Genomic DNA, 57,671 nt, shown 5'->3' on the forward strand with positions numbered 1-57,671 from the left:
CCATCGGCCTCCGATATTGGGCGCATGGGTACTGATCAATGCACTTTGGTATTACCCGCCGTCACCACCCCGCGCGCGGCGGCGCATGGCCATGGCACGCGCAATCGCATCCAGATCGTCGATGCTGATATCGGGCATGGAGTCGAGCCCGGCCAGCACCGCGGCCAGATCGGCACGGTCCGCCGCATGCGTCCCATCATCGCGCAATTCGGGCATTGGCAACGTGCGGTGCGGATAACTGGTGCCGGTCAGGGTGTTGAACAACCAACCCACCCCCAGCAGCGCGAGCGTATTGACCGCGACCAGCGCCAGCAGCATCACTCCCCCGCCATGCGCGATGGCCGTATGTCCGGCCAGCACTGGCAACAGCACCACCGCGCCACTGGGCGGATGCAGGCAGCGCAGTGCCTCCATGGCCACGATTGCCAGCCCGACGGCCAAGGCCAGCGCCCCCGCCATTGCCAGCGCCGCCGCCGACCCTTGGGCAATCGCCGTCAGCGGCAGCGCCCAGGCCACGCCTATACCGATCAGCGCCGAAACCATATTGCCGCCCAGCACCGCGCGCGGCTGCGCCAGCGGGCTGGCGGTGACCACGAACACCAGTACGGCTGATGCCCCGATCGGCGGAATCACGCTGGCCGCGCCCCCGGTCAGCCGCGCCAGCACGGCCCCGCACAGCGTGCTGACGGCGACGCCGATCATCGCCCCCAACGCGCCGCGATAGCGCGCACCCATGCTCATGTGCGCGCCGCCCGCAACAGCCACGGCACCGTCAGCCCCTGCACAAAGATCGAAAACGCCACCACCGCAAACGTGGCCATGATCAGTGCGTCATGTTCGGGCAGCGCCGCCGGCACCCCCAGCGCCAGCGCCAGCGCCAGCGCGCCGCGCAATCCGCCCCAGAACATTACGGCCTTGGCCGATGCCGGCAGCGCCAGCGCCGTCCGGTCAAACAGCCGCGCCAGCGGATAAACCGCGATCAGCCGCCCGGCCAGCACCAGCGCGATGGCTGCGGCAGCGATGGTCAGGCTGCGGGCATAGGGCTCACTATGCAGAAACTGGCTGGCCGACTGGCTGCCGATCAGCAGAAACACCACGGAATTGGCCAGGAACGCAAAGAAATCCCACAGCCGGATCATGCCTTGCGCGCCATGATCACTCAACCACCGGCCACGCCCCCAATTTCCCACCAGCATCCCGGCGCTTAGCGTGGCCAGCACGCCCGACATATGCAGCCGCTCCGCGATCACGAACGAACCATAGGCGGCGAGCACGGTCAGCGTGGTTTCAACCAGTTGATCCTGCGATGATCCAGCGACCAGCAACAGGCATCCCGCCACCACCAATCCGCACAGCACCCCGCCACCCGCGATCTGCACCAGCGTCAGCAATGTGCCGCCCGCGCCGCCAGTGCTGCCCGCGATCCACGCGATCACCAGCGCAAACAACACCGCCGCCGCGCCATCATTGACCAGACTTTCGGATTCCATCAGGAATTTCAGGCGCGGGTCGGTGTGCTGCCCTTTCATCAATGCCAGCACCGATACCGGGTCGGTCGCCGCGATCAGCGCGCCAAACAGCGCCGCCGCCGGCCAGCCCCAACCCAGCCCGGCATGCATGCCCGCCGCCACCACCAGCGCCGACAGCAACGTGCCACCAAACGCGATCGTCAGCACCAGCGGCGCCTCTCGCCGGAATTGTGGCCAGCCCAGATGCAGCGCGCCTTCGAACACCAGCGGCGGCAACAGCACGGTAAACACCAGATCGCGGGTCAGCGGGATAGGCGCGCGAAACCCGGCCAGCGCCAGCCCCAGCCCGGTCGCCACCAGCCCGATGGCATAGGGAAATCCCAGCCGGCGGGTGACGATCGCCACCACACAGGCCACCAGCAGCAGCAGTCCCAGATCGATGATCGCAGCATCGGGCATCAACGCGGCGACACCACCACGCCATCCTTCATCACCAGCACGACGTGGCGCACGGCGCTGATATCGCGCGTGGGATCACCCGCCACCGCCACCAGATCGGCCAGCAGGCCTACCCGCACTGCGCCCAACCGGTCGGCCAGATGAAAGGCTTTTGCATTGCCCGATGTCGCCGCGATCAGCACTTGTGGCAGGGGCAGCCCGGCCGCCGCCATCAGCTCCATTTCGCGCGCATTGCTGCCATGGGCATAGACCCCGACATCGCCGCCCATGCACAGCGGCGTGCCCGCTGCGATCGCCAGGCGAAATGCGCTGCGTGATTCGGCCACCATCGCCGGCGCGGTGCCCTGGCCATCCCATCCGCGATAGCGCGCGATCGCATCGCCCGCGGCCAGCGTGGCGCAATAGGCGATATTGCGATCGTGCATCGCGCGGAACAGGTCGGGCGTGCCTTCGTCGCCATGCTCGATGGTGTCGACACCCGCGGCAATTGCGCGGCGCATGCCCTCTGCGGTCACGGCGTGCACCGCGACTGTTCGACCGGCATCATGCGCGGTGGCCACCGCGGCGCTCATTTCCGCCACCGACAGCGTCGGCCGGCTCGGCTCGCCGCGCTGGTAATGGTAATCCGCGTAAAGTTTTATCAGGTCGGCCCCGGCGGCGATCTGGTTGCGCGTCGCACGCACGATCTCGTCCACGCCCGACACCTCTTCGGCGCCGAGCGGCACGGCTACGCCCGGTTCAAAACCTTTGGGCCCATAGGCGCCGCGCGCCACGATCGCGCGGGTCGCCGCCAGCAGGCGCGGGCCTGGCACGATCCCTTGCGCAATCGCATCGCGCAGGCCGACATCGGCATAGCCGGCGCCCTCGGTGCCCAGGTCGCGTTCGGTGGTAAACCCGGCCAGCAGCGTGGCCCGCGCCTGTGCCACCGCGCGCGCGGTGCGCAGCGCCAGCGCTTCGTGCAGCACCTGATCATCCCACGGCGTTTCGTCATAAGGATGCAGGAACAGATGCCCATGCCCCTCGATCAACCCCGGCATCAGCGTAGCGCCGGGCAGATCGATCACCATGGCGCCGGCGGGTACCGGCAGCGCTGGCCCCACTGCCACGATCCGCGTGCCATCGGTCACCACTTGCCAGCCAGGGTGCGGCGCCGCATCAACCCCGTCGAACACCGCCGCCGGTTTCAGCAGGACGGGCGTGGCCAGGGCCGGGATCGGCGCCAGCAGCGCCAGGGTCAGCGCCGACGCGCGGCGAAAAATAATGTTCAGCATGGCCGTATGCTAACCGCCCGTCACGTGCTGTCCACCAGCGATTTGGGCTCTGTCACGGAAATGCCGCACCCCCTTTGCGTGGTTACCGCGCGGGCCCTATGACCGGGACGTGGCGGGGCAAAGGGTTGGATATGCGTGAACGTGTGGTCGGCGGGTTGGGAACGCTTCCTGTGCAGGTGGTCATGGCGATCGTCGCCGGCGCGCTGCTGGGTGCATTTGCGCCGCAGTGGGGCGAAGCGATGCGGCCGCTGGGCGATCTGTTTGTCAAACTGGTGCGGATGATCATCGCGCCGATCATTTTCGTATCGATCGTCACCGGCATCGCCGGGATGCGCGATCTGGGTGCGCTGGGCCGGGTGGCATTTCGCGCGCTGGCCTACTTTGCGGTCATGTCGGGTTTTGCGCTGGTGCTGGGGATGGTGGTGGCCAATGTGGTGCGGCCGGGCGCGGGATTTGCGATTGCGCCGGGTGCGCTCGATCAGGGCCGGATCGCCGATTATGTGGCAAAGGCGCATGATACCACGCTGACCGGTTTTTTCATGGGACTGGTGCCCGATACGCTGCTGTCTTCGCAGACCGATGGCAATATTCTGCAGGTTCTGGTGGTCGCAGTGCTGTTCGGGGTGGCGCTGGTCACGGTGCCGCAGGCCGGTTCCGGGGCGGAAACCGGCGCGCGCGTGCTTGGCCTGCTCGATGATCTGGGCGCGGTACTGTTCCGGCTGGTGGCCATCATCATGCGCGCGGCGCCGATCGGTGCGTTTGGCGCGATGGCGTTCACCGTGGGCAAATTCGGTGTGGCGGCGCTGGTGCATCTCGCCGCGCTGGTGCTGACATTTTATATCACATCGCTGATGTTCGTGCTGGGGGTGCTGGGTGCGGTAGGCTGGATCGCGGGGTTTTCGGTGCTGCGCCTGGCGCGCTATCTGGCGCGTGAACTGCTGCTGGTGCTGGGCACCTCGTCGTCCGAAAGCGCATTGCCGGGGCTGATGGAAAAGCTGGAAGCGGCCGGCGTGCCGCGCGGTATCGTCGGGGTGGTGGTGCCCACCGGCTACAGCTTCAACCTCGATGGCACCAATATCTACATGACGCTGGCCGCGCTGTTCATTGCCCAGGCCTGCCGGGTGGAGCTGACACTGGCGCAGCAGGCGCTGTTGTTGGGGGTGGCGATGCTGTCATCAAAAGGTGCGGCGGGGGTGACCGGTGCCGGGTTCATCACGCTGGCGGCGACGCTGGCGATCGTCCCCAGTGTACCGATCGCCGGGCTGGCGCTGATCCTGGGGGTGGACCGGTTCATGTCCGAATGCCGCAGCCTGACCAATTTCATGGGCAACGCGGTGGCCACGCTGGTCATCGCCCGGTGGGAAGGCGCGCTGGATCGCGAAAAACTTGCCGCCGCGCTGGCTTGACCCGGTCTGCACGATACGCCAGCCTTGGAACCGGAGGATGGCGTGGAACCTGAAACATCGCGCATCGCGCAAAACGGCGATGTCTGCCTGATCATCGGCGCGGGTGACGGGGTGGGGGCGGCGCTGGCGCACGCCTTTGCCCGCGCCGGGCATCCGGTATGCCTGACCCGCCGGGCGCGCAATCTTGATCGGCTGGAAACACTGGCGGCGCAGATCCGCGACGAAGGTGGACAGGCGCATGCGTTCGGCGTGGATGCCCGTTCCGAAACGGAAACCGTGGCACTGTTCGACCGGATCGAACGCGACATTGGCCCGATCGGCGTGGTCATTTTCAACATCGGTGCCAATGTGCAGTTCGGCATTCGCGAAACCACCGCGCGGGTGTTCAGCAAAGTGTGGGAAATGGCCTGTTTCGCCGGGTTTCTGGCCGGGCGCGAAGCGGCGCGGGTGATGGTGCCCCGCGCGCGCGGCACCATCCTGTTTACCGGCGCCACCGCCAGCACGCGCGGCCGCGATGGCTTTGCCGCATTTGCCGCGGCCAAGGCGGGCCTGCGCGCGCTGGCGCAATCGCTGGCGCGTGAACTGGGGCCACAGGGCGTGCATGTGGCGCATGTCATTTGCGACGGGGCGATCGATGGCGTGTTCATCCGCTCGCGGCTGGGCGACACCGCTGATCTGCTGCGCGATGATCTGATCCTGAAACCCGATGACATCGCGCAAAGCTATGTCTGGCTGCACAACCAGCCGCGTTCGGCGTGGAGCCACGAAATCGACCTGCGCCCCTGGCGCGAACAATGGTGACCAGCCCGATGACCGCACCCGCCACCCGCCGTGTAATCGAATTCCTGTTCGATTTTGCCAGCCCCAATGCCTATCTGGTGTGGAAAGTGCTGCCCGATCTGGCCGCGCGCCATAATGCCGAAGTGCGGCTGGTGCCGTGCCTGCTGGGCGGAATGTTCCGCCTGACCGGCAATCAGGCACCGATGCTGGCGTTTGGCGCGATCAAGGGCAAGATGGAGTACGAACGGCTGGAAATGCAGCGGTTTATCGATTCTCACGGGTTGACTGCGTTCCGCATGAACCCGCATTTTCCGGTCAACACGCTGGTGCTGATGCGCGGGCTGATCGCGGCGCGGCGGATGGGGGTGGAACCGGCTTATGTTGCCGCCGGCCTGGTCGCGATGTGGGAACAGGGGCTGGCGATGGACGATCCGGCGGTGATTGCTGCGGTGCTCGACACTGCGGGGCTGGACAGTACGGCAATTCTGGCGGCGACTCACGACGCCGAAACAAAGGCCGAACTGGTCGCCGCGACCGAGGCGGCGGTGGCACGCGGGGCATTCGGAATCCCGACTTTCTTTGTCGACGGTGAGATGTATTTCGGCAAGGAACGGCTGGCCCAGATCGCGCAGCAGTTGGCGGGATAGTGCGCAATTCGTTGGAAAATCAGCGGTGAAAATGCGGGTGTTCACGACCGGATTGGGTTCGTTGCGGGAACACACGTTGCAATTCAAGGTGATCCGTCCTATCTAGGCTTCGCTAACGTCGCCTGAGACGGAACTTTCGGCTACCTGCCTTCCGATTCCAATCACGCCTCTTTGCTCTGCAGACACACTGTCTGCCGATCGTAATCTCCCGTGAAAAGGAACCGGACTATGCCAGTAGGCACCGTAAAATTCTTCAATACCGACAAGGGTTATGGTTTCATCGCTCCCGATGATGGCACCCCCGACAGCTTCGTCCACATCAGTGCGGTTGAACGCGCCGGTCTGCGCACGCTGCTCAAGGACCAGCGCCTGAAATACGAGCTGGAAACCGACCGTCGCGGTAAAGTAGCAGCAGTCAACCTCGAAGCGGTCTGATCCATGGCCAAAGAGGATCTGCTGACCCTCGAAGGCCAGATCGACGAAATCCTGCCCGATGGTCGTTTTGGCGTATTGCTTGAAAACGACCATCGGATCATCGCCTATACGGCTGGAAAGATGCGCAAATACCGCATCCGTTCAGTCGTTGGCGACAGGGTTCGCGTCGAAATGACCCCTTACGATCTCGAAAAGGGTCGTATCGTGTTCCGGGACAAGGGTCCCGGTGGCGGTACCGGGCCTGGACCGCAGCGTCGGCGTAAATAGCCGGCGCCAAAGTCTTTTATTGGCGCGTCTTTTACAGGCGCATGAGCTTATTTATCGGCGCATGGTGCGCCCAGGACAATGATGTATACACTTTCTACCAATTACAGTGATTTCACGCTTCGTAATTTTCAAAATTTTCAGCCGTATCCTTATACGGTCCAACAACCGAATGGCGCCGGAACGTCCGGCAAACCCAAGCCATCTGACAGGTCTCCTGTGCTGTCCCGACAAGAATTGCAGCGCCTGATCCTCGACATGGTGGGCTGATCGGCGCTGTGCAGCAATGCACCGCCGGCAATGAAGGGATGACACATGACCGCATCCAGCCAGTTCTATCTTGCACAGGCTGCAATCTGCACAAAATCGGCCCAGAATGCCAGTCTGGCCAACCAGCGCGACATGTATTTGCGCGCCGGGGCCGCCTGGCAGGCGCTGGCCGACCGCGAAGATGATGTGACGGCGGCGCGCGAACAGCGCGATGCCGACAAAGTCGCGCGCCAGATTGTCGCCGCACCGGTTTACACCGAACTGGATGACGCCGAACCGGCCGACGCTGACGCGCTGTTCACAGCTGCGTCTGCCGAACCGGTATCGCGCAATGACGATTCCGCAATTTCCAGCGGGGCAGGGGTGCACGACACCACCGCCCTGTTCGGGGCTGCACACAGCGGCGAAACCAGCTAAAGGGTGCACAGCGACGCGTGCGGCGCCGGCTCTGGTCGGCGCCGCACGCATGCATTGCACCAACCCTGCCCACAGGGCTGCCACACGGTCCCGCCGTGCCTGCGCAGCCAGTCCAAAGTTATAAAAACCATGCCTTTTTCTTCGCTTCCCCCGCTGATTGCCACCGCCATTGCCGAACAGGGCTATGCCGAACCCACCCCGGTGCAGGCGGCCGTGCTCGCCCCCGAAGCGCACGACCGCGATTTGCTGGTGTCGGCGCAGACCGGATCGGGCAAAACCGTGGCATTCGGCATGGCCATGTCGGCCAGCATCCTGGCGGCCGAGGCTGAGGCCCGGTCGCGCACGCCGCTGGCGCTGGTCATCGCCCCCACGCGCGAACTGGCGCTGCAGGTCAGCCGCGAACTGATGTGGCTGTTCGGCAAGTCCGGCGCGCGCATCACCACCTGTGTCGGCGGGATGGACGCATCGAAAGAACGCCGCGCGCTGATGCACGGCACCCAGATCGTCGTCGGCACCCCCGGGCGGTTACGCGACCATCTTGAACGCGGCGCGCTGGACCTGTCGAACCTGCGCTACGTCGTGCTCGATGAAGCTGACGAAATGCTCGACATGGGTTTCCGCGAAGATCTTGAAGAAATTCTCGAAGCGACGCCGGGCGAACGGCGCACGCTGATGTTTTCCGCTACGATGCCCAAACCGATCGTCGCGCTGGCCAAGCGCTATCAGCGCGATGCCTTGCGCATTTCAACCGTCGGCGACAATTCGGGCCATGGCGATATCGATTACCAGGCGGTCGCGGTGTCGCCCGCCGATATCGAAGGCGCGGTGATCAACCTTGTCCGCTATCACGAGGCGGAAACTGCCATCCTGTTCTGCGCCACGCGCGACAATGTCCGCCACTTGCACGCCTCGCTGATCGAACGCGGGTTTGCCGCGGTCGCGCTGTCGGGCGAACACAGTCAGAATGAGCGCAACAACGCCTTGCAAGCGCTACGCGATGGCCGCGCGCGCATTTGTGTCGCCACCGATGTTGCCGCCCGCGGGATCGATATCCCCTCGCTCAGCCTGGTCATCCACGTTGAAACCCCGCGCGATGCCGAAGTGCTGCAGCACCGGTCGGGCCGCACCGGCCGTGCCGGGCGCAAGGGCACTGCCGTGCTGGTCGTGCCCTATCCGCGCCGTCGCCGGGTGGAAGGCATGCTGCGCGATGCGCGCGTTTCGGCCACCTGGGTGCCGGTGCCATCGCCCGATGCGATCCGCGAACGCGATCGCGAACGCATGCTGGCCGAATTGACCGCGCCGGTCGAATCGAGCGATGCCGAACGCGCCATGGCCGAACGCATCATGGAAACCATGACGCCGATCGATATCGCGCTGGCGCTGGTCCATGCCGGCAAGCGCGGCGTGCCCGAACCCGAAGAATTGCTGGAGGCGGGATCACCTGACGGCGGCGCACGTCCCGAACGCCGCGCCGGTTTTGAAGACATTTCGTGGTTCCGCATGGATATCGGCCGCCGTCAGAACGCCGATCCGCGCTGGATTCTGCCGCTGCTGTGCCGCCGCGGGCATATCACCCGCAACGAAATCGGCGCGATCCGCATCGGCGCCAACGAAACCCATTTCCAGGTGCCGCGCGCGGTCGAGGCAAAGTTCCTGGCCGCGCTGAAACGCACCGCCATGCCCGGCGCGGAGGATGAAAGCGGCATCACCATCGAAGCGTCGAGCGAACCGCCCAGCGGCCCGCACCCCGCGCGCGACAACGCGTCGCGCGACAATGCATCGCGTGACAACGCACCCCGTGGAAAAGTGCGCGGCCCTGGTCCTGGCAAACCCGGCGGTCAGGGCTATGCCCGCAAAGGCCCGCCGCGCCGCCGCGACTGATCTGTCGCGCAGGGCCAGCGCGACCGTTCAGATCACAAAAAACCCGTGGGAACCATCACGGCGCAATTGGTCCACCAGGCCGTATTCCCAGTCGATATAGGCCTGCATCGCAGCGGCAGCGTTATCCGTGCCTTCATAGGGGCGTTTGTAACGGCCTTCGGTCCCGCGCGGGTCGGGTGCGCCGTCGCCGCCGCTGGCCAGCGTCACTTGCGCTGGCCAATCGAGCACCAGCACCTCCCAACCCAATTGTGCCAGCCACGATGCGGTCATGTCGGCGCGCGCGCCCAGATCATCGGCCAGCACGATCCGGGCCCCGCGCACCGGGGCACTGTGATCGATTTCCTGCACCAGCTGCCCGCCCGGCGCATTGCGAAATCCGGGCAGATGCCCGGCCGCAAAGGCATCGGGCTGGCGCACGTCGAACTGGTACAGCGTGCGCGTGGTTTGCGCGCGCAAAGCACCCAATTCATCCCAGGTCACATGCCGCACCCCCGCGCGGTATGATACGTCGCGCGCACGGATGCGGGCATCGTCGATCGCGTCGGCGGGTGGCATGTCACCGCGCGCCTGTTGCCCGATGGCCAACGCCTGCCCCGCCAATGTCCAGCCGATCGTGCCATTACGCAGCGCATAGACCGGGTTGGGCACCCCGGCATTGACCAGCGATTGCGCGCCGATGATCGACCGCGTGCGCCCCGCGCAATTGACAATGATCGTGGTGGCGGGATCGGGCGCCGCTGCGCGTGCCGATAAAACCAGTTCGGCGCCGGGCACACTGATCCCGCCGGGGATTGCCATTGTGGCATATTCGTCAAACCGCCGGGCATCCATGATCGCAATATCGGCACGTTGATCGATCAACGCCTGCACCGCAGGCGCGGGCAGCGATGGCGTATGGCGGTGATGTTCGACCAGCTCGCCAAATGCCTTGGCATAGGAATTGACATCCTCGAACAATTCGAACCCTGCTGCGCGCCAGCCCTCCAGCCCGCCATCCAGCACATGCAGTTCGGTAAACCCCAGCGTGCGCAACTGTTCGATCGCCGGCGCGACCAGCCCTTCGCCCGCGTCATAAATCACCACCGGGGCTGTGCGGCGGGGCAATCGCCACGCCGCCTCGGTCGCGATCTGCCGCAGCGGGATCTGCGCCGCAAACAGCGGGTGGCCGGTTGCAAACGCCGCCTCTTCACGCAGATCAATCAGCGCCACTTCGTCGCGGGCGATCAGCGCATTGCGCACATCGTGGGGGGTCATGGTCATGCGCGCACCGATCTGTCCCACAGATTGGGCAGCTGCGTGTTGGCATAGCCCGATATGAACCGCTTTCGCCCACCGTCAGCCGTGTAGGTCGCGCGCTCGACTGCGCCGATGTTGGCGCCATAGACATGGATCGAAATCGACGGTGCATCGGCAATCGCATTCCACACCCGGTGAATATCGCCGATGCGTGGGGACACCGCCTCAACCATGCCGGGTTCCAGCACGCTGCCGGTACCCGCGCTGATCAACCTGCCATCCGCCGCCAGATCATACCGTTCGGCCTGTTCGCGCCCGCGCAACATGCCGATCAGGCCCCACACCCGGTGGTCATGGATCGGCGTGCCCTGGCCCGGCCCCCATACGAACGACACCACGCAGAACCGTTCACGGCTGTCGCAATGCAGCAGGTATTGCTGATAACGATCGGGGTGCGGCACCGCGCAATCGGCCGGCAGCCAGTCATCATGCGCGACCAGTCCGGCCAGCAATGCCGATCCCGATTGCAAAATCACCGCCTCGTCCGCCGTGCTTTCCAACACGTCGGCCATGGCCGTCACAAATCCCCGCAACCGCGCCAAACCGCCGGTATGATCGTCGCTGCCGGTCATTTGCCCATTCAACACTGTCGTCTCCGTCGCAATAAGGGCGCCAATGTGGTTTGCTCTACCGCCAAAGTCGCGATAGCGCATGGGCGAAGTGCTCGCACCCGGGCACAATCGGGTCACTGGGGCTGCATGCCGATCACCTTGCGCGTGCTTTTTTGTGCCATTGCGCTGTTCGTGCTGGGGCTGCTGGGCCTGCGTGTGCTGGCGGGCCCGGCGCATACCGGCGTGGTGATCGGATTCCAGACCGACGTCGATCCCGGCAAGCTGGCACAGGTCGGCGGGGTCTATGACCGCGTGCTGGGCCAGGCAGTGGTCTGGCGCAAGTTCGACAGCGGCACCGATGTGATCACTGCGCTGGCCGCAGGCGATATCGATTTCGGCTATCTGGGGTCCACCCCGCTGGCGATCGCCGCCACGCGCCAATTGCCGATCAGCACGGTGGTGCTGGCCAGCCGGTTGGGACGGAGCGAGGCGCTGGCGGTGCGCGATGGTTCCGGCATCACCAGCCCGGCCGATCTGGTGGGCAAACGCGTGGCGGTGCCGTTTGTGTCGACCTGCCATTACAGCCTGCTGGCGGCGCTGGCGCACTGGCATATCGCGCCTGGGTCGGTGCAGATCATCAACCTGTCACCGCCGCAGATTGCCGCCGCCTGGGCGCGCGGCGACATCGATGCCGCCTATGTGTGGGACCCGGCGCTGGGCGCATTGAAACGCACCGGGCGCGTCCTGGCCGGGTCCGACGATGTCGCCCGGTGGGGCGCACCGACCTATGACGCGTGGGTGGTCCGCCGCGATTTTGCGCGCGATCATCCACAAACAGTGCAGCGCTTTGTCCGGGTCACGCTGGATGCAGTCGGCACGTGGCGGCACATGCGCACCACACTGACCCCGGCATCCGCACAAGTGGGCGCGATTGCGGCGCTGACCGGCGCCAGCCGCGATGATATTCCCGCACTGCTGGCCAGCAACGATTACCCCGATGCCTCCGCGCAAGGCGGCCCGGCCTTGCTTGGCGGCGGTCTGGCCCGCGACCTTGGCACCACCGCCGCGTTTCTGAAAGCGCAGGGCAAGGTCGATCGCGTGCTGCCCGATTATCGCCCGTTTGTTGATCCGCGCTGGGTTCGCGCCGCAGCCGTGCCGATGGAACTGCCATGACCGATCCCGCCGCGTCCGTCCTGTCCGCCGATGCCGTGTGTGTGACCTATCGCAGCCGCAACGGCGCGGTGCAGGCGCTGCGCAACGTTTCGCTCGCTGTCGCGACCGGCGAAATCGTGGTCGCGCTGGGGGCATCGGGCTGCGGCAAATCGACGCTACTGGGGCTCTATGCCGGGTTTGCGCGGCCAACCAGCGGACGGGTGCTGATCGAGGGTGCGCCGGTCACCGGCCCCGGGCCAGACCGCGCAGTGGTGTTTCAGGATGACGCGCTGATGCCGTGGCTTTCGGCGCAAGACAATGTCGCGTTCGGCCTGCGCCTGCGCGGGATGGGCCGGCCGGAACGCGAAGCGGTGGCGCGCGATCTGCTGCGCGAAGTTGGCCTTGATGGCTTTGCCGACCACGCCATCAACGAAATGTCGGGCGGGATGCGGCAACGTGTCGGGCTGGCGCGCGCGCTGGCAGTCGACCCGCGCTTTCTGCTGATGGATGAGCCGCTGGGCGCGCTGGATGAATTGACCCGCGAACGTATGCAGGTGTTGCTGCTGCAACTGTGGCAGCGCAGCGGCAAAGGCATTTTCCTGATCACCCATTCGATTGAAGAGGCGCTGTTTCTGGCGACCGAGCTGGTCTTGTTCAGCCCGCGCCCGGGGCGCATCGTGCAACGCTATCGGCCCACGTTCGGCCGCCGGTTTCTGGCCGGCGAACCGCTCCGCGCAATCAAGAGCGATCCGGAATTTCTGGCCATGCGCGAAACGCTGGCAGCTGCGATCCTGTCCGAAGAAGAGGAGGGCCTGGCCCGTGGATAATCCTTCGCGCGGGGCTGGTTGGGCCAGTCTGGCCACGCTGGCGGTCATTGTGGCGCTGTGGTGGGCGGTTACCGCCAGCGGGCTGATCGCGCCGCTGTTCCTGCCCGGGCCGGGCGCCGTTGGCTTGCGCATTGTCGATCTGGCCCGCAACGGGTTTGTCGGCGCGTCGCTGTGGCAGCATGCCGGTGCCAGCCTGGCGCGCGTCGGGCTGGCGATGCTGTTTGCGGTGGTGACCGCGATCCCGGTGGGCATGGCGATGGGCCTTTCGCGGCGCATCAACGCCGCGCTTGATCCGCTGATCGAATTTTACCGCCCCGTACCACCGCTCGCCTATCTGCCGCTGATCGTGATCTGGTGCGGGATTGGTGAAGCGACCAAGGTGATCCTGATCACCCTGGCGATCTTTGCCCCGCTGGCGATCGCCACTGCCAGCGGCGTGCGGCGGGTCGATGCCGACCGCGTGCGCGCGGCGCGCTCGCTGGGCGCCAGCCGGGATCAGGTGGTGTGGCTGGTGATCTTTCCCAGTGCGCTGCCCGATATCCTCACCGGCCTGCGCATCGCGCTGGGGGTGGGCTGGTCCACGCTGGTCGCGGCAGAACTGGTTGCGGCCACGCGCGGGCTGGGATTCATGGTGCAATCGGCGTCGCAAATGCTGGTGACCGATGTGGTGATCGCCGGCATCCTGCTGATTGCGGTGATCGCGCTGGCGATCGAACTCGTGCTGCGCTGGGTTGAACGCCGCTTTGCCGGCTGGTCGGGCACGCGCTGAACGGCTTCACGCAGCAGGCGCGGTCCATTCGTCCAGATCGGGCGATTGCCCGATCAGCGCCAGACCGTGCGCGATTGATGTCAGTTCATCGCCACACGCGATCCGCGCATCGCCAAACCGGCGGGTAAACAGATCGCGCACCGCCGGGATCAGCGATGATCCGCCGGTCAGAAACACGTGATCGATGTGATCTGGGGCCAGGCCCGCATCGGCCAGCGCGGCATCAACGGTTTCGGCAATGCGGTCCAGATCGGGCGCGATCCAGCGTTCAAAATCGGTGCGCGCCACGTCCACCGCGATGGTCAGGCCGTCGCCGGCAAACTGGAACTGTGCGTGCGTATCGGATGACAGCGCGCGTTTCAGCCGCCCCACCGCCTCGTACAATCCATGGCCCAGCTCGTTTTCAACCACCGCGATCATCCGGCCGATCGCGGCCGGGTCGGTCGCGCTGTGCTGCAGCTTTGCCAGTTGTTCCAGCGTGCGGCGGTTGCGCATCAGCGCCAGCCGCGACCAATCGCCAAAATCGGCAAAATGCCCAGGCGGAATTTCCAGCACTTTGTCAAACGACCGGTACGTGCCGCCCTTGCCCAGCAGCGGCAGCACCAGTTTGTCCATGATGCGAAAATCGAACTGGTCCCCGGCGATGCCAATCCCGGCCGCACCCAGCGGGGTACAGCGGCGCGGGGCACCCGGCGCGGCCACCCGCACGATCGAAAAGTCGCTGGTGCCGCCGCCAAAATCGGCCACCAGCAGCGTCGCCGGTTCGGTCAGCCGCGCCGCAAAGCTGAACGCTGCGCCCAGTGGTTCATAAACATAATGTACCGGCCGGCCCAGACTGGCGAACATCGCGTCATAGCGGGTGCGTGCCAGCGCCGGATCGGGCCGTGCGCCAACATAGCGCACCGGGCGGCCGACCACGATCCGGTCGGGCAGTTCGGCCAGCGCTGCGCCACCGTGCGCCACCAGATGGCGCAGGAAAATCCGCCCCAGCTCTTCAAATTTCAGCCGTTTTTCAAACAGGTTGGCATGTTCAAACGCCGGGTTGGCGGCCACCGATTTGAACGATTGCAAAAACCGCGAACCGCCAGGGAAATCCAGAAATTCGGCAATCGCCCAGGGTCCGGCCGCCGATGCCAGCGCCCCGCGATGCGCATCATCGGCCCAGAAACACAGTGCCGAACGAAACACCGCAGCCGGCCCGTCGGGCGTGGCGAAATCAACCAGATCGACCCCGGCAGACGCCCGCGCACAGGCCACCACCGAATTGGTGGTGCCAAAATCGATGCCGATCGCGAGGGTGTGATCGCGGCTGGAATCGGATTGCAGCGGGGCCATGGGAAGGATCTTTCGGGTCGGTGGGCGGCTATGACAGCGTGGCTCCCCAACGGCAACCGTGTCACGCATGTTTGCCCGATGCTGATTTGTGTTTTCTCAGGCGCCAATTCGCGCAACATTCGGCACCATGACCGACCACCGCTATTCCGCCGCCCATTGGGGCATCTACGAAGTCACGCCGACCACCGGCGCCGAACCCGCGCTGCGGCCGTTGTCCGCCGATCCCGATCCGACGCAGATCGGGCTGGATCAGCTGGCGCCACAAGTGCGCAGCCTTCGTGTCGCGCGTCCGGCGGTGCGGCGTGGCTGGCTGGAACGGCGTGACCGGTACGGGCGCGGCAGCGACGCCTTTGTCGAACTCGACTGGGACGAAGCGCTCGATCTGGTCGCGGGCGAAGTGGCGCGGGTGCGCGAACAGCATGGCAATCAGGCGATCTTTGCCGGGTCCTATGGCTGGGCCAGCGCCGGGCGTTTCCACCACGCGCAAAGCCAGCTGCACCGCTTTTACAACACCATCGGCGGCTATGTCCGCAGCGTTGACAGCTATAGCCTGGGCGCCGCGCGGGTGCTGATGCCGCATATCTCCGCCGATATGGACACCCTCCACGCGTCGCACACCAGCTGGGACAGCCTGGCCGCGCATTGCACGCTGTTTGTCGCCTTTGGGGGCGTGCCGCTGAAGAACACGCAAGTGTCCTCCAGCGGGGCCGGGCGCCACCGCGCGCGTGCCGGGCTGCAGGCGCTGGCGGCGGCGGGCGTGCGCGTAATCAATGTTGGCCCGGTTGGCGACAATCTGGGCGACGGCGCGGATGCGGGCGGCACCACCGAATGGATCGCACTGCGCCCCAACACCGATACCGCGCTGATGCTGGCGCTGGCGCATACGGTGCTGCACGATCCCCGCTTTGACCGTGGCTTTATCGACAGCCACACCGTCGGGTTTGACCGGTTTGCGGCTTATCTGCTGGGGCACGATGATGGCCTGGCCAAAACCCCGGAATGGGCCGCCGCGATCACCGGGGTCAATGCCGCCACGATCCGCGCGCTGGCCGCCGACTTTCTGTCAAACCGCACCATGCTGTCGACGGCGTGGGCCTTGCAACGCGCCGCGCATGGCGAACAACCGTTCTGGGCGCTGGTTGCGCTGGCGGCGATGCTGGGCCAGATCGGCCTGCCCGGCGGTGGCTATGCCGTGGGCTATGGCCCGATGAACGCGCTCGGCAGCAGCCATGTGCGCATCCCCGGGCCGGTGTTCGCGCAAGGGCGCAACCCGGTGGCCGACTTCATCCCGGTGGCACGGCTGGCCGATATGCTGCTCAACCCCGGCGCACCGTTCCAGTACAACGGCGGGCATTATCACTATCCCGATATCCGGCTGGTGCATTGGGCGGGCGGCAACCCGTTTCACCATCATCAGGATCTGAACCGGTTGCGCCGCGCCTGGGCACGGCCCGATACGATCGTGGTCAACGAGCCCTATTGGACCGCGGCCGCGCGCCATGCCGATATCGTGCTGCCGGCGACAATCGCGCTGGAACGCAACGACATCGGCTTTGCCAATCTCGAAGGGTATTACATCGCCATGCAGGCGGCGATGGCGCCACAGGGGCAGGCGCGCAACGACCATGATATTTTCACCGGGCTTGCCGCGCGGTTCGGGGTTGCTGCGCAATTTTCCGAAGATCGTGATGAAATGGGCTGGCTGCGGCATATCTATGATGAAAATCGCGCCCGGGTCACCGCCACGGGCATCCCGCTGCCGGATTTTGACGCATTCTGGCAGGCCGGGCTGATCGACCTGGGTGCGCACGATCGCCCGCGCGACATGCACGCCGACTTTCGCGCCGATCCGGTCGCCCATCCGCTGGGCACGCCATCCGGTAAAATCGAAATTTTTTCGGAACGGATTGCCGGGTTCGCCCTCGACGATTGCCCTGGCCACCCGGCGTGGCGCGAACCATTCGAATGGCTGGGCTCACCGCTGGCCGCGCGGTTCCCGTTGCATCTGATTTCCGATCAGCCGGCGCGCCGCCTGCACAGCCAGCTCGATCCGTCACCATGGAGCGTGGCGGGCAAAGTCAATGGGCGTGAAGGCGTGCACATCAACCCGGCCGACGCCGCCGCGCGCGGCATTGCCGATGGCGACGTGGTCGAACTGTTCAACGATCGCGGTCAATGCCTGGCCGGCGCGGTGCTCAATCCGGCGATCATGCCCGGCGTGGTGCGGCTGTCGACCGGGGCCTGGTACGATCCCGATGGCACGCGCGACCGCCATGGCAACCCCAACACGCTGACGCTCGATCGCGGCGCATCATCGCTGTCGCAGGGGTGCAGCGCGCACACCTGCCTGGTCGATCTGCGCCGCCTGACCGAACCCCAGCCACGCGTGCAAGCATTCGATCCGCCCCCGATTGAACCGCGCTGACCCTTCCGACTGGAATCACACCATCAGCGCGAGCAAATCCTGCACCCGCGTGGTGGCAAACCCGACCGCGATGTCGGAAATGCCATAGGGTATCAGCAGCGTTTCAGTGCCCAGCAGCATCGCGCCGCAGGTATAGACGACATTGGGCACATAGCCTGATCGGTCGGCATTTTCGGCGGTCAGGATCGGCTGCGGTGATCGGGCGATCACCCGTGACGGATCATCGCGATCCAGCAGCGCACAGCCCAGCGCATATTTGCGCATCGCGCCCACGCCATGCGTGATCAACAGCCAGCCGGCGTCGGTCAGGATCGGGCTGCCACAATTGCCGATCTGGATGAATTCCCACGGATATTTGGGCTCCATCAGCAGGCTGCCTTCATCGTCCCAGCGGTCCAGCCGGTCCGACCGCAGCAAATAGAGATTCTTGCCGTCCTGGCGTCCGATCATCAGATATTCGCCGCCGATCTTTTGCGGAAACAGCGCCATGCCCTTGTTGCGCCCGGCGCCGCCGGTGATCGGATCCAGCGCAAACGTGCAAAAATCGCGCGTGCGCAGCAACTCCGACTGGATCGACCGCCCCGAATAGGCGGTATAAGTGCCCAGCCATTCGATATCGCCGCCGCCATGGTCAAACCGCACCAGCCGCAAATCTTCCAGCCCGTTGGCCTGTTGTTCGGTGACCGGGAAAATCACGGTGTTCGACAGGCTGCTTTCCGGATGGCGCCCGACGATCACCGCGTGGCCGGAACCACGCTGCGGGTCATCGGGCAGCCGTTCCACGCTGGTGGCAAAGGCGGATTCGGGCCACAGATCGAACGATCCATCGGGATAGGCGATGCCTTCGCGAAACGCGATAGAGCTGATGTGGCCTTCGCCCACCGCGCGCAGCGACAGGATGAACCGCACCGATCCATCCGCCATCCCCGACTGGTCGGGGTGGGCGACGATCGACGGATTCATCAGCGCCGCCGCCGAATAGGAATATTCGTGGCAGAAATAGGCGCCAATAAGCTTGCGCCGCTGCGGGGAATAGCCTTTGTCGGCCAGGCCCAGCGTGGCCTCCACCTCGGTATAGCGCTTTTCGAAAATCAGTTCGGTCTGCCAATGCCGGTTCTGGAAATCGTGCAGCACCACGCCATATTCGTGCGCCACTTGCCCATCGCTCAGCGCGGCAATGTCGCGCACCAGGTCAATGGCGCGATCATGCGGTGCGCTGCTGGCCTGCCATCCCAGGTGGAACGGACGCAGCACCACTCTCGACGGATCGGCGTGCAACCTTTGTTGCAGGATGCGAATCCCGTTTCGTACGTTTGCCGTCAGCTGAATCGCCAAGTTCCGTCCTTGCTGCTGTATTGCGCCGCAACAGCGACGGCAGGCTGTAATGGCCAGGCTGAAAGGCCAGGGATCGATCCTGCGCCAGCGTTCCCGTTGCGCCCGCGCCGGTCAGCACCGCTCAACGCCGGATCGATTTCGCCAGCGTTGCCATCAATTTGCGCATGTCTTCGGGCAGCGGTTCGCTGACGATCGCGTCATAATAGGCCTTGATCTGCTTGTTCCAGTCCGGCTTGTCCGACGGACCGCCAGATCCGGCAACGGGTTGCGGAATCGCAAGCGGGCGTTCTGGATCAGGCACTTACACATCCAATCAATGGCACGATTTGCACGGAAAGGCCCTGGCGACTGGGCACTGTCACGATCCGCGGTTCACATGGCTAGATTCACTTGGCGATGTCGTCGCATCCGGCGGTCATCACCGTGGTCTTGCCGGCGCGCTACGAAAATTCAAATGACCGCCCCGCGCGATTGTTCCGCCCTGGCCCCGCACGCGGCGCTGGTCAACCATCCCCGCCGCCAAAAAACAGCGTCTGGCTGATGGTGGTGCGCACGGTTTCCTCACGAAACGGCTTGGTGATCATGAAGGCCGGCTCACGCCCGCCGCCGGTCAGGAACTTTTGCGGAAATGCCGTGATGAAAATCACCTGGACCGGGCTGGTATGCTGCATGGCGTCAACCACGTCGATGCCCGAACTGCCGTCGGCCAGTTGCACATCGCTCAGGATCAGGTTGGGATGATACTGCTGAAACGCCGCCAGCGCCTCGCTGGCGGTGGCGGCCTTGCCGACGATTTCGTGCCCACCCAGCCGCACGATGTCCTCCAGATAGTTGGCGATGGTCGGCTCATCTTCGATGATCAACACCCGCACCACCGGTTCGCGGGTAATGTCATCGCGCGCCGCAGCGACCAGCGCGGCGGCCTCAGCCTCTGATATGTTGAGGATTTCGGCGGTCTGGCCCAGCGAAAATTCCTCCAGCTGGTTCAACAGCAACGCCTGGCGGCGCAGCGGCGGCATCCGGCCAAGCTGCGATCCGCCCGGTTGATCCACCACGTCGGTCGATTGCGCAGATTGCGGATCGACCGTGTTCCACAGCACCGAAAACGCGGCAAACAACCCGGTCGCGCTGGATGCCATCCGGTCGAGCGCGGCCGGGTCTGCCAGCGCGGTTTCCAGCGTGGCGCACACCAGCGCATCGCCGGCCTTGCGGCTGCCGGTTGCGGCCCGTGCATAGCGACGCAGAAACGGCAAATTGGTTGCCAGCTGGTTCGTGGGCACCGGGCCGGAATGGCCTGGCCCGGTTGGTAAGGCCGCTGACATCGGTGGCATCCGGTTTTCCTGCAGGTCTGGCGGGAACACTTTGTGGCTGGCGCGCACGGGCATACCACCCCACCGGAAGGGTACGCATTGTCAACAAACGGTCGAGCGTGGCCATTGTTCCCATCGGCAGCTGCCCCGGCGCAGAAAAATAATTCAAATTTTTTCGTAGGGTAGCACGCAGCGCAGGGTGTACAACGGTAAACGCGCTGTTCGATCCGTGGCAGCGGAACGCGCGCTCCGGATTACAGGTTTGTCGTCATTTGGCCGCTACCGGCCTGCGGAATCCAGGCCGGCCCGCGACTCCACCGCGCCCAGACCGACTCTGTCTGCCGATTGCATTTTCGCCGTGATAAGAGGATCGACTATGGCCTCGCCAGGCAAATTCAAACCTGTTTCCGTCCGCCCACAGGGCGCGCCGCTGCCGGATGGTGATTTTTACGCGAAACTGACCACCGCGATACCGCATCTGCGGGCGTTCGCGCGGTCGTTGTGCGGAAACCGTGACCTGGCTGATGATCTGTCGCAGGAAACACTGTTGAAGGCCTGGGCCGCGCGCGACCATTTTGTCGCCGGTACCAGCTTTCACGCCTGGACTTTCACCATCTTGCGCAACGTCTATTTCGGCCAGATCCGCCGCCAGCGGTTTGTTGGCGCGTATGACGAGGCAGAGGCTGAACGCCTGCTCAACACCCCGGCAACGCAGGAGGCCGGCCTACAGGCAACCGATGTCTTGCGCGCGCTGGCAACCTTGCCGTCAGCACAGCGCGACGTGCTGATCCTGTCGGCAGTCGGGCAGGTCAGCTATGAAGAGATGGCGCAAATCTGCGATGTCGCGATCGGTACGATCAAAAGCCGCATTGCCCGCGCCCGTGCCGCGCTGTCGGCGGTGATCGACGGCGGGGTGATGCCCGATTTCCGGCACAATTTCGTGCTCAGGGGCGAAGTGCTCGACGCATTCCTCGACGAATTGCGCAAGATCGCACCCGGCTATGTCGTCGCAAGACTGGCGGCGTAAGGCGCAGCAGTTGACCCGCGCACGACCAGATTGCCCGGCACGTTCACCAGCATCGTGGCGGGCTCTTCGCCCGGTTTTCCGCCCAACAGCATTTGCACGGCGCGCGCGGTGGTCTCGGCCACCGGCTGGTCGATCGCGCACAGCGGCGGCCGGGTAAACCGCACCATTGGCGTATTGTCGAAACACACCAGGCTCAGGTCGCCCGGCACGTCAAGACCCAGCTCGCGCGCCACTTCGAGCGTGGCAAACGCCATCTGATCGTTGCTGGCAATGATCGCGGTGGGCCGGACGGCGCAGCCCAGCAGCGCGCGCGCGGCCGCCGCGCCGCCTTCAAAGGTAAAGTCGCCGGTCGCCAGCAGGTGATCTTCTGCCATCAGCCCGGCCGCTGCCATTTCGGCGCGCCAGCCATCGACGCGCCACCCGCTTAACTGGTAATCGGCCGGCCCGGCAATAAAGCCGATGGCCCGATGCCCCAGCGCCACCAGATGGCGCACTGCCCGCCGCGCCGATCCTTCATCATCCATGGTCAGCGCGATGCCACCCAATCCATCCGCCCCGTTCGATCCGATCCGCGCAAACGGAATGTCGTGGGCCTGCAACAGCGCCAGGATTTGCGGGTTGTCGGAATGCGGCGGCGTGATGATCACGCCATCGGGCTGCAACGCTGTCAGCGCCGCGCCCAATTCACGTTCGACATGGTCGTTATGGGTATCGACCAGTTCGATCAGCATGCGATAGCCGTATTCGGCGCAGGCGGTCATGCCGCCCAGCAACATCTGATCGACCCAGTCGGTGCCCAGGCGCATCTGCCAATCGGCGATGGTGCGTTCGCGGTCGTTGATCGCCAGGATAATGTACGACCGTGACCCGCTCATGCGCTGCGCCGCGATCGACGGCACATAGCCCAGCCGGTCGATCGATGCCTGCACGCGGCTCATCATGTCTGCGCTGACGTTGGCAACATTGTTGATCACGCGGCTGACGGTTTGAAGAGAAACTCCGGCATCCGCTGCAACGTGCTTGATTGTCACTGCCTGCTTGCGCCGAACCATTACTCTTTACGCTCCATCGCTGCGCCAGGGCGCCAGCCCCGTCCGGCCAGGGCATCTGGCGTCGCACGATAGCAACATCGGTGACAATGGGAAGCGGTGGCCTGATTGAGACGGCCACCCTTCGTGCGCTGGCGGCCGGGCGGCGGGGCGCGCCATGATCCCGCCAGCGGCGGGCAACGCAAACGCAGCGCACCGGCGCGCTCATTTTTGCAACGATCCGTTTCGATCATTGCGGTGGATCGCTAGGGTGATTGCGGGCATGAGCGTCGCCTATGCGGCGGTCATTATCTTTGCCTTCGGTCGATCCTTTTCTGGTGTGGCTGGTCGCCGTGGTCACGGCGGCGTCGATACTGCCGGTGCGCGGGGGCATCGCGGGATGGTTTGGCCTCGCCACCAATCTGGCCGTAGCGCTGCTGTTTTTTCTGCATGGGGCAAAGCTGTCGCGGGCGTCCATCCTGGGCGGGATCGGCAACTGGCGGCTGCATGTGCTGGTGCTGGGTTCGACGTATGTGCTGTTTCCGCTGATCGGCCTTGCCACCACCGCGCTGGATGGCTGGCTGATCGATCCGCGGCTGGGGGTGGGCCTGCTGTTCCTCACGCTGCTGCCTTCGACCGTGCAGTCGTCGATTGCGTTCACCGCACTGGCGCGGGGCAATGTCGCGGGCGCGGTGTGCAGCGCATCGCTGTCAAACCTGCTGGGGATCGGGCTGACCCCGCTGCTGGTCGGTCTGCTGCTGCGCACCGGCGGTACCGGTGCGCTGTCATCGTGGGGGTCGGTGCAGACCATTGCGCTGCAACTGCTGGTGCCGTTCGTGGGCGGGCATCTGCTGCGGCCGCTGATCGGCGGCTGGGTTGATCGCAACAAGGCGATCCTGCAACCGGTCGATCGCAGTTCGATCCTGCTGGTGGTCTATACCGCGTTCAGCGCGGCGGTGGTCAACGGCATCTGGACCAAAGTCACCGTGCCCCAGCTGGGCCTGTTGCTGGTGCTGTCGGCGGTCATTCTTGGCCTGGTGATGGTCGCCAACGTGCTGGTCGCGCGCCTGGCCGGCCTGCCGCGCGAAGATGCGATCGTTCTGCTGTTCTGCGGTTCAAAGAAAAGCCTGGTGTCCGGCGTGCCGATGGCGGCGGCGCTGTTTGCGCCGGCGACGGTCGGCATGGTCGTGCTGCCGCTGATGATCTTTCACCAGTTGCAGCTGTTTGCCTGCGCGGCGCTGGCCGGCCGGTTCAGCCGACAGGCCAATCTGGCCGAGGCTGTATCACGCATTCCCCAAGGGTCAGAACAGGCGGCAGAGGCGGCTGCGGCCCGGGGCTTCACCATTCCCGATGCGTGCATGCCCGGCGTGGTTGCCAATCTGGCCCTGCTGGGGCAGCATGCCAAAACGCTGTCGGGGGGCAATCGGTGATGCAGGCGGTCGACATTGCCGCGGCCGTGCGCGCGGGGCACGTGCGCGCCATCGATATGGTCGAACGCTGCCTGGCTGGACTGGCCCAGGCTGATCATCTGGCCGCAGTCACCCGCGTGCTGGCCGCACGCGCCCGTGCAGAGGCCGCACAGGTCGATGCCGCAATTGCCCATGGGCACGATCCCGGCCCGCTCGCCGGGGTGCCCTATGGGGTAAAGGATCTGTTCGATGTGGTGGGCCTGCCGACCACCGCCGGATCATCGCTTTATGCCGATGCTGCACCGGCAACCCATGATGCAGAGGCGATCTGCCGTTTGCGTGGCGCCGGGGCGGTGCTGGTGGCGACGCTCAACATGGACGAATTCGCCTATGGCTTTGCCACTATCAATGCAACGCACGGTACCACCCGCAATCCCCATGATGTAACCCGACTGGCAGGCGGTTCCTCGGGCGGATCGGCGGCAGTGGTGGCCGCCGGGCTCATGGCGTTTTCGCTGGGGACGGACACCAACGGGTCAATCCGCGTCCCCGCCAGCCTGACCGGTATATACGGCCTGAAACCAACGCATGGCGCACTGCCAATGGCCGGCGTGTTCCCCTTTGCGGAAAGTTTCGACGATGCCGGGCCGTTCACGACATCGGTCGCAGACATGCGCTGCATCTGGCAGGTTCTGACCGGATCACCGGTCGATGGCGCAGCGCCGACCGATCTGCGGGTCGCGCGGCTGGGGGGCCGGTTTCGCGACAATGCCGATCCCGATCAACTGGCCGCGATCGACGCGATTGCACCCCACGCGCCCATCATCGAATTGCCCGAAATTGCGCGTGCGCGGTCGGCGGCATTTCTGATCACCGCGTTTGAGGGCGGCGCGCTCCATGCCGATGCGCTGGGCCGCGCGGCGATGCAGTTCGACCCGGCCACCCGCGACCGGCTGATGGCCGGTGCCCTGTTGCCGCGCGCGCTGTATGACGAAGCGCTGGCGTTTCGGCGGGATTTCAAACAGCAGACAGCCGTGGTGATCGCGGATTATGATGTGCTGCTGGCGCCCGCCGCGCCATGTGTGGCGCCGCTGATTGCCGATCCGCGCATTGTGATCGACGGGGGCATGGTGCCTGCCCGCTCTGACCTTGGCATCCATACCCAGCCGATCAGCTTTACCGGCCTGCCTGCGCTGTCGGTGCCGTTGCGCCGCCCGGGACGCCTGCCGCTGGGGCTGCAACTGATCGGCAAACCAGGTGGCGAAGCAGCGTTGATGGCCTTTGCCGAAATGCTGGAGGGTACAGGTTTGACGGGGCAGGGTTTGACGGGAATCGCTTCGCCGGTGGAGGAATTGGCATGACGCAGGCAGGCACCACGCAGGATGGGGGATCGCTTGACCGCTATTTTGCGCTGACCGCGCGCGGCACCTCTGCACGCACCGAAGTGCTGGCCGGTTTCACCACGTTCCTGACCATGGCCTATATCGTGCTCGTCAATCCGGCCATCTTGGGCCAGGCGGGGATGCCGGTGGCCTCGGTCGCGGCGGCCACCTGCTTTGCCGCGGCGTTTGCCTCGATCCTGATGGGCATGGTCGCCAATACGCCGCTGGCGCTGGCACCGGGCATGGGGCTGAACGCCTATTTCAGCTTTACCGTGGTGCAACAGATGGGCGTGCCGTGGCCGGTCGCGCTGGGTTGCGTGCTGATTTCGGGCGTGGCGTTCCTGTTGCTGACGCTGACCGGGGTGCGTCAGCTGATCGTGTCGGTCATTCCCAACTACCTGTTTGCGGCGGTGGCCGGCGGTATCGGCCTGTTCATCGGGTTTATCGGGCTGAAGAACGCCGGCATCGTCGTTTCGAACCCGGCCACGATCGTCGCACTGGGCAATCTGAAAGCGCCGGATGCGTCGCTGGCGCTGTTCGGCCTCTTGCTGATCGCCGCGCTCAGCGTGTGGAACGTGCGCGCCGCAATGCTGATCGGCATCGTCGCGACCACGGTCGCGGGCTGGCTGTTTGGCCAGGTGGCCTTTCACCCGCAGCCCTACAGCCTGGCCGCGCTGACCGGCACCGCGTTCAAACTGGACCTGGGCGGCGTGTTCGGCCTGACCGGCAAACACGGGCTGGGGCTGGTCGAAATCCTGTTCGTGTTCCTGTTCGTCGATCTGTTCGACAATATCGGTACCCTGGTCGCGGTCACCAAACGCGCCGGGCTGATGGACGCCGATGGTCGCATTCCCGGCCTCAACCGCATCCTGATGACCGATGCGGTCGCCACCATCGTCGGGTCGATGGCCGGCACCAGCACCGTTACCAGCTATGTCGAAAGCGCGGCCGGGGTGCAGGCGGGCGGCCGCACCGGGCTGACCGCGGTCGTCACCGGGCTGCTGTTCCTGGCCACCATGTTCGTCGCGCCTTATGCGCAACTGGTGCCGCTGGCCGCGACCGCGCCCGCGCTGATCATCGTCGGCGGCCTGATGCTGCTGCCTTTGCGAGAGGTTGATTGGGAAGACCCGATGGCGGCGATCCCGGCCTTTCTGACTGTGGCGATGATCCCGCTGACATTCTCGATCGCCAATGGCCTGGCGTTTGGCATTACCGCGCATGCCGTGCTGCGGCTGGTGCGCGGGCGGGCCACCCGTGCCGACTGGTTCCTCTATCTGCTCGCCGCGCTGTTCGTGGTGCGCTTTGTGTGGATGGCAGCGGCATGATGCGGCGGTCCATGCCCTGGCGTGCGGCCATCGCGCTGGTTGCGGGCTGTTTCCCGTCGCTGGTCTACGCGCAAAAAATTGACGATGTGCCGCGCACGGTGGTGATGACCGCGTTTGGCCCCGAATGGACCGCGCTGGTCAAATCGGTCGACAGCCCGGTCGAACACGCGATCAATGGCCAGGTGTTCATGACCGGCACGATCGCGGGCAAGCCCGTCGTGCTGATGAAAAGCGGCGTCAGCATGGTCAACGCGGCGATGAACACGCAACTGGTGCTCGACCGTTTTACCGTCCGGCGCATCGTGTTTTCAGGGATAGCCGGCGGCGTCGATCCCGCGCTGTCGATCGGCGATGTGGTCGTTCCCGACGACTGGGGCCAGTATCTGGAAGCCTCGTTTGCCCGTAAGGCAGGACAGCGCTGGCAACCACCCGAAGCGGTCCTGCCGGGCGCGCCAGCCAACTGGCAGTTCATCTTTCCACGCGGCACCACCGTGACCAATGCCGCATCACCGCCCGCCCGGCGGTTCCGCATCGCGATGGACCCCGCCCTGCTGGCCCTCGCACGCAAAGTCGCGCCGGGTGTGACCATGGAACGCTGCGTTGCGCCGGATAAGTCCGCCCCGGCCGCCGCGCCCCAATGCCTGCCGCGCACGCCCCGCGTGATGATCGGCGGTACCGGCGTCAGCGCGGGTATCTTTGCCGACAATGCCGCGTTTCGCCGGTACCTGCAAAAAGCGTGGGGTGCGCGCGTGCTCGACATGGAATCGGCGGCCGTGGCGCAAGTCGCCTATACCAACATGGCGCCGGCAATTGTGTTCCGCAGCCTGTCCGACCTGGCCGGCGGCGATGGTGACCGGAACATGGAAACCACCTTCGAAAATCTCGCCTCGATCAATTCGGCGCACGTCGTGCTGGCGTTCGTCGCCGCCCTGCCGGATTAGGCCCATGAATCTCGTCACCATCTCCGGCCGCCACGGCATGGTCACCGCGCCGCATTACCTCGCCGCAGAGGCGGGGCTGGGCGTGCTGCGCGACGGCGGCACTGCGGTTGAGGCAACCGTGGCGGTATCGGCGATGCTGGCGGTGGTCTATCCGCACATGACCGGGATCGGCGGTGACGGATTCTGGGTGATCGCCGAACCCGATGGGCGCGTGCATGGCATCCAGGGTTGTGGCAGTGCCGCGGCAAAGGCCGATCTTGCGCTATACGACGGGCTGGACGCGGTCCCGTTCCGCGGGCCGCTTGCCGCCAACACGGTGGCGGGCACGCTGTCGGGTTGGGCGGCGGCGCTGGCCGACCCCGCCGGTGCCTTGCCGCTGGGCCGCCTGTTGCGCGATGCCATCGCCCAGGCCGAAACCGGCGTGCCGGTCACCGCCGGCGGTGCAGCAATTGCTGCAGCAAAAGGCGCCGAATTGCGCATCCAGCCGGGTGCCTATGCGGCAATCTTTGAACCCGATGGGCGCCCCTTGCGCACAGGCGACATCCTGCGCCAGCCCGCGCTCGCCGCGACTTTGCGCACGCTGGCGGCAGAAGGGCTGGCCTCGTTTTATCGTGGCTCGCTGGCGGGGCGCGTCGCGGCCGATCTGGCGGCGCTGGGCAGCCCGGTAACCGCCGCCGACCTGCATGCACACGCGGCAACACGTATTGCGCCACTGCGCGCGCGGATCGGCGGCGCAGACCTGTTCAATTCGCCGCCGCCCACGCAAGGGTTTGCCTCGCTGCTGATCCTGGCGCTGTTCGACCGGCTCCAGGCCGAAGGCGCGGACCAATTTGCCCATGTTCATGGCCTGATCGAGGCGACCAAGCAGGCGTTCCTCCTGCGCGACCGCCATGTCGGCGACCCGGCCTATCACGATTTCGATGGTCAGGCGCTGCTCGACGATGGTGCGGCGCTGGATGCGCTGGCGGCACAGATCGATCCTGCCGCCGCGCTGCCGTGGCCGCAACCGCCGCAATGGGGCGATACCTGCTGGTTCGGTGCGGCCGATGGTCAGGGCCGCGTGGTCAGCGCGATTCAGTCGACGTATTTCGAATTCGGATCGGGCCTGGTGCTGCCCGATACCGGGATCATCTGGCAGAACCGAGGCAGCAGTTTCCGGCTGGCAGCGGACGGGTGGAATGCGCTGCGGCCGGGGCGCAAACCGTTTCACACGCTCAACCCGGCGCTTGCCCGGTTCGATGACGGCCGCACCATGGCCTATGGCACGATGGGCGGCGAAGGCCAGCCGCAGACGCAGGCCGCGCTGTTTACCCGCTACGCCCGCTATGGCGTTGATCTGCAAACCGCGATTTCGCGCCCGCGCTGGTTGCTCGGCCGCACCTGGGGCGATGCCAGCACCACGCTGAAAATCGAGGACGGGTTCGACGACAGCCTCTACGCCGCGCTGGCCGCCGCCGGGCACGATGTCGAACGCGTCGGCGCGCTGACCGCGACGATGGGCCATGCCGGCGCGATCGTGCGCCATGCCGACGGGCGGCTGGACGGTGCGACCGATCCGCGCAGCGACGGCGGCGTCGCCACGTGGTGACCATCGCCGCCCCCGCAGACACGCCCGCAGTCACGGCGCCAGGTGGTGCGCGCGCGGTCGCGCGGTGCGATATGTTGGGCGTGGCGCCCTATTCCGACATGGCCGGTGGGCTGTGTCGCGGCTATCTGACCCCGGCCTATCATGCGGCGCAAACCGCACTGTCCGCATGGATGGCCGACGCCGGCATGCGCGTGTGGCGCGATCCGGCCGCCAATCTGGTCGGGCGCTATGAAGGCACCGATCCGGCGGCACCCGCGCTGATGATCGGCAGCCACCTCGACAGCGTGCGCGATGGCGGCTGCTATGATGGCCCGCTGGGGGTCATGCTGGGGATCGAAGCGGTCGCTGCGCTCCACCGTGCCGAACGCCGCCTGCCCTTTGCGATCGAGGTCATTGCCTTTGGTGATGAAGAAGGTTCCCGCTTTCCCGCCGCAATGCTGTCCAGCCGGGCGGTGGCGGGCACGCTGCCGTCCGACGCGCTCGATCTGGTGGATGCCGACGGCGTGGCGCTGGCCGATTCCGGGGTTGATGTGGCGCACTATCACGATGCAGCACGGGCACCGGGGTCGATCCTCGCCTATCTTGAGGCACACATTGAACAGGGCCCGCTGCTGGAGGCCGAAGGGCTGGCGGTCGGCACGGTCACCGGAATTGCGGCACAGCTGCGCTATCGCGTGCAGGTCATGGGCATGGCCGGACATGCCGGCACCACATCGATGCCGCTGCGCCGCGATGCCCTGGCGGGCGCCGCCGAAATGATCCTGGCCATCGAACGCATAGCACAGGCCGATCAATCGGATGTGGTGGCAACCGTCGGTCGGATCACGGCCGGGCCTGGCGCTGCCAACGTGATCGCGGGCCATGTCGATTTTACCATCGACGTCCGTTCCGGGATAAGCGAACGGCGCGACCGCGCGGCGGCGGCCATACTCGATGCCATCCACGCCATTGCCGACCAGCGCGGTCTGGCAATCACGATCGCCCCCGTCCATGATCTGCCCGCCAGCCCCTGCGACCCGGCGCTGATGAACCTGATGGATGCGGCGCTGGCCGGGGCCGGGCAACCGGTGCGCCGCCTGGTTTCCGGCGCTGGCCACGATGCCATGGTCATGGCCGCACTGTGCCCCACCGCCATGCTGTTCATCCGCTGCCGCGGCGGGGTCAGCCACCATCCCGCCGAACATGTCGATCCCGCCGATGCCGAAGTGGCGCTGCGGGTCATGCTCGGCTTCATCGAACGACTTGGAGCCTCCCTTGACGACGCTTGATCCCCTGCTGTTCGGTGAAATCGACCCGCCCCAGCGCCTGCTGATGGGCCCCGGCCCGGTCAACGCGCATCCGCGTGTGCTGCGGGCGATGGCGGCCGACCTGCTCGGCCAGTTCGATCCGGAAATGACCGCCTATATGAACCAGGTCATGGCGCTTTACCGCCCGGTGTTCGGCACACAGAACCGCTGGACCATGCTGATCGACGGCACCGCGCGCGCCGCGATAGAGGCTTCGCTGGTCAGCCTGGTGGTGCCGGGCGATCGCGTGCTGGTGGTCAATTTCGGCCGGTTCGGCCTGCTGCTGACCGAAATCCTGGGGCGGATCGGCGCGGTGATCGAAACGGTCGATGCGCCGTGGGGTGAAGTGGTGCCGATGGCGGCCATTGCCGATGCGATTGCGCGGTTCGGCCCGCGCGTGGTCGCCACGGTCCATGGCGATACCTCGACCACGATGGCGCAACCGTTGGAAGGGCTGGGCGCGCTGTGCCGCGATGCCGGCGCATTGTCCTATGTCGATGCCACCGCCACGCTGGGCGGGATGGAAATTGCCACCGACCGCTGGGGCATCGATGTGGTGACCGGCGGCCTGCAAAAATGCCTGGGCGGGCCTTCGGGGTCGGCGCCGATCACCATTTCGGATGCGGCGGCGGCGCATATTTTCAACCGTCGCCATGTCGAACAGGGCATCCGCCGCGATGATATCGCGGATGGCGCGGGGGCCCGCATCGGCTCCAACTATTTCGACCTGGCCATGATCATGGATTACTGGTCGGAAAAGCGCCTCAACCACCATACCGAGGCCACATCGATGCTCTATGGCGCACGCGAATGCGCCCGCGTGGTGCTGGGTGAAGGGCTGGACGCCTGTTTCATCCGCCACGCCCGCGCCGGCGCCGCGATGACCGCCGGCCTGCGCGCGCTGGGGCTGACGGTGTTCGGTGACGATGCGCACCGCATGACCAATGTCACCGGCGCGTGGATTCCGGCCGGGATCGATGGCGAACGCGTGCGAATTGCCATGCGCGACCATTTTGAAATCGAAATCGGCACCGCGTTCGGCCCGTTGCAGGGCCGCATCTGGCGCTTTGGCGCGATGGGCTACAACGCGCGCAAACACAAAGTGCTGCTGACGCTCGGCGCGCTCGAAGCCTGCCTTGGCGCAGAGGGCTTGTCCGTGCCGCTGGGGCAGGCTGTGCCGGCGGCGCTGGCCGCCTGGGATGCCCCACGATGAGCCGCGATCTGGTCGGCTATGGCGGCAATCCGCCCGATCCGCGCTGGCCGGGCGGCGCGCGCGTCGCCGTGCAATTCGTCATCAATTATGAGGAAGGCGCCGAAAACAGCGTGCTCAACGGCGACGCCGGTTCCGAAGCGTTCCTGTCCGAAATGGTCGGCGCGGCCAGCCATCCGGCGCGCGCGATGGCGATGGAAAGCCTGTATGAATATGGCAGCCGCGCCGGATTCTGGCGGCTGCATCGCCTGTTCACGCGCGCCGCGTTGCCCGTCACGGTGTTTGGCGTGGCGCGGGCGATGGCCATGAACCCGGCCGCCGTCGCGGCGATGCGCGCCGCCGATTGGGAAATCGCCAGCCACGGCTATCGCTGGATCGATTACCAAAATGTGCCTGAACAGGTGGAACGCGAACACATTGCCCAGGCCATCGCGCTGCACACGCAACTGACCGGCAGCCGCCCGCTGGGCTGGTATCAGGGCCGTACCTCGCCCAACACCGCGCGGCTGGTGGCAGAGGAGGGCGGCTTTCTGTATGACGCCGATAGCTATGCCGATGATCTGCCCTATTGGGACCGGCAGCACGGGCGCGCGCAGCTGATCGTGCCCTATTCGCTCGATGCCAACGACATGAAGATGGTCGCACTGAACGGCTTTACCGAGGGCGACCAGTTTTTCCGCTATCTGGTCGATACGTTTGACCAGTTGCGCGACGAAGGCGGGCGGATGATGTCGGTCGGGCTGCATGGCCGGATCGCCGGGCGCCCGGCGCGGGCGCGCGCGCTGGCGCGGTTTGTCGATCATGTCGTGGCCAGCGGCGACGCCTGGGTCGCCCGCCGCGTCGATATCGCGCACCACTGGATTGCGGTGCATCCGGCATGATCATCAACGATCCGGCCCGTCTGGCCGAAGTCACCGCCGCGTTCCACGCCTATGAAGCCGCGCTGATGGCCAATGATGTGCCGGCGATGGACGCGCTGTTCCACGCTGCGCCCACCACCAACCGCTATGGCGTGGGCGAAGTGCTGTATGGCATCGAGGCGATCCGCGCGTTCCGCAAAGGTCGCGGCGGATCGCCGCCGCGCCGGCTGGGGCAGGTGGCAATCACCGTCTATGGTGATGCCTTCGCCACTATCGATGCCGAATTTTTCCGCGAAAACAGCAGTCGGCGCGGCCGCCAGAGCCAGAGCTGGGTGCGTTTCGGCACTGGCGTTTACGGCGGCTGGAAAGTCGTATCCGCGCATGTCAGCCTGGAAGGGGACAGCCGTTGAACCTCGATCAGGTCAACGCGCTGGATACCGCCGCGTTTGTGGCCCGGTTTGGCGCGCTGTTCGAACATTCGCCATGGGTGGTGGAACGTGCCGCCGCCTTGCGCCCGTTTGCCGATCTCCAAACCGGGCTGATGGCCGCACTGCATGCTGCCAGTGCCGATGAACAACTCGCGCTGATCTGTGCCCACCCGGAACTGGCGGGCAAGGCAGCGATCGACCAGACGCTGACCGCGGCGTCATCGGCGGAGCAGGCCTCGGCTGGGCTGGATCGGCTGACTCCCGACGAATTCGCCCGCTTTCACGCGCTCAACGCCGCCTATCGCGCGCGGTTCGATTTCCCCTTCATCATCTGCGTGCGGCTGACCGACAAGGCCGGCATTCTGGCGGCGATGGAGCGCCGTTTGGCCCACACCCGCGACGCCGAAGTGGCCACCGCTATCGCCCAGATCGGCGAGATCGTGCGGCTGCGGCTGGGGGATATGGCATGATCGCGGCGCTGCTGGCGATCGACTGGGGCGAATGGCTCAATCTGGGGCTGCGCTGGCTGCACCTGACTACGGGCATCGCGTGGATTGGATCGTCGTTCTATTTTGTCTGGCTCGACAACCATCTGAAACCGCCGGCGCAAGGGGTGGCTTCGGGCGAACTGTGGTCGGTGCATGGCGGCGGGTTTTACCACAACCAGAAATACCAGGTCGCGCCACCGACGCTGCCCGACGATTTGCACTGGTTCAAATGGGAAGCCTATTGGACGTGGATCAGCGGTTTTTCGCTGCTGGTGCTGGTCTATTATATCGGCGCCAAAAGCTTTCTGATCGATCCGTCAAAGGCCGCGCTCAGCCAGCCTGAAGCGGTTGGCATCGGGCTGCTGGCGCTGGTTTCGGGCTGGCTGGTCTACGACGGGCTGTGCCGATCGCCGCTGGGTGCCAACAACCGGTTGTTCGGGCTGGTGTGGTTCGCGGTGCTGGTCGCGGCGGCCTGGGCGCTGACCCAGGTGTTCAACGCCCGCGGGGCCTATCTGCACATCGGCGCGATGATCGGCACGGTGATGGTCGGCAACGTGTTCTTTGTGATCATCCCCAACCAGCGCAAGGTGGTGGCCGCGCTGCGCGAAGGCTGCCTGCCCGATCCCGCGCTGGGCAAAGCGGGCAAGGCGCGTTCGCTGCACAACAATTACATGACCCTGCCGGTGCTGTTCATCATGCTCAGCCACCACTATCCGATGACCTATGGCGCCACACGGCCCTGGCTGGTGCTGGCGCTGATCGGTGCCACCGGGGTGTCGGTCCGGCACGTGTTCAACCTGCGGCACAAGGGCCAGTCAGGGGCGCCGTATATCGCGCTCAGCGCCGCACTGGCCCTGCTGTGCGTGGCCTATGTCGCGCTGGAAAAGGGTGCCCCGGCTGCGGCCGGGCCGGCGCGCACCACCTATGCAGATGTGCAGCCGATCTTTGCCCGCCATTGCAGTGGCTGCCATGCCGCCCACCCGACCAACCCGGCGTTCACCGAACCGCCGCTGGGCGTGCTGCTCGACAGCCATGCCCATGCCAGCGCGGTCGCCCCGCGCATCCAGAAGGTGGCGGTAGAGGCAGAGATCATGCCGCTGGGCAACACCACCGGCATGACCCGCGCCGAACGCGACACGCTGGGCCGCTGGATTGCGCAAGGGACACCACCATGAGCACGCTTTCCACCCACGTTCTCGACACCGCGCACGGGACACCGGCGGTCGCTGTTGCGCTGACGCTGACCGCCGCCGATGGCCAGGTGCTGTTTCAGGGCCGCACCAATGCCGACGGGCGTTGCCCCGGCCTGCCGCCGCTGGTGCCGGGCGCCTATCGCATCGCATTCGCCGTGGCGGACTATTTTCGCGCACAGGGCGTGATCCTGCCAGACCCGCCGTTCCTGGATGTGGTGGCGATCGATTTCGGCATAGCCGATGCAGTCGGGCACTATCACGTGCCGCTGCTCGTCTCGCCCTACAGCTATTCGACGTACCGGGGCAGCTGACATGACTGTGCGGTTTGTCCTGGATGGCGCAGTGGTGGAAATCAGCCCGGTCGATCCGACCGCCACGCTGCTCAATCACTTGCGCTATCGCATGGGGCGCACCGGCACCAAGGAGGGCTGTGCCGAGGGTGATTGCGGCGCCTGCACCGTGTTGCTGGGCGAACTGGACGCGCAGGGTACCAGCATCATCTGGCGCGCGGTCAACGCCTGTATCCTGTTTTTGCCGATGCTGGATGGCAAGGCGCTGCTGACCGTCGAAAGCCTGGGCAGGCCTGGCGCGCTCAATCGCTTGCAGGCCTGCATGGCGCAGAACGGCAGCTCGCAATGCGGGTTCTGCACCCCCGGCTTCGTCATGTCGCTGCATGGCCGCGCGATCGGCGCCAGCGGGCATGACCTGCCGGTCGCAGACGTCATCGCCGGCAATCTGTGCCGCTGCACCGGCTATGGCCCGATCCTGGCGGCGGCACAGACTGTCCCTGCGCTGGAACAGGACGACAGTATCACGATCACCCTGTTGCAGGGCCTGGCCGTACGCGAAACGCCTGCCGATGACCCCGGCGAACCCGCGTGGTTTGCGCCACACACCGCCCATGAACTCGCCGCCGTACTGGCCGATCATCCCGACGCGCGGATGATCGCCGGGGCCACCGATGTCGGGCTGTGGGTCACCAAGGGCCTGCGTACGATCGCAACGCCGGTGTTTCTGGGCAGAATTGCAGAGCTTGCCACCATCACCGAAAGTGCCACCGGGCTGACACTGGGCGCCACCGTGCGCTATGCCGATGCCCACCCGGCATGCGCGCGGTTCCACCCCGATCTGGGCGAACTGGTCAGGCGCATCGGCGGATTGCAGGTGCGCAATTCCGCCACGATCGGCGGCAATATCGCCAATGGATCGCCCATCGGCGATGGCCCGCCCGCGCTGATCGCGCTAAACGCCATGTTGACCTTGCGCAGCCTGCAGGGGCGCCGGACCATGCCGCTGGAGGACTATTTTCTCGATTACGGCAAACAGGACCGTCGCGCGGGCGAATTTGTCGAATCTGTTCATATCCCGGCGCTTGGCCCCGATGATCGGGTGCACATTTCGAAACTGTCGCGCCGCTTTGACAGCGATATTTCGGCGGTGTGCGGCGCGTTCAAACTGACTGTGCGTGATGGGATTGTCGTCCGCGCGCGCGCAGCGTTCGGTGGCATGGCGGCCACCCCGCGCCGCGCGCACCAGTGCGAACAGGCGCTGACCGGGCAGACGTTGAACGCCGCAACCATTGCACTGGCGGCCAGCGCCCTGCGCGACGACTTCACCCCGCTCAACGATGTGCGCGGCTCGGCCGATTATCGGCTGGATGCGGCGGCAAACCTGCTGTGGCGACTGTATCACAGGGCGCAAGGGGCCGCCGTGTCGGTGCTGGATGTGGAGCCGGAGCTTGGCTGACCACGGCGCCAACCCCGCCCATGCCCACGACAGCGCGCACCTGCACGTCAGCGGCTCTGCGCGCTATTGCGATGACGAGGCGGAACCCGCCGATCTGCTCCACCTGGCGTTTGGCCAGAGCACGGTTGCCCATGCGCGGCTGGTGGCGATGGATCTGGCAGCGGTGCGCGCGGCGCCAGGCGTGGTCGCGGTATTCACCGCCGGCGACATTCCCGGCGCCAACGATGTCAGCCCGGTCGCCGGCGATGACCGCCTGCTGGCCGATGGCGAAGTCACGTTCGTCGGGCAGCCGCTGTTTCTGGTGGCCGCGACCAGCCAACTGGCAGCGCGCAAGGCGGCGCGGCTGGGCCAGATCAGCTATGAGCCGCGTCCCGCCTGCCTGACCATCGAACAGGCACAAGCCGCGCAATCATTGCTCGAACCAACCCAGCGCATGGTACAGGGCGATCCTGATGCGGCGCTGGCAACCGCCGCTCACCGCCTGTCGGGCCAGTTCGACATGGGCGGGCAGGATCATTTCTATCTCGAAGGCCAGATCGCCCTGGCCCGGCCGGGCGAGGACGGGCAGGTCCACGTGCTCAGCTCCACCCAGCATCCCAGCGAAGTGCAGCATCTGGTTGCGCATCTGCTGGCCGTGCCCTCGGCCGACGTGACGGTCGAAGTGCGGCGGATGGGCGGCGCGTTCGGGGGCAAGGAAACGCAGGCGGCGTTTTTCGCGGCTGCGGCCGCGTTGGTCGCCACGCTGACCGGCCGCCCTGCCAAATTCCGCTGCGACCGCGATGACGACATGGTGATGACCGGCAAACGCCATGATTTCCGCGTCACGTATGAAGTCGGCTGCGATGACCATGGCCGGGTCATAGCGCTCAAACTGCTGCTGTCGGCGCGCTGCGGCGCCACTTTCGATTTGTCCGCAGGCATCAACGACCGCGCGATGTTCCATGCCGACAACTGCTATTTCCTCCCCCATGTCGAAATCCTGTCCGAACGGCTGAAGACGCACACCGTTTCCAACACCGCGTTTCGCGGCTTTGGCGGCCCGCAGGGGATGCTGGCGATCGAACGTGTGATGGACCATATCGCGCAAGCGTTGGGGGCCGATCCGCTCGATGTCCGGCTGGCCAATGCCTATGGGCCGGGCCGCAATGTCACGCCCTATGGCATGACGGTCGAAGACAATATCGCGCCGCAGATCATGGCCCGGTTGCGCCACGATTCCCGTTATGACGCGCGCCGCGCCGCTGTTGTAGCATTCAACGCGCGCAACACCGTCCTCAAAAAAGGCATCGCGTTGGCCCCGGTGAAATTCGGGATCAGTTTCACCACCACCCATCTCAACCAGGCCGGCGCGCTGGTACATGTCTATGCCGATGGTTCGATCCAGATCAACCACGGCGGGACCGAGATGGGTCAGGGGCTGTATATCAAGGTCGCAGCAGTGGTGGCGCAGGTGTTTGCCGTGCCGGTCGGCCAGGTGCGCATCACCGCCACGCGCACCGACAAAGTGCCGAATACGTCGGCCACGGCGGCCTCTTCGGGTGCAGACCTCAACGGAATGGCGGCGCATTATGCTGCCACGGCGATCCGTGACCGCCTGACAGCCTTCGTGGCGCGGACGTTTGCTTGCGCAGAGCAGGATGTCCTTTTCACGCCCGCTGGCGTCAGGGCCGGCGCGGCCACGCTGTCGTTTGCCACGCTGTGCCACAAGGCGCACCGCGCACGCATTCAGCTGTCGGCCACCGGTTTTTACGCCACACCCGAAATCGAATATGACCGTGCGGCCCACAAAGGGCGCCCGTTCTATTACTTCGCCTATGGCGCGGCAGTGTCCGAAGTGGTGATCGATACGCTGACCGGCGAACACCGCGTGCTGGCGGTCGATATTCTGCACGATGTCGGCCGATCGCTGAATCCGGCGATCGATGTGGGGCAGATTGAGGGCGCGTTCCTGCAGGGGCAGGGCTGGCTGACCACAGAGGAACTGGTGTTTGACGGCGCGGGCCGGCTGCTGACGCATTCGCCCGCGACCTACAAGATCCCCACCGCATCGGACCGCCCGCGCCATGTCACCATCGCGCTGTGGGACGGCGACAATGTCAAGCCGACGATCCACCGGTCAAAGGCGGTGGGGGAACCACCGTTCATGCTGGCCAATTCGGTGTTTCTGGCGCTGGGCCAGGCAGTGGTGGCAACCGCGCCGCACAATCGCGCGATCCCGCAACTGGATGCACCGGCCACACCCGAACGCATCCTGCGCGCGATAGCCGCGCACCGCGGCGCATGACCGAATGGCTGGCACAGCTTCGTGTGCTCGCCGGCACAGCGCCAGTGGCGCTGGTCAGCGTGCTGGCCAGCGAAGGGTCCGCCCCGCGCGGCGCGGGCACGCGGATGCTGGTGACGGCCGACACGCTGGTCGGCACGATCGGCGGCGGACAGCTGGAATACCGGGCGGTGGAACAGGCGCGCGCCGCGCTCCTGCATCCACCGGGCACCTGGCGGGTGCAGGATTACCCGTTGGGGCCGCTGCTGGGCCAGTGTTGCGGTGGCCGGGTGCGACTGCTGATCGAACACGTCAATTCTGCCGCGCTGGCCTGGCTGGCCGATACGGGCGACGAAAGCGTGCTGGTGACTCACCTGGCAGCGGGCGGTGTGGAACGCCAAATCGTGCCTGACGCCGGTGTGGTGCCGTTGCCCGCCCGTGGCCCCCTGCCGGGCAAAGGAACACGCTTTGCCGAGGTGCTGGGCCGCTATCGCCGCCCGATCTATCTGTTCGGTGCGGGCCATGTCGGGCAGGCCATTGCGCGCCACGCCGCCCATCTGCCGCTGCGGCTGGCCTGGTTCGATGCCCGCCCGGAATGTGCCGCGATCGATGGCGTCACGGTGATCGATGCCGACAATCTGGCATCATGTGTGGCCGACGCGCCATCCGATGCCGCGATTGTCATCCTGACGCACGATCATGGCCTGGATTACACGCTGGCCCGTGTGGCCCTGGCGCGATCGCCACTGGCCTATGTCGGCCTGATCGGTTCGGCCACCAAACGTGCGCGCTTTCTGGCGCGGCTGGCGGGCGATGGCCTGTCGCCGCAGGATTGCGCACGCCTGACTTGTCCGATCGGCCTGCCCGGCGTGCCCGGCAAGGAACCGGATGTGATCGCAGTGGCCACCTGCGCGCAATTGCTGGGGCTGGGTGCATGACGGTACAGGCGTTTCGCGGCGAATTGCTGTCCGTGCCGCGCGATCCGCAGCTCGATCCCGCTGCGGTGCGCTATGATGCAGACGGGCTGCTGGTGGTCGAACAGGGCATTGTCGTCGCACGCGGCGCCTATGCCGATCTGGCCCCGCGTTTCGCCAGTGTGCCCGTTTCCCATTTGCGCGGGCTGATCGTGCCGGGCTTTGTCGATGCCCACATCCACTATCCGCAAATGGACCGGATCGCCGCGCATGGCGAACAATTGCTCGATTGGCTGGACCGGCATATTTTCCCCGCCGAACAGGCCTTTGCCAGCCGCGCCCATGCCGATGTGGTTGCCGATGCGTTCCTGAACGAGCTGCTGCGCAACGGCACCACCAGCGCATTGGTGTTCCCGACCGTGCACGCGCATTCGGTCGATGCCCTGTTCGATGCGGCGCTGGCGCGGCAGATGCGGATCATTTCGGGCAAAGTGCTGATGGACCTCGGCCCCGCCGGGCTGGCCGATACCGCGCAATCGGGCCGCGATGAAACCGAAACGCTGATCGCGCGCTGGCGCGCGCGCGGACGACTGGGCTATGCGGTCACGCCGCGCTTTGCGCTGACCTCGTCGGATGCGCAGTTGCACGTTGCGGGGCAGCTGGTGGCGGACCATCCCGACGTGCTGATGCACACGCATCTGGCCGAAAACCTGCGGGAAATCGCGGCCGTGGGCGAACGCTTTGCCGATGCCGCCGATTACCTTGATGTCTATGACCGGTTCGGGCTGGTCGGCGCGCGATCGGTGTTTGCGCATGGCGTGCATCTGCCCGACCGGTCTGCCCGGCGGCTGGCCGAAACTGGCGCCGGGATTGCGGTCTGCCCCAGTTCCAACCTGTTTCTGGGATCGGGCTTTTTCGATTTTGGCCAGGCCCAGGCCTGCGGTTTTCGCACCGGGCTGGGCACCGATGTGGGGGCGGGCACGACGTTTTCGATGCTCCACACCGCCGGGCTCGCCTATCAGGCGGCGCAGGCGCGAGGGGTTAGGCTTGATCCGTTCCGCGCGCTCTGGCTGGCCACCGCCGGCAGCGCAGGCCTGCTGCATATTGCCGACCGGGTCGGTGGTCTGGAAGCGGGGCAAGAGGCTGATTTTGCGGTGCTGGATGATACCGCCACGCCTTTGCTGGCGCGCCGCACCGCTGGCGCCAGCCTGGCCGATCGTCTGTTTGCGCTGCAAATTCTGGGTGATGATCGCGCAATTCGCCAGACCTGGATCATGGGTCAATGTGCCTGGAACCGGACCTGAACAAGGCACCCGCAACCAGTGTTCAGGGCACCTCCGCGACCGGCGATTCAACGCCCAGTTGCGAAAAGTCGGCGATAATTTCGCGCAGCACGATGTCTGCGGCATAGGACGTGGGGCGCGACGCAGCGGTGCACAGCGCCAGGGTCATCGGGCGCAGAATCGGGTCCGTAATCGGCGTGAACGCCAGGCTGCCGGCCTTGACCTCGTTGATGACATCGAGCGAGGTCAGCATGCCGATGCCGATGCCTTCGGCCACCAGCGACGCGATCATCTGGATGTTGTCGGACACCACCTTTTTGGCCAGCGTGATCTGGCTGGTCGCTTCGAGCACGGCGATCTGTTCGTGCACCGCCAGCGGTTTTGCGGGCAGGATCACCGGTGATCCGGCACAGGCGGAAAAGCGCGCGCTGCGCTGCTGCGCCAGCGGGTGGTCGGGCAGGGTGACAAAGCCCAGCACCACGTCGGTAAACGCGCGCACGGTCAGGTCGCGGACCGATCGCGGTTCAAAGAAGATGCCGAAATCGACCTCGCCATTGGCGATCACGCGATGGATGGCATTGTTTTCCAGCACACGCACGCCGACCGTGATCCCGGGATAGCGCGACTGCATCGCGCTGATCGTGGCCGGAATATAGCCTTTGGCCAGCGCGTCGATGATCGCGATATCGACATTACCGCGCTTCAATCCGCGCAGATCCTCGATCTGGGCACGGACATCGGTCATGCTCTTTTGCCAGCGCCCGCCCGCCGCCATCATGATTTCGCCCGCCGCCGTCAGGCGCAGCCCGGTGGGCAGCCGTTCAAACAGCGGCATGCCGATGTCCGCTTCGACATTCAGGATCTGCCGGTCGATGGCAGAGGCCGAAACGTGCAGCTCGTCCGCCGCCTTGCGGATCGAACCAAGCCGGCCGACCGCCATGAAGTAGCGCAGAAAGCGCGAAAATGCCAGCATGTGGCGCTGTGGTGACCCCGCTACAATTTTTGCAACACTGTGTCGGATTCATTGCGTTTGCTAGGCATATGTCAAGGCCATAGTTCCGGCATGCAGGGTCGATCCGGCCGGGTGCAGCGGGGCCGTTCGATCGCAAAAAGGGTTTGCCGCGGCGTGACAAAGGCTTTGCCTTGCTGCGCTGCAACATGTTTGAATGACACAAGGAAAACGTTTGTATCAGGGCGGCGGGGACGGGGCGGTCAGGCGCCGGCGACAGGGTGTTCCGGGTCAAGAAGCTGTTAACGCAACAAAAAATGGGGGTCAATAATGCTACAAGTCCAATCTTTCGCTATGGCTGGTCGTGCGCCGACGCGCGGGTCCGCCATCCGCAAGCTGGTTGCGGCCGGTCTGCTGTCATGCACCGCAATGAGCATGCCGGCACTGGCCCAGACCGCGGCGCCGGCGCCGGCGGCAGATGCGCCCAAACCGGCCGAGGAAATCGTCATCACCGGCGCGCTCAATGCGTTGCCGGTCAGGGGTGTCGGATCGGTGTTCGGTTTTGACAAGACGCTGGTTGAAACGCCGCGTTCTGCGTCCACCATCTCGAAAGAACAGATGGACCGCTTTGGCATCACCCAGATCTACGATCTGGTGTCCCAGGTGCCGGGTACCTTCACCAGTTCGTTCTTTCGGCACCGGCGGCGCGCTCGACATTCGTGGCGCACCCAGCGACGTTTATTATCGTGGCATGCTGCGGCTGGACAACCCCGGCAACTATGCGACCCCGATCGGCGCGGCTGACCGCATCGACATCGTGCGCGGCCCGGCCAGTGTGATTTATGGCCCGTCGAAGATCGGCGGTTACATGAACTTCGTGCCAAAAACCGCGCGCGCAGCCAGCGGCGCCTATGCTGCCGAAGCCAAGGGCGATCTTGAGGTTGATCTCGGCAGCTGGGGCAGGAAAGTCATCAAGGGCAGCGTGACCGGGCCGGGCAAGATCGGCGATCACGCCTTTGGTTACAGCATCTATGGCGAAATCGAGGATTCAGACAGCTACTACCGCAATGTCTATACCAAGAACGCGCTGTTTTCGGCGGCGTTCGACACCGACATCACCTCCAACCTGCGCGCCGAATTTGGCGGGACCTATCAGAAATACGACAGCGTGCAGAACAGCGGCTGGAACCGCCTGACGCAGGATCTGATCGACACCGGCACCTATATTTCCGGCCAGAGCCGCGGCCTGGATACCAACGGCGATGGCAAGATATCCCGCGAAGAAGCCTCTGCCGCCAATCACGGAAATGGCATCAGCCAGTTTGGCAGTTTTGCCTGCGCCGGGGTCGATGGCACGTTCAATTTCACGCCGTTCAAGGACGGCATCAATGCCGCGTGTTATACGCCCAATGAGGCGGGCACGTCCTTTACCGACATGAATCTGCTGAATCCCGGCACGGTCAAGCTTAGCCGCAGGCAGACGTTGACCGGACCGAACGACAAGAACAACAATATCCAGAAAACCGCCTATTTCGACCTGATCTGGGAAGGCAAAGGTGATCTGAAGATCAAGAATCAGGTGTTTTATGATGGCGGCATCAGCCTGAATGAAAACGCCTATGGATTTTCGCAGACGTTCAACTCGTACGTTCTTGAAGACAAGATCGTCCTGTCCGACAGTTTCCAGACATCCTTTGCCAAAATCTCGATCCAGGCATCACCATCGGTGCGTTACACGCACTTCAAATTCGCGGACGATTTTGGCCAGGAGTTCTGGAACCGCCCGGATATCAGCCAGGCCACCATCTATCAGCCCTATGATACGCGTCTGCTGTCGACCCAGTGCGACTGCAACTTTTCCGACTATGTGGTGGGTCATTATACCGACCTTGGTGCCGCTGCGCTGGTCGATGTCGATACCACTGTCGGCCTCGATCTTATCGGTGGCGTGCGTTACGACAATGTCCAGACCGCATCGCATGCAATTGCGGCAAAATACTGGCCGGGCGATTACGCCGGTTTCGCTGCCAACACGCAGAACATTCCCGACGCGTCGGGCACGTTTGGTGGCTGGTCGTGGAACGCCAGCCTGTCGTACAAGTCGTCGATTGGCCTTGTCCCTTATGTCACCATCTCGCGCCAGACCACGGTCGTCGCGGGTGAAGGGTCTGAACTTTATGCGCACAACATCGTCGGCAATGCGGTGCTTGGCCAATCCAACCTGCTGGAAGGCGGCCTGAAGGGTGACTTCCTCGACAAGAAGCTTTACGCGGCGATTTCGGTCTACAAACAAAAGCGTACCCAGGCCGGTGCCGAAAGCGGTCTGACCAACCAGATTCTGCAAACCAAGGGTATCGAAGCTGAAATCCGCTGGTCGGTTGACCGCCACCTGCTGGTGACCGGTTCCTTCACCCATATCAACGTGATCAATCTGGGTGCCCTGATTGCCGGGTCCTATTTCAACTACTACGGCGCTGGCGATTTCCCCGGGATCAACCCCGCGCTGATCTTTGGCGGTTCGCAACTGGGTCTCATCCCGATCACGAGTGAAAAGATGGCCCGCCGCCCTGGCGAGCCACAGAATGTCGGTTCGGCTACGGCAACATATGCGTTCGATAACGGCATCGCGCTGAGCGGTGACATCAGCCACGTGGACTCGGTCTATGCCAACTACACGCAAACGGTGAAGCTGCCGTCATACTGGCTGGCCAACCTTGGCGTGTCCTATACCAAGGGGCCGTGGCTGTTCCGCGTGGTGGTCAAGAACGTCAACGACGCACGCTATTTCCGTGCTGGCGGTCAGGACCTGTTCGGTGCCGACATCGCGCTGCCGCAATTGCCGCGCAGTTTCCAGGCGTCGATCAAGTACAAGTTCTGATATCGGACCGGGTGATGGCGGTATCAGCCGCCGTCACCCGGCAATTCCTGCTGAACCATCAAAAAGGCCCGACCATGTTGCAAGCCTGCCGCCGAATTGGGCCTGCCTTGCTCGGGCTTTTCTGCGCGCTGGTGTTGCCTGGTGCTGCAGCGATGGCCTGGCCGATACCGCATTCCGCGCAGCCCCGCCCCGCCAATGTTCTGGCCACCGTGCTGGCCTGCCAGCCCGGCGCGCCGTGCGCGCAACGCCTGCCGGTCAAAGTGGTGATCGTCACCATGTTTGAAATCGGCCAGGATACTGGCGATGCGCCGGGCGAATTCCAGCTGTGGAAAGAACGCCGGCATCTCGACACCCGCATCGCGTTTCCGCAATCGCACCACGATCTGTTTTACAACCCGCAGACCGGCGTGCTCGGCATGGTCACCGGCATGGGGTCGATTCGGTCGGCCACCGCCACGCTGGCGCTTGGGCTCGACCCGCGCTTTGATCTGAGCCACGCCTATTGGCTGGTGGCCGGGATCGCCGGCATCGATCCGCACCATGCCTCGATCGGGTCAACCGCCTGGGCGCATTATCTGGTCGATGGTGACCTGTCGCACGAGATTGATCCGCGCGAAATGCCGCAGGACTGGAAATACGGCTATTTCGCGCTGCACAGCAAAGGCCCGAACGATCCCACCCCGGCGGACCCCAAAATCAACGGCGAAATGTTCGAACTCAGCCCGGCGCTGACCGACTGGGCCTACAACCTGACCAAAGACATGGCGCTACCCGATGATCCGGGCATCACCAGCGAACGTGCCAAGTTCGTCGGATACCCGATGGCCCAGCGACCCCCGTTTGTGCTGCGGGGTGACCAACTGGCGGCGATGACGTTCTGGCACGGCGCATTGATGACCGACTGGGCCAATGACTGGGTGACGTTCTGGACGCGCGGCAAAGGCCAGTTCGTAACCTCCGCGATGGAGGAAACCGGCACCATGCAGTCGATCGAATATCTCTCGCGGATCGGCCGGGCTGATCGCAACCGGGTGATGGTCCTGCGCGCCGGCAGCAACTTTACCATGCCGCCCCCCGGTGTCCCCGCCGCGGCCTATCTGCTGCGCGAAAATGAGGGCTATTCGGGTATGCACGCGGCGCTGGAAAACCTGTATTCCGTCGGTTCAAAGGTGATCGATGAACTGCTGGGGCATTGGGACCGCTACGCCAAAGCGCCCCCGTCATGACCGTGTCACTGATGCTCATATTTCAATCAATGCCTCACAGAACTCTGTCATTCCTGCGAAGGCAGGAATCCAGTCAACCTTGCGTCCGGGAAAGAGGAATAAACTGGATTCCTGCCTTCGCAGGAATGACGAACAAAAACTGCATGGGTGAACGCTGCAGCCCCCGAAAGGGAGAGGGCTTTGTGGTTCCATCACCATGGGCCTGACCGTTATCCGCAACGCCGATTGCATCGTCACCATGGACGATGCGCGCCGCGAAATTGCCGATGGCGCGATCGCGTTTCGCGATGGTGTCGTGGTCGCGGTCGGGCCGGTTGCGGGGTTCGCACAAATGATCGAAGATGCCGACAGGGTGATCGACGCGCGCGGCTGCGTGATCACCCCCGGGCTCGTCAACACCCACCACCATCTTTATCAATCGCTCACCCGTGCGGTGCCGGGGGCGGCCAATGCGTCGCTGTTCGGCTGGCTGAAATGCCTCTATCCGATCTGGGCGCGCTATCGGCCGGATGATGTTTATGCCGCCACCCGGCTGGGGTTGGCCGAACTGGCGCTGTCAGGCTGCACGCTCAGTTCTGACCATCTCTATCTGTACCCGGATGGCGTGACGCTGGATGACAGCATTGCCGCCGCGGCCACCATCGGCCTGCGGTTTCATCCCACGCGCGGATCGATGAGCGTGGGCGAATCCGCCGGCGGCCTGCCGCCCGACAGCCTGGTCGAACGCGAACCCGACATCCTGCGCGATACCATCCGCGTGATCGACCGGTTCCACGATCCGCGCGATGGCGCGATGGTGCGGGTCGGCGTGGCGCCCTGTTCGCCGTTTTCGGTCAGCCAGGGGTTGATGCGCGATTCTGCGCTGCTGGCGCGCGACAAGCGCGTGATGCTGCACACGCATCTGGCCGAAGACGCCGACGATGTGGCGTTTTCGCTCGAACGCTTTGGCTGTCGCCCCGGCGAATATGCCGATGATCTGGGCTGGACCGGGCCTGATGTGTGGCATGCGCATTGCGTTCAGCTCGATGCCGCTGAAATCGACCTGTTTGCGCGCACCCGCACCGGGGTTGCACACTGCCCGGGATCGAACTGCCGGCTGGGATCGGGCATCGCGCCCTTGCAGGCGATGGTGGCGCGCGGCGTGCCGGTCGGTCTGGGCGTCGATGGTTCCGCCTCCAACGACAGCGGCAATCTGCTGATGGAGGCGCGCCAGGCCATGCTGTTGCAGCGTGTCACCCACGGCGCGGGCGCATTCGATCCGCGTACGGCGCTCTATATCGCCACGCGCGGGGGTGCCGAAATGCTCGGCCGCCGCGATTGCGGCTCGCTCGCGGTGGGCAAGCGCGCGGACCTGGCGGTGTGGGACATGGCTGATCTGCATTCATTGGGGGCGTGGGACAAAGTCACCGCGCTGGTGCTCTGCCCCCCGCCTGGCGCGCGCGATGTGTTTGTCGAAGGGCGGGCGGTGGTGCGCGATGGCGATCTTGTCCAAAGCTCGCGCGCAGACATTGCCCAGGCCGCGCAACGCTCGCTCCATCGGCTGATGAGCACCGTCTGATGCTGCACAAGCCCATTTTCCGGAGATGACCATGGCCGGTTTCGTCGCAACATCCACCGATACGCAGGCATTGTCTGGCAGCGGCGCGATCATGACCGCCGCGCAGGCGCGCGATCCGGACTATTTCCCCGGCTTTGCCACCGCCGTGCCGCTGGGCATACAGCACGTGCTGGCAATGTTCGTCAGCAACCTGACCCCGCCGATCATCGTCGCCGGGGCCGCCGGTTTCGGCTTTGGATCGGGCAATGCTGCGCCGCTGATCTACATGATTCAGATGTCGATGCTGTTTGCCGGTATCGCCACACTGCTGCAGACGATCGGTATGGGCCCGGTCGGCGCGCGCCTGCCGCTGGTGCAGGGCACCAGCTTTGCCTATATCCCGATCATGATCCCGATTGTCGCCGGCAAGGGCGTGGGCGCGATGGCGGCGCTGGCGACGGCGGCGCTGTGTGGCGGCATTCTGCATGCCTGTCTCAGCGTGTTTGTCGGTCGCATCCGCTTTGCCCTGCCGCCGATGGTCACCGGGCTGGTGGTGCTGATGATCGGCCTGTCGCTGATGCGCATCGGCATCGAATATGCCGCGGGCGGTGTGCCCGCGATCGGCACCCCGGCCTATGGCGCAGGCACCAGCTGGCTGCTCGCAAGCATCGTGGTCGGGGCGACGCTGGGCCTGAAATTCTTTGCGCGCGGCATCTGGTCCACCGCGTCGGTGCTGCTGGGGTTGCTCGCCGGCTATGGCGCGGCGCTGGCGATGGGGCGCATTTCGTTTGCGCCGGTCATGGCGGCGGGCTGGGTGATGGTGCCATCGCCGTTCCATTTCGGCTTTGCGCTGTCCGCATCGGCAATCCTGGGCTTTTGCCTCACCGGTTTTGTTTCGTCGATCGAATCGATCGGCGATGTCGATGCCATTTGCGAAGGCACCGCCGGACGGCCCGCCACCAACCGCGAACTGATCGGCGCGGTCAGCGCCGATGGCGTGGGCACTGCGCTGGCCGCGATTTTCGGCGCCATGCCCAACACCACTTTCAGCCAGAATGTCGGCCTGATCGCCATCACCGGCGTCATGAGCCGCCATGTCGTCACCGTCGGCGCGGTCTTTTTGGTGCTGTGCGGCCTGGCGCCAAAGATCGGCGCGATCATCACCACCATCCCGATCGAGGTGTTGGGCGGGGGCGTGATCGTGATGTTCGGCATGGTCGCCTCGGCCGCGGTATCAATGCTGTCGGGCGTGGTGTGGAACCAGCGCAACATGCTGATTTTCGGGGTCGCGCTGTCGATCAGCCTGGGCCTGCAATTGGAGCCCGGCGCCGTGGCACACGTGCCTGAAACCCTGCGCGTACTGCTGACCTCCGGCGTGCTGCCCGCGGCCTTCATCGCGGTGGTGCTCAATCTGACGTTGCCGGTGCGGTTGCCGGGGGAATGAGCTATTTTGGGGATACCTGATTCTATGCGCCTGACCTGCACCTTGCTGCTGTCCTTGTTCGCCATCGTCACTCTTGGTGTTTCACCCGCAATGGCCGCCGAACGCCGGCTGGTGATCATTGATCAGGACGCATTGGAAGGCCCCAATCTGCAACCGATCCTGATGCTGCTGCAGGACCCGTCGGTCCAGGTGCTGGGCGTGACCACCGTTTCGGGCGACGGCTGGGCGCCAGAGGAAACCGCCGCCACGCTGCGCATGCTAGAACTGGTCGGGCGCACCGACATTCCGGTGGCGCAGGGCGCGATCTATCCGCTGGTCAACACCCAGGCACGCAATCGGCTGCGCGAAGCGACGTACAGCCCGATGCCCTACAAGGGTGCGTGGATGGAAAGCTGGCCAAGCTACAACACGCTGAAACGGCGCCAGACGCATGCCCCCGATGTGATCCTGCCGATGGCCGAGGGCATGCCCGTCACCACCGCCGATCCGCGCTCCGCCGCGCAATTCATGATCGACATGACCCGCAAATATCCTGGCAAGATCACCATCCTGGCGATGGGCCCGCTGACCAATCTGGCGCTGGCGCAGCGGTTGGACGATGGCTTTGCCGGGCGGGTGCAGGAATTGATTTCCGAAGGCGGCGTGCTGCTGCCCCCCGAAATCGACCAGCCGCTCGACGAATTTGCGATGCAGGCGGCCTATGCGCCGCGCATGTCGATCAATCATTTCTGGGACCCCGAAGCATCGCGGATCGTGTTCACATCGCCCTGGCGCGAACTGACACTGGTGACCAACGACGCCAGCCGCCAGAATCTTGCCACTGCCGATCTGCTGGCGCAGGCCACCCGGTCGGGCCGGCCGGTCGCGCACTATGTGGCGATGATCGGGCAGGGCGGCTATCCGCTGTGGGATGAAACCGCCGTGGCGATATGGATGAACCCGGCGATCGCCACCCGCCAGCTCCACCTGGCGATGGATGTCGATCTGATGCCCGGCGCCAGCTATGGCGCGCTGCTGACCTGGGCCGCCGGCAAAGGCCCGCATCTGGGTGAGCGTGACGTGCGGGTGGTGCTGGGCGTCGATACCGCCGCAGTCAAAGCGCGGTTTGTCGATCTGCTGAACCGGTAGCCGCGGTGGCACCGGAAAAGCGGGCAGTAATCAACAATTTGCAATAAATCTGGCTGGGGCGGCAGGATTCGAACCTGCGGATGCCGGCATCAAAAGCCGGTGCCTTACCACTTGGCGACGCCCCAACGCAGGTCCGCGCCTATAGCGGGTGTGTCGCGGATGAAAAGGGGGGATTGTGCGTGATGCCCATTCGGGTTCAGCCGATCCGCTGCAGCGCGGGGATCAGCGCATCGAAATGGTCGATCACCACATCGGCGCCCAGATCGTGCGGCGGCCGATCGCAAAAGCCAAAGCTGACCGCGACCACCGGCAGCCCGGCGGCGCGGGCGGCGCCGATGTCATAGGTCGTATCGCCAACAAACGCTGCGCGCTGGCCTCCTGCGCGGCGTACCATTTCGATCAGCATGTCGGGTTTCGGCTTGGCCCGGTCCAGCCCCAGCGTATCACCGCCGATCACCACCGCCAGCCGCGGGCTGAGGCCCATTTCGTCGAGCAATTGCCGCGCCAGCGCCTCACGCTTGTTGGTGGCCACGGCGATTTTCACGCCGCGCGCCTCCAGCGCGGACAGCATGGCTTCGCCGCCAGGATAAAGCGTGGTGTGGCGGGCAATATTGGCGGTGTAAAATGCCACCAGTTCGTCGTTGAGCGCGGGCAGCGTGGCCTCATCCACGCCGCCGGTGCGGGCCAGCCCCCCACGCAACATTTGCGCTGTCCCGCCACCGATCAGCCCGGGCACATCGCCCAACGGAATGGTCGGCCGCCCGATCAACGTCAGCGCATGGTTGAGCGCGTGGCCAAGATCGATTGCGGTATCCAGCAGCGTGCCGTCGAGATCAAATCCGACCAGATCAAAGGGAAAATCCGTCATTGCCCATCCCGTTTTGCCGCCCGCATTCCCGTGCCCGCGGCCACAGCGCCGTCGGCAAGGTTCACAGCCATTTGCACTAAGCATAGCGGCGCAACCCGCGACCGCGCAAGCCGCACCGGGGTGCAACCGCCGCCACCGGCCGATCGAAGGTTAACCTTTCTTCAAAAACGCGAACTTTGCCCATGGATGGTCGCTGCGTTCTGGAAACTGCAAGAAAATGCTGGCAACAGGGGCGCATGACCCAGACCCCACCCGATCCCATGCCCCACCAATCCCCCGCACACCCGCTGGCCATCGTCATCTTGGCCGCCGGCAAGGGCACGCGGATGAAAAGCGATCTGCACAAAGTGTTGCATCCGATTGCCGGGCGGCCGATGCTGCACCATCTGCTGGCCAGCGCGGCAGTGCTGAACCCGGCGCAGGCAGTGGTGGTGGTCGGCAGCGGGCGTGACCAGCTGGAACGCGCAGGTTGCGCCACGGCGCAGATCGCGGTGCAGGACCCGCAACACGGCACTGGCCACGCGGTGCAACAGGCGCAAGCGCTGCTGCAGGATTTTGCCGGTGACGTGCTGGTGCTCTATGGCGATGTGCCGTTTGTGCGCCCGGAAACGATGCGCGCCATGCTGGACCGGTTGCACGCTGCCGATGCGCCGGCGGTGGTCGTGCTGGGGTTTGTACCCGATGATGCGCTGGCCTATGGCCGCGTCATCGCCAGCGGCGACCAGATCCACAAAATGGTCGAATTCAAGGATGCCAGCCCCGCCGAACGCGATTGCGGCCTGTGCAACTCCGGCCTGCTCGCGGCCCGGGCCGATGATCTGTTCGCGCTGCTGGCGCGGGTCGGCAACGCCAATGCGCAAGCCGAATATTACCTGCCCGATATCGTCAACATCGCATTGGGCGATGGGCGGACCTGCGCGGTCGTGGTCACCGCCGATGCCGACGAAGTGGCCGGCATCAACAGCCGTGCCGAACTGGCGCAGGCAGAGGCGCGCTGGCAGGACCGCCGCCGCGCCGCGGCAATGGCCGATGGCGCCACGCTGGTCGCGCCCGAAACCGTGTGGTTCGCATGGGATACGGTGGTCGGCCGCGATGTCACGATCGAACAGAACGTGGTGTTCGGCCCCGGCGTGACCGTTGCCGATCACGTAACGATCCACGCGTTCAGCCATCTTGAAGGCGCGCGGCTGGGCACCGGTGTGTCGGTTGGCCCGTTTGCGCGCCTGCGTCCGGGTGCCGATCTGGCCGCCGGCAGCCGCGTCGGCAATTTTGTCGAAGTGAAAAACGCGCGCCTGGGTGAAGGTGCCAAGGCCAACCACCTGACGTACCTGGGCGATGCCGATGTCGGGGCCGGTGCCAATATCGGCGCGGGCACCATCACCTGCAACTATGACGGCTATTTCAAATACCGCACGGTCATCGGTGAACGCGCGTTCATCGGGTCGAATTCGTCGCTGATTGCGCCGGTGCGGATCGGCGCGGATGCCATTGTCGCCGCCGGCAGCGCGGTCAGCCGCGATGTCAGCGATGGGGAATTGCGGCTGGTGCGCGCCGAACAGCTGGTCAAACCGGGCTGGGCCGACCGTTTTCACGATGCGATGAAAAAGAAAAAGGCCGAAAAGCGATCCTGACGGGCAATCCGCCGTTCATGGCGGGTGCGCCAGGGACGTACTTGGGACTTGGGCGTGTCGCGCGGGTGGGGACCGGCGCCGGCACGGCAATTATCATCGGCCCCGTTGTGCGTGAAGGCATGCGACCATGTGCGGAATTATCGGGATTGTCGGCAAGGATCAGGTGGCGGACCGGCTGGTCGACGGGCTGCGGCGCATGGAATACCGCGGCTATGACAGCGCGGGCGTGTGCACCATCGACAACGGGCAGCTGGTCCGCCGTCGGGCCGAGGGCAAGCTGAACAATCTGGTGATCGAGCTGGCACGCAATCCCGCACCCGGCGTGATCGGCATTGCCCACACCCGCTGGGCCACGCACGGCGCGCCCACCACCAACAACGCGCATCCCCATGCCACTGCCGAAGTGGCGCTGGTCCACAATGGCATCATCGAAAATTTCCGCAGCTTGCGCGCCGAACTGATCGCGCGCGGCCGCAGTTTTGAAAGCGAAACCGATACCGAGGTTGTCGCGCACCTGATTTCCGAACAGGTCGAATCCGGTCTGTCGCCGCAGGACGCGGTGAAGGCCGTGCTGCCCCGGCTGCGCGGTGCATTTGCGCTGGCCATTGCGTTTCGCAGCCATCCCGACATGCTGATCGGTGCGCGGCTGGGGTCGCCACTGGTGGTGGGCTATGGCGATGGTGAAACCTTTCTGGGGTCCGATGCGCTGGCGCTGGCGCCGCTGACCCAGCGCGTGACGTATCTTGAGGAAGGCGACTGGGTCATCATCGACCGCGCCGGCGCGCAGGTATTTGACAGTGCCAACAATCCGGTCACGCGGGCGATCGTTGCCTCTGGCGCGACCGCTGCGGCGATCGAAAAGGGCAATTTCCGCCATTTCATGCAAAAGGAAATCTACGAACAGCCGATCGTGGTGGCGCAGACGCTGCGGTCCTATCTGCGCCGCTACGAACAGGCGGTATCGCTGCCGCAGATTGATTTTGACGTCACCAGCATCAGCCGGGTGACGATCGTCGCCTGCGGCACCAGTTTTTATGCCGGCATGGTCGCCAAATACTGGTTTGAACGGTTTGCCCGCCTGCCAGTCGATATCGATGTGGCATCCGAATTCCGCTATCGCGATCCCGTGCTCGAATCCGGCGGGCTGGCGCTGTTCATTTCGCAATCGGGCGAAACCGCCGATACGCTGGCCGCGCTGCGCCATTGCAAGGCCGCCGGGCAGACCATTGCGGTGGTGGTGAACGTGCCGACCAGCACGATGGCACGCGAAGCCGATTTGTTGCTGCCCACCCACGCTGGCCCCGAAATCGGCGTGGCATCGACCAAGGCGTTCACCTGCCAATTGGCCGTGCTGGCGGCGCTGGCGGTGCATCTGGCGGTCAAGCGCGGGCTGCTCAGCCGCGAAGAAGAAATGGAGATCGTCGGCCATCTGGATGAAACGCCCGCGGCGTTGAACGCCGCGCTGGCGCACGACGCCGATATTGCCGCGATTGCGCCGCTAATCGCGCCGGCGCGCGACGTGCTGTATATGGGGCGCGGGCCAGATTATCCGCTGGCGCTCGAAGGCGCGCTAAAGCTGAAGGAAATCAGCTATATCCATGCCGAAGGCTATGCCAGCGGCGAAATGAAGCACGGGCCGATTGCGCTGATCGACGAATCCGTGCCGGTGATCGTGCTGGCGCCATCGGGGCCGCTGTTTGAAAAAACCGTGTCCAACATGCAGGAGGTGCGCGCGCGCGGCGGCAAGATCGTGCTGATTTCGGATGCCGAAGGGCTGGCCGAGGCCGGCGAAGGCTGCCTCGCCACGATCGAAATGCCCAAGGTGCACCCGTTGATCGCGCCATTGGTCTATGCCGTTCCGGTGCAATTGCTGGCCTATCACGTCGCGCTGGCCAAGGGCACCGATGTCGACCAGCCGCGCAATCTGGCAAAATCGGTGACGGTGGAATAACTGCAATCGCAGTCGTTCGGCGGTTTTCTGTCTGCGGAATTGTGCCGGTTTTAAAAATATCATATAAATCAATATTTTAATATGGATTTTCAGGGCGCATGGCGGGGTGCGGCCTTCGCATCGGGCAGGCAAAATCGCAAAACATGCTGTGCCTTGCTTACCTTTGGGCAAGCATTGGCGGTTACACAGGGCTCGTGACTCACACACGGCGATCCCCATCTGTATCCCGACTGGCCGAACAGGCCAAACCGGCATTGCCCACGCGGTTGCCGTGGCTGGCGGTGCTTGGGCTGACCGATCCGTCCGATGGGGACTGGGGGCGGCTGCGCTGCCTGCAGTTTGCCGGGCTCAGCCGGCTGACCGTGGCGCGTGTGATGGCCCATGCGCTGGGCGCGGTGCTGATGATGCGGGTTCTGCCCGGGCATGTCGGGATGGTGTTCAGCCTGCTGTGGCTGGCATTGCTGGTGGCGGCGGTGGTGGTTTCCACCACGATTGACCGCAATTTGCGCCCGTTGGAACAACGCCGTGTCGGGCTGTCGTCGATCCGGCTGCAGGCGACAGGTTCGGCCGGTCTGGCGCTGGTCTGGGCCTTGCCCATGCTGGTGTTTGGCCCCTGGCTGGGCCAGACCGACAGCGCGGTGGTCTGGGCGATCATGGCCATGCTGATGGCGGCGATGGGTTTTGCCTTTGCCGCTGTGCCGCTGGGCGCGCAGGCATTTGTTGCGGTGCTGGGCTTTGCCGGGATCGCCGGGTTTTTGGCGCGCGGGGAAGTGACTGCGGCGGCGGTTGCCGCCAGTTTTCAGGTGTTCGTGGCCATCGGTGCGTTTGAAACCGCGCGCATTTTCCTGGATGGCAAGCTGGCAGAGGCCGGATCGGTCGACAAGGACGATGTGGTATCGTTGCTGCTGCGCGAATTTGAAGAAGGCGATGCGGATTGGCTGTGGCAGGTCGACAGCAGCCGCCGCGTCCGCAATGTTTCCCCCCGCTTTGCCTTTGCACTGGGCGAAGAACCCGAAGATATCGAGGCGAAGCCGCTGATCCAGCTGATCACGGGCGACGCCTGGGACAGCGGCTTCTTTCATTCGTCGCTGCACGACCTGGCCGAACGCGTCAAACGCCGCGAAAGTTTTTCAAACCTGCTGGTGCGCGTTTCGATCAAGGGACAACACCGCTGGTGGGAACTGTCGGCCAGCCCGCGCTTTGACGAAAATGGCGGCTTCGTAGGCTTTCGCGGGGTCGGTTCGGACGTGACCGAGCGGCGCGAGAGCGAGGAACAGATCGCCTATCTGGCGCGGTTCGACACGTTGACCGCGCTGCCCAACCGGCTGCAACTGACCGAGGCGCTGGATGCTGCGATGCGCCGCGCCGACCAGTTCCGCAGCCGTTGCGCGTTTTTGATGATCGACCTCGACCGGTTCAAGGCGGTCAACGATACGCTGGGCCACATGGTCGGCGACAAGCTGCTGGAACGTGTGGCCGAACGGTTGCGCAATCTGGTGGGTGATTCCGGCATGTGCGGGCGGCTGGGCGGCGATGAATTCGGCGTGGTGCTGGGCCAGGGTGTGGACAGCGACGCAATCCACACCGTGGCGCAGCGGATCATCACCGGGCTGTCGCATTCCTATTCGGTTGATCACCACACATTGTATATCGGCGCCAGCGTGGGATCGGCCATCGGCCCGCGCGATGGGGCCACCGTCGAAACGCTGATGCGCAATGCCGATCTGGCGCTGTACCGCGCCAAGGATGAAGGCGGCGCCGCGCATTTCTGCTATGAACCATCGCTCCACACCGATGCCGAACAGCGCCGCCAGCTGGAACTGTCGATGCGTCACGCGCTGGAACGCAACGAATTTTCGCTGGTATATCAGCCGGTGGTCGATGCTTTGACCGGTGCCGTGCTGAGTTTTGAGGCGCTGGCGCGGTGGAACAGCGCTGAACATGGCCCGGTCAGCCCGGTGCGGTTCATTCCCGTGGCCGAAGACGCCCGGCTGATCGTACCGATCGGCGAATGGGCGCTGCGCACCGCCTGCCACGAAGCATCGCGCTGGCCCGACCCGATCAAGATCGCGGTCAACGTTTCGGGTGAACAGCTGCTGGAATCGGGTTTTGCCGATACCGTGGTCAGCGCGCTGGCATCGAGCGGACTGCCGCCGCACCGGCTGGAAATCGAAGTGACCGAAAGCGTTTTCCTGCGCGACGGCACGGTGGCGCTGGAAACGCTGAACCGTATCATCGGGCTCGGCTGCGGCGTGGCGCTCGACGATTTCGGCACCGGCTATTCCTCGCTCGGCTATCTGCGCAAGATCCGCTTTTCAACGATCAAGGTCGACCGCAGCTTTGTTCAGGGTGCGGCGCGGTCCAATCCGGAAAGCCTGGCGATCGTGCGCGCGGTGGTGGCGATGGCCGACAGCCTGGAAATGTCGACCACGGCCGAAGGCGTCGAAACCGAAGAAGAACTGGCGATGGTCCGCCTGCTGGGCTGCAAAAAGATCCAGGGCTATTACTTTGGCCGCCCGATGGCATCGGAAAATGCCTATGACCTGGTCAAGCCAAAGCCGGGCAAAAAGCGCAAGTCGATCGAAGAAATCGTCGAAACCGCGCGCGACGCCGCGGCGTAATACAAGGTTGCTTTGAAGATCGGCCAAACCAGCCGTATCTCCGCGCATTTTGTCTTTCGCTTGAACAAAATTCTGCATAATCCTGTCCCCTGACAGCATGGTATGCGTCTTGCCCAACGGTTTGTCGCGCATCGCTTTTGGGGGAGTTGGTCTTTGGTCCGCAAGATAGTGTATGGGGTCGCGCTGCTGGCGCTGGCCACTGCCACCCCGGTCTGTGCAGAGGTGGTAAAGGCCGATACCCCGTTTGACCTGGGCGTTGCCGGCGGCTTTATCGCGGTGCGCGATTGGGACAAAGTCGCCACGCCCGGACTGGTTCGGCTGACCGCGCCTGAGGGCGATCTGACGGTGACGCTGGTCGATGTGGGCGATGCCACCGATGCCAAGGCGGCAGCCGCGGTCGCGCTGGCCCGCGCCGGCGTCATGCCGCGCCCGCTGGAAACCGCCACGGCAGAGGCACCGATCAGCGGCTGGGATGAACACCTGTGGCTGCGCTATACCGTGCCGCCGGCCGAACACGGGTCGTTGCAGATCGATGCTGTGCGCAAGGGCAAAGGCTGGGTTGCGCTGATCGTCAACGGATCGGATGCCACTGGCGAAAAGCGCAGCGCGGCAATTGGCACCATGTATGAATCGCTGCGCGCCAAGGGGTATCAGGAGGAAAACTTTGCCGGCAAACCCGCGCAGGAACTGACCCCCGAACGGATCGCCGCGCTCAAGGATTTTGTGACCGATGCGATGCGGCAATTGCAGGTGCCGGGCGTCGGGCTGGCG

General features: G+C 65.0%; 50 protein-coding genes and 1 tRNA gene (1 of these 51 running past the window's edge). 38 read left to right on the forward strand and 13 right to left on the reverse strand.

The features are described 5' to 3' along the window. Positions 1–51 precede the first annotated feature (51 nt). The 3 genes from ABWP89_RS08005 to ABWP89_RS08015 are packed head-to-tail and all read right to left on the reverse strand — an operon-like array spanning position 52 to position 3,199. Entirely contained in the window at positions 52–741 is a 690-nt protein-coding gene (locus ABWP89_RS08005; RefSeq protein ID WP_353228459.1) for an HPP family protein, read from the reverse strand. Next, the gene (locus tag ABWP89_RS08010; RefSeq protein ID WP_353228461.1) at positions 738–1,928 is read right to left on the reverse strand and encodes a cation:proton antiporter; all 1,191 of its coding nucleotides are present in this window, start codon (positions 1,926–1,928) and stop codon (positions 738–740) included. Before ABWP89_RS08010 ends, ABWP89_RS08005 begins: the two co-directional genes overlap by 4 nt. Next, positions 1,928–3,199, reverse strand: a complete 1,272-nt coding sequence (locus ABWP89_RS08015; protein WP_353228463.1) for a metal-dependent hydrolase family protein — start codon at positions 3,197–3,199, stop codon at positions 1,928–1,930. The genes ABWP89_RS08010 and ABWP89_RS08015 overlap by 1 nt, the downstream gene beginning before the upstream one ends. Positions 3,200–3,330: 131 nt before the next feature. Here ABWP89_RS08015 and dctA point away from each other — a divergent pair, with 131 nt between their 5' ends. From dctA to ABWP89_RS08050, 7 genes are all read left to right on the forward strand, one after another. Next, entirely contained in the window at positions 3,331–4,605 is a 1,275-nt protein-coding gene (dctA, locus tag ABWP89_RS08020) for a C4-dicarboxylate transporter DctA (RefSeq protein ID WP_353228465.1), read from the forward strand. A gap of 42 nt (positions 4,606–4,647) precedes the next feature. Then, the gene (locus ABWP89_RS08025; protein ID WP_353228467.1) at positions 4,648–5,406 is read left to right on the forward strand and encodes an SDR family NAD(P)-dependent oxidoreductase; all 759 of its coding nucleotides are present in this window, start codon (positions 4,648–4,650) and stop codon (positions 5,404–5,406) included. An 8-nt stretch (positions 5,407–5,414) separates the two neighbouring features. Next, the gene (locus tag ABWP89_RS08030; protein WP_353228468.1) at positions 5,415–6,032 is read left to right on the forward strand and encodes a 2-hydroxychromene-2-carboxylate isomerase; all 618 of its coding nucleotides are present in this window, start codon (positions 5,415–5,417) and stop codon (positions 6,030–6,032) included. A gap of 228 nt (positions 6,033–6,260) precedes the next feature. Next, entirely contained in the window at positions 6,261–6,467 is a 207-nt protein-coding gene (locus ABWP89_RS08035) for a cold-shock protein (protein ID WP_353228470.1), read from the forward strand. Positions 6,468–6,470: 3 nt separating this feature from the next. Then, positions 6,471–6,734, forward strand: coding sequence for a translation initiation factor IF-1 (gene infA / locus ABWP89_RS08040; RefSeq protein ID WP_353228472.1), 264 nt, complete (start codon positions 6,471–6,473; stop codon positions 6,732–6,734). 312 nt (positions 6,735–7,046) lie between these two features. Continuing rightward, on the forward strand, positions 7,047–7,418 hold the full coding sequence (locus ABWP89_RS08045; protein WP_353228474.1) for a hypothetical protein: 372 nt from the start codon (positions 7,047–7,049) through the stop codon (positions 7,416–7,418). A gap of 129 nt (positions 7,419–7,547) precedes the next feature. After that, positions 7,548–9,299 (forward strand): DEAD/DEAH box helicase, encoded by a 1,752-nt coding sequence (locus ABWP89_RS08050; RefSeq protein WP_353228476.1) that lies wholly within the window; start codon positions 7,548–7,550, stop codon positions 9,297–9,299. 27 nt (positions 9,300–9,326) lie between these two features. On the opposite strand, the gene ABWP89_RS08055 is transcribed toward ABWP89_RS08050, so the two are convergent. After that, a complete protein-coding gene (locus ABWP89_RS08055; RefSeq protein WP_353228478.1) occupies positions 9,327–10,559 on the reverse strand; it encodes a rhodanese-like domain-containing protein in 1,233 nt (410 codons plus the stop codon). Beyond that, positions 10,556–11,167, reverse strand: a complete 612-nt coding sequence (locus ABWP89_RS08060) for a cysteine dioxygenase family protein (RefSeq protein ID WP_353228480.1) — start codon at positions 11,165–11,167, stop codon at positions 10,556–10,558. The genes ABWP89_RS08055 and ABWP89_RS08060 overlap by 4 nt, the downstream gene beginning before the upstream one ends. A gap of 126 nt (positions 11,168–11,293) precedes the next feature. Here ABWP89_RS08060 and tauA point away from each other — a divergent pair, with 126 nt between their 5' ends. The 3 genes from tauA to tauC are packed head-to-tail and all read left to right on the forward strand — an operon-like array spanning position 11,294 to position 13,894. Beyond that, positions 11,294–12,319 (forward strand): taurine ABC transporter substrate-binding protein, encoded by a 1,026-nt coding sequence (gene tauA, locus ABWP89_RS08065; RefSeq protein ID WP_353228481.1) that lies wholly within the window; start codon positions 11,294–11,296, stop codon positions 12,317–12,319. After that, positions 12,316–13,125: a taurine ABC transporter ATP-binding protein gene (locus tag ABWP89_RS08070; protein WP_353228483.1), complete on the forward strand. Its 810-nt coding sequence runs from the start codon at positions 12,316–12,318 to the stop codon at positions 13,123–13,125. The genes tauA and ABWP89_RS08070 overlap by 4 nt, the downstream gene beginning before the upstream one ends. Next, the gene (gene tauC / locus ABWP89_RS08075; RefSeq protein WP_353228485.1) at positions 13,118–13,894 is read left to right on the forward strand and encodes a taurine ABC transporter permease TauC; all 777 of its coding nucleotides are present in this window, start codon (positions 13,118–13,120) and stop codon (positions 13,892–13,894) included. Before ABWP89_RS08070 ends, tauC begins: the two co-directional genes overlap by 8 nt. Positions 13,895–13,900: 6 nt before the next feature. On the opposite strand, the gene ABWP89_RS08080 is transcribed toward tauC, so the two are convergent. Further along, positions 13,901–15,229, reverse strand: coding sequence for an Hsp70 family protein (locus ABWP89_RS08080; RefSeq protein WP_353228487.1), 1,329 nt, complete (start codon positions 15,227–15,229; stop codon positions 13,901–13,903). Positions 15,230–15,356: 127 nt separating this feature from the next. On the opposite strand from ABWP89_RS08080, the gene ABWP89_RS08085 reads away from it, so the two are divergent. Then, a complete protein-coding gene (locus tag ABWP89_RS08085; RefSeq protein ID WP_353228489.1) occupies positions 15,357–17,654 on the forward strand; it encodes a molybdopterin guanine dinucleotide-containing S/N-oxide reductase in 2,298 nt (765 codons plus the stop codon). 15 nt (positions 17,655–17,669) lie between these two features. On the opposite strand, the gene ABWP89_RS08090 is transcribed toward ABWP89_RS08085, so the two are convergent. The 3 genes from ABWP89_RS08090 to ABWP89_RS08100 form a co-directional block, all read right to left on the reverse strand. After that, complete coding sequence (locus ABWP89_RS08090) at positions 17,670–18,989, reverse strand: glycoside hydrolase family 130 protein (protein WP_353228491.1); 1,320 nt, start codon at positions 18,987–18,989, stop codon at positions 17,670–17,672. Positions 18,990–19,110: 121 nt separating this feature from the next. Beyond that, positions 19,111–19,290, reverse strand: coding sequence for a NepR family anti-sigma factor (locus tag ABWP89_RS08095; protein WP_353228493.1), 180 nt, complete (start codon positions 19,288–19,290; stop codon positions 19,111–19,113). A 202-nt stretch (positions 19,291–19,492) separates the two neighbouring features. Continuing rightward, positions 19,493–20,320: a PhyR family response regulator anti-anti-sigma factor gene (locus ABWP89_RS08100; RefSeq protein ID WP_353228495.1), complete on the reverse strand. Its 828-nt coding sequence runs from the start codon at positions 20,318–20,320 to the stop codon at positions 19,493–19,495. A gap of 355 nt (positions 20,321–20,675) precedes the next feature. Here ABWP89_RS08100 and ABWP89_RS08105 point away from each other — a divergent pair, with 355 nt between their 5' ends. After that, positions 20,676–21,326, forward strand: a complete 651-nt coding sequence (locus tag ABWP89_RS08105) for a sigma-70 family RNA polymerase sigma factor (RefSeq protein ID WP_353228497.1) — start codon at positions 20,676–20,678, stop codon at positions 21,324–21,326. Here ABWP89_RS08105 and ABWP89_RS08110 read toward each other — a convergent pair. Further along, positions 21,299–22,378 (reverse strand): LacI family DNA-binding transcriptional regulator, encoded by a 1,080-nt coding sequence (locus tag ABWP89_RS08110; protein WP_353228499.1) that lies wholly within the window; start codon positions 22,376–22,378, stop codon positions 21,299–21,301. The two genes, ABWP89_RS08105 and ABWP89_RS08110, sit on opposite strands and share 28 nt — an antisense overlap. A 272-nt stretch (positions 22,379–22,650) precedes the next feature. Here ABWP89_RS08110 and ABWP89_RS08115 point away from each other — a divergent pair, with 272 nt between their 5' ends. The 16 genes from ABWP89_RS08115 to guaD are packed head-to-tail and all read left to right on the forward strand — an operon-like array spanning position 22,651 to position 40,688. Continuing rightward, a complete protein-coding gene (locus ABWP89_RS08115; protein ID WP_353228501.1) occupies positions 22,651–23,784 on the forward strand; it encodes a bile acid:sodium symporter family protein in 1,134 nt (377 codons plus the stop codon). Continuing rightward, the gene (locus tag ABWP89_RS08120) at positions 23,781–25,124 is read left to right on the forward strand and encodes an AtzE family amidohydrolase (protein WP_353228503.1); all 1,344 of its coding nucleotides are present in this window, start codon (positions 23,781–23,783) and stop codon (positions 25,122–25,124) included. The genes ABWP89_RS08115 and ABWP89_RS08120 overlap by 4 nt, the downstream gene beginning before the upstream one ends. Then, positions 25,121–26,470 carry an NCS2 family permease gene (locus tag ABWP89_RS08125; RefSeq protein WP_353228504.1) on the forward strand — a complete coding sequence of 450 codons (1,350 nt, stop codon included), beginning with the start codon at positions 25,121–25,123 and terminating at the stop codon, positions 26,468–26,470. The genes ABWP89_RS08120 and ABWP89_RS08125 overlap by 4 nt, the downstream gene beginning before the upstream one ends. Next, positions 26,467–27,411: a 5'-methylthioadenosine/S-adenosylhomocysteine nucleosidase gene (locus ABWP89_RS08130; RefSeq protein WP_502915263.1), complete on the forward strand. Its 945-nt coding sequence runs from the start codon at positions 26,467–26,469 to the stop codon at positions 27,409–27,411. Before ABWP89_RS08125 ends, ABWP89_RS08130 begins: the two co-directional genes overlap by 4 nt. A gap of 4 nt (positions 27,412–27,415) precedes the next feature. Continuing rightward, positions 27,416–28,999, forward strand: a complete 1,584-nt coding sequence (locus ABWP89_RS08135) for a gamma-glutamyltransferase family protein (RefSeq protein WP_353228506.1) — start codon at positions 27,416–27,418, stop codon at positions 28,997–28,999. Next, positions 28,996–30,267 (forward strand): allantoate amidohydrolase, encoded by a 1,272-nt coding sequence (locus ABWP89_RS08140; RefSeq protein WP_353228508.1) that lies wholly within the window; start codon positions 28,996–28,998, stop codon positions 30,265–30,267. The genes ABWP89_RS08135 and ABWP89_RS08140 overlap by 4 nt, the downstream gene beginning before the upstream one ends. Then, positions 30,254–31,498, forward strand: a complete 1,245-nt coding sequence (locus ABWP89_RS08145; RefSeq protein WP_353228510.1) for a pyridoxal-phosphate-dependent aminotransferase family protein — start codon at positions 30,254–30,256, stop codon at positions 31,496–31,498. Before ABWP89_RS08140 ends, ABWP89_RS08145 begins: the two co-directional genes overlap by 14 nt. Beyond that, on the forward strand, positions 31,495–32,376 hold the full coding sequence (gene puuE / locus ABWP89_RS08150; RefSeq protein ID WP_353228512.1) for an allantoinase PuuE: 882 nt from the start codon (positions 31,495–31,497) through the stop codon (positions 32,374–32,376). Before ABWP89_RS08145 ends, puuE begins: the two co-directional genes overlap by 4 nt. Beyond that, complete coding sequence (gene hpxZ / locus ABWP89_RS08155) at positions 32,373–32,765, forward strand: oxalurate catabolism protein HpxZ (protein WP_353228514.1); 393 nt, start codon at positions 32,373–32,375, stop codon at positions 32,763–32,765. The genes puuE and hpxZ overlap by 4 nt, the downstream gene beginning before the upstream one ends. Continuing rightward, complete coding sequence (uraD, locus tag ABWP89_RS08160; protein WP_353228516.1) at positions 32,762–33,253, forward strand: 2-oxo-4-hydroxy-4-carboxy-5-ureidoimidazoline decarboxylase; 492 nt, start codon at positions 32,762–32,764, stop codon at positions 33,251–33,253. The genes hpxZ and uraD overlap by 4 nt, the downstream gene beginning before the upstream one ends. Further along, positions 33,250–34,446, forward strand: a complete 1,197-nt coding sequence (locus tag ABWP89_RS08165) for a urate hydroxylase PuuD (RefSeq protein ID WP_353228518.1) — start codon at positions 33,250–33,252, stop codon at positions 34,444–34,446. Before uraD ends, ABWP89_RS08165 begins: the two co-directional genes overlap by 4 nt. Next, complete coding sequence (gene uraH / locus ABWP89_RS08170) at positions 34,443–34,775, forward strand: hydroxyisourate hydrolase (protein WP_353228520.1); 333 nt, start codon at positions 34,443–34,445, stop codon at positions 34,773–34,775. Before ABWP89_RS08165 ends, uraH begins: the two co-directional genes overlap by 4 nt. Position 34,776: 1 nt before the next feature. Beyond that, on the forward strand, positions 34,777–36,210 hold the full coding sequence (gene xdhA / locus ABWP89_RS08175) for a xanthine dehydrogenase small subunit (protein WP_353228522.1): 1,434 nt from the start codon (positions 34,777–34,779) through the stop codon (positions 36,208–36,210). Further along, on the forward strand, positions 36,203–38,494 hold the full coding sequence (xdhB, locus tag ABWP89_RS08180) for a xanthine dehydrogenase molybdopterin binding subunit (protein ID WP_353228524.1): 2,292 nt from the start codon (positions 36,203–36,205) through the stop codon (positions 38,492–38,494). The genes xdhA and xdhB overlap by 8 nt, the downstream gene beginning before the upstream one ends. Then, the gene (gene xdhC, locus ABWP89_RS08185; RefSeq protein WP_353228526.1) at positions 38,491–39,408 is read left to right on the forward strand and encodes a xanthine dehydrogenase accessory protein XdhC; all 918 of its coding nucleotides are present in this window, start codon (positions 38,491–38,493) and stop codon (positions 39,406–39,408) included. The genes xdhB and xdhC overlap by 4 nt, the downstream gene beginning before the upstream one ends. Continuing rightward, on the forward strand, positions 39,405–40,688 hold the full coding sequence (guaD, locus tag ABWP89_RS08190) for a guanine deaminase (protein ID WP_353228527.1): 1,284 nt from the start codon (positions 39,405–39,407) through the stop codon (positions 40,686–40,688). The genes xdhC and guaD overlap by 4 nt, the downstream gene beginning before the upstream one ends. A gap of 22 nt (positions 40,689–40,710) precedes the next feature. Here guaD and ABWP89_RS08195 read toward each other — a convergent pair whose 3' ends face one another. Then, positions 40,711–41,640: a LysR family transcriptional regulator gene (locus tag ABWP89_RS08195; RefSeq protein ID WP_353228528.1), complete on the reverse strand. Its 930-nt coding sequence runs from the start codon at positions 41,638–41,640 to the stop codon at positions 40,711–40,713. Between the two features lie 411 nt (positions 41,641–42,051). On the opposite strand from ABWP89_RS08195, the gene ABWP89_RS08200 reads away from it, so the two are divergent. From ABWP89_RS08200 to ABWP89_RS08225, 6 genes are all read left to right on the forward strand, one after another. Then, entirely contained in the window at positions 42,052–42,420 is a 369-nt protein-coding gene (locus ABWP89_RS08200; protein ID WP_353228530.1) for a Plug domain-containing protein, read from the forward strand. After that, the gene (locus tag ABWP89_RS08205) at positions 42,368–44,494 is read left to right on the forward strand and encodes a TonB-dependent siderophore receptor (RefSeq protein WP_353228531.1); all 2,127 of its coding nucleotides are present in this window, start codon (positions 42,368–42,370) and stop codon (positions 44,492–44,494) included. Before ABWP89_RS08200 ends, ABWP89_RS08205 begins: the two co-directional genes overlap by 53 nt. Positions 44,495–44,646: 152 nt before the next feature. Then, positions 44,647–45,720, forward strand: coding sequence for a purine nucleoside permease (locus ABWP89_RS08210; protein WP_353228533.1), 1,074 nt, complete (start codon positions 44,647–44,649; stop codon positions 45,718–45,720). Between the two features lie 196 nt (positions 45,721–45,916). Further along, positions 45,917–47,278 carry an 8-oxoguanine deaminase gene (locus ABWP89_RS08215; RefSeq protein ID WP_353228534.1) on the forward strand — a complete coding sequence of 454 codons (1,362 nt, stop codon included), beginning with the start codon at positions 45,917–45,919 and terminating at the stop codon, positions 47,276–47,278. 31 nt (positions 47,279–47,309) lie between these two features. Then, positions 47,310–48,701, forward strand: coding sequence for a uracil-xanthine permease family protein (locus tag ABWP89_RS08220; protein ID WP_353228535.1), 1,392 nt, complete (start codon positions 47,310–47,312; stop codon positions 48,699–48,701). Between the two features lie 24 nt (positions 48,702–48,725). Continuing rightward, the gene (locus ABWP89_RS08225; RefSeq protein ID WP_353228536.1) at positions 48,726–49,829 is read left to right on the forward strand and encodes a nucleoside hydrolase; all 1,104 of its coding nucleotides are present in this window, start codon (positions 48,726–48,728) and stop codon (positions 49,827–49,829) included. 50 nt (positions 49,830–49,879) lie between these two features. Here ABWP89_RS08225 and ABWP89_RS08230 read toward each other — a convergent pair. After that, a tRNA-Gln gene (locus ABWP89_RS08230) sits at positions 49,880–49,954 on the reverse strand. Between the two features lie 71 nt (positions 49,955–50,025). Further along, the gene (locus tag ABWP89_RS08235; protein ID WP_353228537.1) at positions 50,026–50,697 is read right to left on the reverse strand and encodes an HAD-IA family hydrolase; all 672 of its coding nucleotides are present in this window, start codon (positions 50,695–50,697) and stop codon (positions 50,026–50,028) included. 236 nt (positions 50,698–50,933) lie between these two features. Between ABWP89_RS08235 and glmU the strand changes: the two genes are divergently transcribed. The 4 genes from glmU to ABWP89_RS08255 form a co-directional block, all read left to right on the forward strand. Further along, positions 50,934–52,328 (forward strand): bifunctional UDP-N-acetylglucosamine diphosphorylase/glucosamine-1-phosphate N-acetyltransferase GlmU, encoded by a 1,395-nt coding sequence (gene glmU, locus ABWP89_RS08240; protein ID WP_353228538.1) that lies wholly within the window; start codon positions 50,934–50,936, stop codon positions 52,326–52,328. Positions 52,329–52,455: 127 nt separating this feature from the next. Then, positions 52,456–54,279 carry a glutamine--fructose-6-phosphate transaminase (isomerizing) gene (glmS, locus tag ABWP89_RS08245; RefSeq protein ID WP_353228539.1) on the forward strand — a complete coding sequence of 608 codons (1,824 nt, stop codon included), beginning with the start codon at positions 52,456–52,458 and terminating at the stop codon, positions 54,277–54,279. 254 nt (positions 54,280–54,533) lie between these two features. Further along, on the forward strand, positions 54,534–56,900 hold the full coding sequence (locus tag ABWP89_RS08250; RefSeq protein ID WP_353228540.1) for a putative bifunctional diguanylate cyclase/phosphodiesterase: 2,367 nt from the start codon (positions 54,534–54,536) through the stop codon (positions 56,898–56,900). 153 nt (positions 56,901–57,053) lie between these two features. Continuing rightward, positions 57,054–57,671, forward strand: partial view of a serine hydrolase domain-containing protein gene (locus tag ABWP89_RS08255; RefSeq protein ID WP_353228541.1) — the 5' portion only. Its footprint extends 1,341 nt past the window's final position; the window shows 618 of its 1,959 coding nt (coding positions 1–618); it begins with the start codon at positions 57,054–57,056; the stop codon falls past the right edge of the window.

This window comes from Novosphingobium sp. (assembly GCF_040398825.1).
GTDB lineage: Bacteria > Pseudomonadota > Alphaproteobacteria > Sphingomonadales > Sphingomonadaceae > Novosphingobium.

Excerpts from the sequence above, each read along its gene's own strand:
- guaD (WP_353228527.1), top strand. The coding sequence starts at position 39,405 with ATGACGGTACAGGCGTTTCGCGGCGAATTGCTGTCCGTGCCGCGCGAT.
- ABWP89_RS08045 (WP_353228474.1), top strand. The coding sequence starts at position 7,047 with ATGACCGCATCCAGCCAGTTCTATCTTGCACAGGCTGCAATCTGCACA.
- ABWP89_RS08100 (WP_353228495.1), bottom strand. The coding sequence starts at position 20,320 with ATGCCACCGATGTCAGCGGCCTTACCAACCGGGCCAGGCCATTCCGGC.
- ABWP89_RS08005 (WP_353228459.1), bottom strand. The coding sequence starts at position 741 with ATGAGCATGGGTGCGCGCTATCGCGGCGCGTTGGGGGCGATGATCGGC.
- ABWP89_RS08165 (WP_353228518.1), top strand. The coding sequence starts at position 33,250 with ATGATCGCGGCGCTGCTGGCGATCGACTGGGGCGAATGGCTCAATCTG.
- ABWP89_RS08205 (WP_353228531.1), top strand. The coding sequence starts at position 42,368 with ATGCTGCGGCTGGACAACCCCGGCAACTATGCGACCCCGATCGGCGCG.
- ABWP89_RS08130 (WP_502915263.1), top strand. The coding sequence starts at position 26,467 with ATGATGCGGCGGTCCATGCCCTGGCGTGCGGCCATCGCGCTGGTTGCG.
- ABWP89_RS08055 (WP_353228478.1), bottom strand. The coding sequence starts at position 10,559 with ATGACCATGACCCCCCACGATGTGCGCAATGCGCTGATCGCCCGCGAC.
- ABWP89_RS08200 (WP_353228530.1), top strand. The coding sequence starts at position 42,052 with ATGCCGGCACTGGCCCAGACCGCGGCGCCGGCGCCGGCGGCAGATGCG.
- ABWP89_RS08085 (WP_353228489.1), top strand. The coding sequence starts at position 15,357 with ATGACCGACCACCGCTATTCCGCCGCCCATTGGGGCATCTACGAAGTC.
- glmU (WP_353228538.1), top strand. The coding sequence starts at position 50,934 with ATGACCCAGACCCCACCCGATCCCATGCCCCACCAATCCCCCGCACAC.
- infA (WP_353228472.1), top strand. The coding sequence starts at position 6,471 with ATGGCCAAAGAGGATCTGCTGACCCTCGAAGGCCAGATCGACGAAATC.
- ABWP89_RS08105 (WP_353228497.1), top strand. The coding sequence starts at position 20,676 with ATGGCCTCGCCAGGCAAATTCAAACCTGTTTCCGTCCGCCCACAGGGC.
- dctA (WP_353228465.1), top strand. The coding sequence starts at position 3,331 with ATGCGTGAACGTGTGGTCGGCGGGTTGGGAACGCTTCCTGTGCAGGTG.
- ABWP89_RS08010 (WP_353228461.1), bottom strand. The coding sequence starts at position 1,928 with ATGCCCGATGCTGCGATCATCGATCTGGGACTGCTGCTGCTGGTGGCC.
- uraH (WP_353228520.1), top strand. The coding sequence starts at position 34,443 with ATGAGCACGCTTTCCACCCACGTTCTCGACACCGCGCACGGGACACCG.
- ABWP89_RS08225 (WP_353228536.1), top strand. The coding sequence starts at position 48,726 with ATGCGCCTGACCTGCACCTTGCTGCTGTCCTTGTTCGCCATCGTCACT.
- ABWP89_RS08125 (WP_353228504.1), top strand. The coding sequence starts at position 25,121 with ATGACGCAGGCAGGCACCACGCAGGATGGGGGATCGCTTGACCGCTAT.
- puuE (WP_353228512.1), top strand. The coding sequence starts at position 31,495 with ATGAGCCGCGATCTGGTCGGCTATGGCGGCAATCCGCCCGATCCGCGC.
- hpxZ (WP_353228514.1), top strand. The coding sequence starts at position 32,373 with ATGATCATCAACGATCCGGCCCGTCTGGCCGAAGTCACCGCCGCGTTC.
- ABWP89_RS08080 (WP_353228487.1), bottom strand. The coding sequence starts at position 15,229 with ATGGCCCCGCTGCAATCCGATTCCAGCCGCGATCACACCCTCGCGATC.
- ABWP89_RS08060 (WP_353228480.1), bottom strand. The coding sequence starts at position 11,167 with ATGACCGGCAGCGACGATCATACCGGCGGTTTGGCGCGGTTGCGGGGA.
- ABWP89_RS08050 (WP_353228476.1), top strand. The coding sequence starts at position 7,548 with ATGCCTTTTTCTTCGCTTCCCCCGCTGATTGCCACCGCCATTGCCGAA.
- xdhC (WP_353228526.1), top strand. The coding sequence starts at position 38,491 with ATGACCGAATGGCTGGCACAGCTTCGTGTGCTCGCCGGCACAGCGCCA.
- ABWP89_RS08215 (WP_353228534.1), top strand. The coding sequence starts at position 45,917 with ATGGGCCTGACCGTTATCCGCAACGCCGATTGCATCGTCACCATGGAC.
- ABWP89_RS08195 (WP_353228528.1), bottom strand. The coding sequence starts at position 41,640 with ATGCTGGCATTTTCGCGCTTTCTGCGCTACTTCATGGCGGTCGGCCGG.
- ABWP89_RS08210 (WP_353228533.1), top strand. The coding sequence starts at position 44,647 with ATGGCCTGGCCGATACCGCATTCCGCGCAGCCCCGCCCCGCCAATGTT.
- ABWP89_RS08220 (WP_353228535.1), top strand. The coding sequence starts at position 47,310 with ATGGCCGGTTTCGTCGCAACATCCACCGATACGCAGGCATTGTCTGGC.
- ABWP89_RS08235 (WP_353228537.1), bottom strand. The coding sequence starts at position 50,697 with ATGACGGATTTTCCCTTTGATCTGGTCGGATTTGATCTCGACGGCACG.
- tauA (WP_353228481.1), top strand. The coding sequence starts at position 11,294 with ATGCCGATCACCTTGCGCGTGCTTTTTTGTGCCATTGCGCTGTTCGTG.
- ABWP89_RS08115 (WP_353228501.1), top strand. The coding sequence starts at position 22,651 with ATGCGGCGGTCATTATCTTTGCCTTCGGTCGATCCTTTTCTGGTGTGG.
- ABWP89_RS08070 (WP_353228483.1), top strand. The coding sequence starts at position 12,316 with ATGACCGATCCCGCCGCGTCCGTCCTGTCCGCCGATGCCGTGTGTGTG.
- ABWP89_RS08015 (WP_353228463.1), bottom strand. The coding sequence starts at position 3,199 with ATGCTGAACATTATTTTTCGCCGCGCGTCGGCGCTGACCCTGGCGCTG.
- ABWP89_RS08110 (WP_353228499.1), bottom strand. The coding sequence starts at position 22,378 with ATGGTTCGGCGCAAGCAGGCAGTGACAATCAAGCACGTTGCAGCGGAT.
- ABWP89_RS08030 (WP_353228468.1), top strand. The coding sequence starts at position 5,415 with ATGACCGCACCCGCCACCCGCCGTGTAATCGAATTCCTGTTCGATTTT.
- glmS (WP_353228539.1), top strand. The coding sequence starts at position 52,456 with ATGTGCGGAATTATCGGGATTGTCGGCAAGGATCAGGTGGCGGACCGG.
- ABWP89_RS08135 (WP_353228506.1), top strand. The coding sequence starts at position 27,416 with ATGAATCTCGTCACCATCTCCGGCCGCCACGGCATGGTCACCGCGCCG.
- xdhA (WP_353228522.1), top strand. The coding sequence starts at position 34,777 with ATGACTGTGCGGTTTGTCCTGGATGGCGCAGTGGTGGAAATCAGCCCG.
- ABWP89_RS08035 (WP_353228470.1), top strand. The coding sequence starts at position 6,261 with ATGCCAGTAGGCACCGTAAAATTCTTCAATACCGACAAGGGTTATGGT.